This is a genomic window from Ramlibacter sp. bp-362, from assembly GCF_054956735.1.
Genome location: NZ_JBUDXE010000004.1, coordinates 277,497 through 332,460, shown reverse-complemented (window position 1 = coordinate 332,460; position 54,964 = coordinate 277,497). Strand labels below are relative to the sequence as shown.

At 70.6% G+C, this 54,964-nt stretch carries 55 protein-coding genes (2 of these 55 only partly in view); 26 read left to right on the top strand and 29 right to left on the bottom strand.

Going from position 1 to position 54,964, the window contains the following annotated elements; genetic code table 11:
- The 12 genes from ACY0MJ_RS07795 to ACY0MJ_RS07740 form a co-directional block, all read right to left on the bottom strand.
- Positions 1-271: the 5' portion of a hypothetical protein gene (locus ACY0MJ_RS07795; protein ID WP_462637783.1), read on the bottom strand. 146 nt of this gene lie to the left of the window's left edge; the window shows 271 of its 417 coding nt (coding positions 1-271); the start codon lies at positions 269-271; its stop codon lies off the left edge, out of view.
- Positions 272-289: 18 nt separating this feature from the next.
- Positions 290-1,414, bottom strand: coding sequence for a non-hydrolyzing UDP-N-acetylglucosamine 2-epimerase (gene wecB / locus ACY0MJ_RS07790; RefSeq protein ID WP_462637782.1), 1,125 nt, complete (start codon positions 1,412-1,414; stop codon positions 290-292).
- Positions 1,415-1,705: 291 nt separating this feature from the next.
- Positions 1,706-1,942 carry a hypothetical protein gene (locus ACY0MJ_RS07785; RefSeq protein WP_462637781.1) on the bottom strand — a complete coding sequence of 79 codons (237 nt, stop codon included), beginning with the start codon at positions 1,940-1,942 and terminating at the stop codon, positions 1,706-1,708.
- Between the two features lie 34 nt (positions 1,943-1,976).
- Positions 1,977-2,234, bottom strand: coding sequence for a FixH family protein (locus ACY0MJ_RS07780; protein ID WP_462637780.1), 258 nt, complete (start codon positions 2,232-2,234; stop codon positions 1,977-1,979).
- A gap of 13 nt (positions 2,235-2,247) precedes the next feature.
- Positions 2,248-3,666 (bottom strand): cytochrome c oxidase accessory protein CcoG, encoded by a 1,419-nt coding sequence (gene ccoG / locus ACY0MJ_RS07775; RefSeq protein ID WP_462637779.1) that lies wholly within the window; start codon positions 3,664-3,666, stop codon positions 2,248-2,250.
- Positions 3,667-3,673: 7 nt separating this feature from the next.
- Complete coding sequence (gene ccoP / locus ACY0MJ_RS07770) at positions 3,674-4,588, bottom strand: cytochrome-c oxidase, cbb3-type subunit III (RefSeq protein ID WP_462637778.1); 915 nt, start codon at positions 4,586-4,588, stop codon at positions 3,674-3,676.
- A 10-nt stretch (positions 4,589-4,598) separates the two neighbouring features.
- Positions 4,599-4,733: a cbb3-type cytochrome oxidase subunit 3 gene (locus ACY0MJ_RS07765; protein ID WP_462637777.1), complete on the bottom strand. Its 135-nt coding sequence runs from the start codon at positions 4,731-4,733 to the stop codon at positions 4,599-4,601.
- A complete protein-coding gene (ccoO, locus tag ACY0MJ_RS07760) occupies positions 4,730-5,359 on the bottom strand; it encodes a cytochrome-c oxidase, cbb3-type subunit II (RefSeq protein WP_462637776.1) in 630 nt (209 codons plus the stop codon). Before ccoO ends, ACY0MJ_RS07765 begins: the two co-directional genes overlap by 4 nt.
- A 14-nt stretch (positions 5,360-5,373) precedes the next feature.
- Positions 5,374-6,813, bottom strand: coding sequence for a cytochrome-c oxidase, cbb3-type subunit I (gene ccoN, locus ACY0MJ_RS07755; RefSeq protein WP_462637775.1), 1,440 nt, complete (start codon positions 6,811-6,813; stop codon positions 5,374-5,376).
- A gap of 44 nt (positions 6,814-6,857) precedes the next feature.
- The gene (gene ccoS / locus ACY0MJ_RS07750) at positions 6,858-6,995 is read right to left on the bottom strand and encodes a cbb3-type cytochrome oxidase assembly protein CcoS (protein WP_462637774.1); all 138 of its coding nucleotides are present in this window, start codon (positions 6,993-6,995) and stop codon (positions 6,858-6,860) included.
- A 10-nt stretch (positions 6,996-7,005) separates the two neighbouring features.
- On the bottom strand, positions 7,006-9,312 hold the full coding sequence (locus ACY0MJ_RS07745; protein ID WP_462637773.1) for a heavy metal translocating P-type ATPase: 2,307 nt from the start codon (positions 9,310-9,312) through the stop codon (positions 7,006-7,008).
- A gap of 45 nt (positions 9,313-9,357) precedes the next feature.
- Positions 9,358-10,518, bottom strand: a complete 1,161-nt coding sequence (locus ACY0MJ_RS07740) for a PAS domain-containing sensor histidine kinase (protein ID WP_462637772.1) — start codon at positions 10,516-10,518, stop codon at positions 9,358-9,360.
- Between the two features lie 152 nt (positions 10,519-10,670).
- Between ACY0MJ_RS07740 and ACY0MJ_RS07735 the strand changes: the two genes are divergently transcribed.
- Both ACY0MJ_RS07735 and ACY0MJ_RS07730 read left to right on the top strand, forming a co-directional pair.
- Complete coding sequence (locus ACY0MJ_RS07735) at positions 10,671-11,114, top strand: universal stress protein (RefSeq protein WP_462637771.1); 444 nt, start codon at positions 10,671-10,673, stop codon at positions 11,112-11,114.
- Positions 11,115-11,149: 35 nt separating this feature from the next.
- A complete protein-coding gene (locus tag ACY0MJ_RS07730; protein WP_462637770.1) occupies positions 11,150-11,572 on the top strand; it encodes a universal stress protein in 423 nt (140 codons plus the stop codon).
- Between the two features lies 1 nt (position 11,573).
- On the opposite strand, the gene ACY0MJ_RS07725 is transcribed toward ACY0MJ_RS07730, so the two are convergent.
- Both ACY0MJ_RS07725 and ACY0MJ_RS07720 read right to left on the bottom strand, forming a co-directional pair.
- Positions 11,574-11,942 carry a hypothetical protein gene (locus tag ACY0MJ_RS07725; protein WP_462637769.1) on the bottom strand — a complete coding sequence of 123 codons (369 nt, stop codon included), beginning with the start codon at positions 11,940-11,942 and terminating at the stop codon, positions 11,574-11,576.
- Positions 11,939-13,573, bottom strand: a complete 1,635-nt coding sequence (locus tag ACY0MJ_RS07720) for a multicopper oxidase domain-containing protein (protein ID WP_462637768.1) — start codon at positions 13,571-13,573, stop codon at positions 11,939-11,941. The genes ACY0MJ_RS07725 and ACY0MJ_RS07720 overlap by 4 nt, the downstream gene beginning before the upstream one ends.
- A 212-nt stretch (positions 13,574-13,785) precedes the next feature.
- Here ACY0MJ_RS07720 and ACY0MJ_RS07715 point away from each other — a divergent pair, with 212 nt between their 5' ends.
- From ACY0MJ_RS07715 to ACY0MJ_RS07635, 17 genes are all read left to right on the top strand, one after another.
- Positions 13,786-14,484, top strand: coding sequence for a c-type cytochrome (locus ACY0MJ_RS07715; RefSeq protein WP_462637806.1), 699 nt, complete (start codon positions 13,786-13,788; stop codon positions 14,482-14,484).
- 92 nt (positions 14,485-14,576) lie between these two features.
- A complete protein-coding gene (locus tag ACY0MJ_RS07710; protein WP_462637805.1) occupies positions 14,577-15,767 on the top strand; it encodes a c-type cytochrome in 1,191 nt (396 codons plus the stop codon).
- A 4-nt stretch (positions 15,768-15,771) separates the two neighbouring features.
- Positions 15,772-15,942: a hypothetical protein gene (locus ACY0MJ_RS07705; protein ID WP_462637767.1), complete on the top strand. Its 171-nt coding sequence runs from the start codon at positions 15,772-15,774 to the stop codon at positions 15,940-15,942.
- Positions 15,939-16,490: a cupredoxin domain-containing protein gene (locus ACY0MJ_RS07700; protein WP_462637766.1), complete on the top strand. Its 552-nt coding sequence runs from the start codon at positions 15,939-15,941 to the stop codon at positions 16,488-16,490. Before ACY0MJ_RS07705 ends, ACY0MJ_RS07700 begins: the two co-directional genes overlap by 4 nt.
- Positions 16,477-18,099 carry a cbb3-type cytochrome c oxidase subunit I gene (locus tag ACY0MJ_RS07695; RefSeq protein WP_462637765.1) on the top strand — a complete coding sequence of 541 codons (1,623 nt, stop codon included), beginning with the start codon at positions 16,477-16,479 and terminating at the stop codon, positions 18,097-18,099. Before ACY0MJ_RS07700 ends, ACY0MJ_RS07695 begins: the two co-directional genes overlap by 14 nt.
- On the top strand, positions 18,096-18,893 hold the full coding sequence (locus tag ACY0MJ_RS07690; protein WP_462637764.1) for a c-type cytochrome: 798 nt from the start codon (positions 18,096-18,098) through the stop codon (positions 18,891-18,893). The genes ACY0MJ_RS07695 and ACY0MJ_RS07690 overlap by 4 nt, the downstream gene beginning before the upstream one ends.
- Positions 18,894-19,078: 185 nt before the next feature.
- Positions 19,079-19,369, top strand: a complete 291-nt coding sequence (locus tag ACY0MJ_RS07685; protein ID WP_462637762.1) for a DUF2249 domain-containing protein — start codon at positions 19,079-19,081, stop codon at positions 19,367-19,369.
- A 33-nt stretch (positions 19,370-19,402) separates the two neighbouring features.
- Positions 19,403-21,676 carry a nitric-oxide reductase large subunit gene (locus ACY0MJ_RS07680; RefSeq protein WP_462637761.1) on the top strand — a complete coding sequence of 758 codons (2,274 nt, stop codon included), beginning with the start codon at positions 19,403-19,405 and terminating at the stop codon, positions 21,674-21,676.
- A 51-nt stretch (positions 21,677-21,727) separates the two neighbouring features.
- A complete protein-coding gene (locus tag ACY0MJ_RS07675) occupies positions 21,728-22,201 on the top strand; it encodes an RrF2 family transcriptional regulator (protein ID WP_462637760.1) in 474 nt (157 codons plus the stop codon).
- A complete protein-coding gene (locus ACY0MJ_RS07670) occupies positions 22,198-22,530 on the top strand; it encodes a metal-sulfur cluster assembly factor (protein WP_462637759.1) in 333 nt (110 codons plus the stop codon). Before ACY0MJ_RS07675 ends, ACY0MJ_RS07670 begins: the two co-directional genes overlap by 4 nt.
- Positions 22,527-23,636 (top strand): hypothetical protein, encoded by a 1,110-nt coding sequence (locus tag ACY0MJ_RS07665; RefSeq protein WP_462637758.1) that lies wholly within the window; start codon positions 22,527-22,529, stop codon positions 23,634-23,636. The genes ACY0MJ_RS07670 and ACY0MJ_RS07665 overlap by 4 nt, the downstream gene beginning before the upstream one ends.
- Positions 23,633-24,826 carry an NnrS family protein gene (locus tag ACY0MJ_RS07660; RefSeq protein ID WP_462637757.1) on the top strand — a complete coding sequence of 398 codons (1,194 nt, stop codon included), beginning with the start codon at positions 23,633-23,635 and terminating at the stop codon, positions 24,824-24,826. The genes ACY0MJ_RS07665 and ACY0MJ_RS07660 overlap by 4 nt, the downstream gene beginning before the upstream one ends.
- Positions 24,827-25,340: 514 nt before the next feature.
- A complete protein-coding gene (nirK, locus tag ACY0MJ_RS07655) occupies positions 25,341-26,840 on the top strand; it encodes a copper-containing nitrite reductase (protein WP_462637756.1) in 1,500 nt (499 codons plus the stop codon).
- A gap of 15 nt (positions 26,841-26,855) precedes the next feature.
- Entirely contained in the window at positions 26,856-28,067 is a 1,212-nt protein-coding gene (locus ACY0MJ_RS07650) for an NAD(P)H-dependent flavin oxidoreductase (RefSeq protein WP_462637755.1), read from the top strand.
- Positions 28,064-31,612, top strand: coding sequence for an LAGLIDADG family homing endonuclease (locus ACY0MJ_RS07645; RefSeq protein ID WP_462637754.1), 3,549 nt, complete (start codon positions 28,064-28,066; stop codon positions 31,610-31,612). Before ACY0MJ_RS07650 ends, ACY0MJ_RS07645 begins: the two co-directional genes overlap by 4 nt.
- Positions 31,609-32,874 carry an NnrS family protein gene (locus tag ACY0MJ_RS07640; protein ID WP_462637753.1) on the top strand — a complete coding sequence of 422 codons (1,266 nt, stop codon included), beginning with the start codon at positions 31,609-31,611 and terminating at the stop codon, positions 32,872-32,874. Before ACY0MJ_RS07645 ends, ACY0MJ_RS07640 begins: the two co-directional genes overlap by 4 nt.
- Positions 32,871-33,419 (top strand): hemerythrin domain-containing protein, encoded by a 549-nt coding sequence (locus ACY0MJ_RS07635; RefSeq protein ID WP_462637752.1) that lies wholly within the window; start codon positions 32,871-32,873, stop codon positions 33,417-33,419. Before ACY0MJ_RS07640 ends, ACY0MJ_RS07635 begins: the two co-directional genes overlap by 4 nt.
- A gap of 10 nt (positions 33,420-33,429) precedes the next feature.
- Here the strand turns inward: ACY0MJ_RS07635 and ACY0MJ_RS07630 are convergent, their stop codons facing one another.
- On the bottom strand, positions 33,430-34,707 hold the full coding sequence (locus ACY0MJ_RS07630; RefSeq protein ID WP_462637751.1) for an acyl-CoA dehydrogenase family protein: 1,278 nt from the start codon (positions 34,705-34,707) through the stop codon (positions 33,430-33,432).
- 205 nt (positions 34,708-34,912) lie between these two features.
- Here ACY0MJ_RS07630 and ACY0MJ_RS07625 point away from each other — a divergent pair, with 205 nt between their 5' ends.
- Positions 34,913-35,476, top strand: a complete 564-nt coding sequence (locus tag ACY0MJ_RS07625; protein ID WP_462637750.1) for a hypothetical protein — start codon at positions 34,913-34,915, stop codon at positions 35,474-35,476.
- A gap of 106 nt (positions 35,477-35,582) precedes the next feature.
- On the opposite strand, the gene ACY0MJ_RS07620 is transcribed toward ACY0MJ_RS07625, so the two are convergent.
- Together ACY0MJ_RS07620 and ACY0MJ_RS07615 are read right to left on the bottom strand one after the other, a co-directional pair.
- A complete protein-coding gene (locus tag ACY0MJ_RS07620; protein ID WP_462637749.1) occupies positions 35,583-35,975 on the bottom strand; it encodes a ChaB family protein in 393 nt (130 codons plus the stop codon).
- A 56-nt stretch (positions 35,976-36,031) separates the two neighbouring features.
- Positions 36,032-36,634, bottom strand: coding sequence for a M15 family metallopeptidase (locus tag ACY0MJ_RS07615; protein ID WP_462637748.1), 603 nt, complete (start codon positions 36,632-36,634; stop codon positions 36,032-36,034).
- Between the two features lie 174 nt (positions 36,635-36,808).
- Between ACY0MJ_RS07615 and ACY0MJ_RS07610 the strand changes: the two genes are divergently transcribed.
- Positions 36,809-37,252, top strand: a complete 444-nt coding sequence (locus ACY0MJ_RS07610) for a hemerythrin domain-containing protein (protein ID WP_462637747.1) — start codon at positions 36,809-36,811, stop codon at positions 37,250-37,252.
- Between the two features lie 10 nt (positions 37,253-37,262).
- Here ACY0MJ_RS07610 and ACY0MJ_RS07605 read toward each other — a convergent pair whose 3' ends face one another.
- The 9 genes from ACY0MJ_RS07605 to ACY0MJ_RS07565 form a co-directional block, all read right to left on the bottom strand.
- A complete protein-coding gene (locus ACY0MJ_RS07605; protein WP_462637746.1) occupies positions 37,263-37,895 on the bottom strand; it encodes a glutathione S-transferase family protein in 633 nt (210 codons plus the stop codon).
- Positions 37,892-38,740, bottom strand: coding sequence for a glutathione-dependent disulfide-bond oxidoreductase (yghU, locus tag ACY0MJ_RS07600; RefSeq protein WP_462637745.1), 849 nt, complete (start codon positions 38,738-38,740; stop codon positions 37,892-37,894). The genes ACY0MJ_RS07605 and yghU overlap by 4 nt, the downstream gene beginning before the upstream one ends.
- 10 nt (positions 38,741-38,750) lie before the next feature.
- Positions 38,751-40,268 (bottom strand): malonate--CoA ligase, encoded by a 1,518-nt coding sequence (locus ACY0MJ_RS07595; RefSeq protein WP_462637744.1) that lies wholly within the window; start codon positions 40,266-40,268, stop codon positions 38,751-38,753.
- A 12-nt stretch (positions 40,269-40,280) separates the two neighbouring features.
- Complete coding sequence (locus ACY0MJ_RS07590) at positions 40,281-41,060, bottom strand: enoyl-CoA hydratase/isomerase family protein (RefSeq protein WP_462637743.1); 780 nt, start codon at positions 41,058-41,060, stop codon at positions 40,281-40,283.
- 5 nt (positions 41,061-41,065) lie between these two features.
- Entirely contained in the window at positions 41,066-42,061 is a 996-nt protein-coding gene (locus tag ACY0MJ_RS07585) for a Bug family tripartite tricarboxylate transporter substrate binding protein (protein WP_462637742.1), read from the bottom strand.
- Between the two features lie 38 nt (positions 42,062-42,099).
- Positions 42,100-43,407, bottom strand: coding sequence for a malonyl-CoA decarboxylase (locus ACY0MJ_RS07580; protein ID WP_462637741.1), 1,308 nt, complete (start codon positions 43,405-43,407; stop codon positions 42,100-42,102).
- The gene (locus ACY0MJ_RS07575) at positions 43,404-44,069 is read right to left on the bottom strand and encodes a GntR family transcriptional regulator (RefSeq protein WP_462637740.1); all 666 of its coding nucleotides are present in this window, start codon (positions 44,067-44,069) and stop codon (positions 43,404-43,406) included. Before ACY0MJ_RS07575 ends, ACY0MJ_RS07580 begins: the two co-directional genes overlap by 4 nt.
- A 114-nt stretch (positions 44,070-44,183) precedes the next feature.
- Complete coding sequence (lgt, locus tag ACY0MJ_RS07570) at positions 44,184-45,032, bottom strand: prolipoprotein diacylglyceryl transferase (RefSeq protein ID WP_462637739.1); 849 nt, start codon at positions 45,030-45,032, stop codon at positions 44,184-44,186.
- Positions 45,033-45,214: 182 nt separating this feature from the next.
- A complete protein-coding gene (locus tag ACY0MJ_RS07565; protein ID WP_462637738.1) occupies positions 45,215-46,111 on the bottom strand; it encodes a LysR substrate-binding domain-containing protein in 897 nt (298 codons plus the stop codon).
- Between the two features lie 72 nt (positions 46,112-46,183).
- Here ACY0MJ_RS07565 and ilvD point away from each other — a divergent pair, with 72 nt between their 5' ends.
- Positions 46,184-47,881 carry a dihydroxy-acid dehydratase gene (gene ilvD / locus ACY0MJ_RS07560; protein ID WP_462637737.1) on the top strand — a complete coding sequence of 566 codons (1,698 nt, stop codon included), beginning with the start codon at positions 46,184-46,186 and terminating at the stop codon, positions 47,879-47,881.
- Positions 47,882-48,599: 718 nt separating this feature from the next.
- The gene (locus ACY0MJ_RS07555) at positions 48,600-50,132 is read left to right on the top strand and encodes an FAD-dependent oxidoreductase (protein ID WP_462637736.1); all 1,533 of its coding nucleotides are present in this window, start codon (positions 48,600-48,602) and stop codon (positions 50,130-50,132) included.
- Here the strand turns inward: ACY0MJ_RS07555 and ACY0MJ_RS07550 are convergent.
- Positions 50,118-50,363, bottom strand: coding sequence for a TIGR04438 family Trp-rich protein (locus ACY0MJ_RS07550; RefSeq protein ID WP_462637735.1), 246 nt, complete (start codon positions 50,361-50,363; stop codon positions 50,118-50,120). The genes ACY0MJ_RS07555 and ACY0MJ_RS07550 overlap by 15 nt on opposite strands.
- Positions 50,364-50,468: 105 nt before the next feature.
- Here ACY0MJ_RS07550 and ACY0MJ_RS07545 point away from each other — a divergent pair, with 105 nt between their 5' ends.
- On the top strand, positions 50,469-50,774 hold the full coding sequence (locus tag ACY0MJ_RS07545) for a c-type cytochrome (RefSeq protein WP_462637734.1): 306 nt from the start codon (positions 50,469-50,471) through the stop codon (positions 50,772-50,774).
- A 66-nt stretch (positions 50,775-50,840) separates the two neighbouring features.
- On the opposite strand, the gene acs is transcribed toward ACY0MJ_RS07545, so the two are convergent.
- Positions 50,841-52,826 carry an acetate--CoA ligase gene (gene acs, locus ACY0MJ_RS07540; RefSeq protein ID WP_462637733.1) on the bottom strand — a complete coding sequence of 662 codons (1,986 nt, stop codon included), beginning with the start codon at positions 52,824-52,826 and terminating at the stop codon, positions 50,841-50,843.
- A gap of 139 nt (positions 52,827-52,965) precedes the next feature.
- Between acs and ACY0MJ_RS07535 the strand changes: the two genes are divergently transcribed.
- Positions 52,966-53,580 (top strand): YqhA family protein, encoded by a 615-nt coding sequence (locus ACY0MJ_RS07535; protein ID WP_462637732.1) that lies wholly within the window; start codon positions 52,966-52,968, stop codon positions 53,578-53,580.
- 102 nt (positions 53,581-53,682) lie between these two features.
- Positions 53,683-54,345 carry a GntR family transcriptional regulator gene (locus tag ACY0MJ_RS07530; RefSeq protein WP_462637731.1) on the top strand — a complete coding sequence of 221 codons (663 nt, stop codon included), beginning with the start codon at positions 53,683-53,685 and terminating at the stop codon, positions 54,343-54,345.
- 186 nt (positions 54,346-54,531) lie between these two features.
- Here ACY0MJ_RS07530 and ACY0MJ_RS07525 read toward each other — a convergent pair whose 3' ends face one another.
- Positions 54,532-54,964 carry the 3' end of an isocitrate/isopropylmalate dehydrogenase family protein gene (locus ACY0MJ_RS07525; protein ID WP_462637730.1) on the bottom strand. It continues 638 nt past the right edge of the window, so the window shows 433 of its 1,071 coding nt (coding positions 639-1,071); its start codon lies off the right edge, out of view — the gene reads right to left on this strand; the stop codon is at positions 54,532-54,534.

Genomic DNA, 54,964 nt, shown 5'->3' with positions numbered 1-54,964 from the left:
CCGCGGCGCCGCCGGCACCGCCGCGCAGGGGGGTCGCCGCGGGGCCCTGCGGCGCCAGGCTGTCGTCGCGCGTGTAGTCGGCGTTGTGGTGCAGCTTGTGGTGGTGCGCGCGGACGTAGCGCTTGCGCTCGTCGACGTTCAACCCGGCTTCGGGCCGCACGAGGTTGGAGCCCGGGGGCAGCGGCGGCGGCTTGACGGACTGCGCGACCGCGACGGCCGCGCTCCAGCCGAGCGCGGCCGTGAGGGCAAGCCGGGCGAAGGACAACTGCATGGGATGGGCTCCTGTGGCTCAGGCGGGCGTCGCCGCCAGCGGGGTGGGAACGGCCAGGCGCGCGAGCACGGCCTGCGCGATGCGGCGGGACGCCTGCCCGTCGCCGAAGGGATTGGCGGCCTGCCGCATCGCGGCGGCCGCCGTGTCGTCGGAGAGCAGCCGCGTGGCTTCGCGGACGATGGCCTCGCGCTGCGGGCCGACCAGGCGGGCGCAGCCGGCTTCCACCGCCTCGGGCCGCTCGGTCTCGTGGCGCAGCACGAGCGTGGGGACGCCGAAGGTCGGCGCCTCTTCCTGCAGGCCGCCGGAATCGGTGAGCAGCAGCGCGGCATCGACCAGCGCCCGCTGCATGCCCAGGTAGTCGAGCGGCGCCACCAGCCGCACGTTGGGCAGCCCTTGCAGGATGGCGTGCGCCGGCCGCTGCACCACGGGGTTCAGGTGCACGGGGAACAGCACGCGCCTGTGCGGATGGGCACGGGCGATGTCGGCCACGGCATGGAAGGTCTGCTCCATCTCCTCGCCCCAGTTCTCCCGCCGGTGCGCGGTGACGAGGATGTGGCCCTCGCCCGCCGCGCCTTCGCGGCGGATGCCGAACCGTTCGCAGACCCACTGCTGCGCATCGACGACGGTGTTGCCGGTCAGCAGGATCTTCTCGGGCTCGATGCCCTCGCGCAGCAGCGCGGCGCGCGCCCGCTCCGTCGGCGCGTAGTGCATGCAGGCGAGCCGGCTGATCATCTGGCGCAGGCCTTCCTCGGGGAAGGGACGCTCGAGGTTGTAGGTGCGCAGGCCCGCCTCGACGTGCGCGACCGGCACGCGGCGGTAGAACGCGGCCAGCGCGCCGAGGAAGGCGCTTTCGGTGTCGCCCTGCACGATGCAGAGGTCCCAGCGCTGCCTGGCCATCAGCGCGTCGAGCTGCGAACGGCAGGCGACGCTGAACGCCTCCAGCGTGTCGCCCCCGCGCCCGAGTTCCACGTCGGGCGCGATGCCGAAGCAGCGCAGCATGTCGGAGGCCATGTCGCCGTGCTGGCCCGTGTGGATCCACAGGACGCACAGGTCCTCGTGCTCGCGCAATGCGTGGTACACGGGCGCGAGCTTGATGATCTCGGGCCGGGTACCGCTGACGATGCCCACGACGCGCTGGTCCAAGGTTGTGCCTCCCTGTCGGTGCCGGTCCGACCCGGCTTCCTGCTGTTCCGGCCGGACGTAACCCTCGTTACGCCCTGCTCGTACGACTGCTTACACGTCAGGTCGACAGCGGACTCCGCACGGCTGCTCGGCGTATCGAGCGAGTTCCCCGCATGCGGGGTGGGATGTGCGCGGCGTTGTGACGACCTGTGTGTTTCAAACCCGAACGGGATGTTGGATTTGTAAGGTCAGCGGAATCGACAGTGGCCCCCGCATTCGCGGGTAGGACGCTGCCTACCGTCGAGCCGAGGCTCAGCGCGCGTTGAGTTCGCGCGAGGAGAGGTGCAGCAGGGACGTCAACGCGCACGCGCCGCTGCACACGCCCCAGAAGGCGAAGAAGGCGGCGGTGTAGACCGCCTGGCGGGACCAGGCCAGCGCCTGCCCGGCCCATTGCAGGTCGAGCGGGTCGAAGAAGGCGAACACCAGGAGTTCCAGCACGCAGGCGGCCAGGAAGGCGGGCCAGGCGATGGTGATCATGCGCGCGTCCATGGCCGTTCTCCTCGTGCCGGGGGGGCCGCGGCGCTCAGGGCGCCGTGGGCGTGGCGGCGTGGTTGCGCCCCTGCAGGGCGGGCAGCCGCGCCTTGTCGCGCGCGGCCAGGGCCTTGTTGATCTCGATGCCGCGCCGGTAGTAGTCGGCCTCGACGACCGGGTCGGCGGTGCGCACGGCGATCACCAGCGTCGCGATGCCGGCGACCACCACGACCGCGGGGCCCGCGATCACCATCCACACGAAGCCGTGCTTCCACCACGGTGCGCTGCCGGTCATTTCGTCATTCGTCATTCGTCATTCCCTTTCAGCGCGGCACCAGGAACACCGACTTCTCGCGCACGTGCGCGTCGCCGCCCACGGTCGCGACGTCGAAGTGGATGGCGTGCGAGCCCGCCGGCGCGCCGCCGTAGGGCAGCTGCAGGCGCACCGCGACCCAGCGCGATTCGGCCGCGCCCACCTCGACCTCGCGGTCGGACGCCATGGCCAGGCCCGGCAGGCCCTCGGCCGAGATGCGATAGCGCTGCGGCCGCTCGGTCGCGTTCATCACCTGCAGCCGGTACACGTTCTCCAGCCTGCCGCCGGCCACGATGCGCGCCAGCGCGGCGCGGTCGCGCACCACGTCCACCTTCAGCGGCGTGCGCAGCGCCAGGCTCGCCAGCACGCCGATCGAGAGCGCCGCGAGGATGGCGCCGTAGACCAGCACGCGGGGGCGCAGCACGCGCTTGAGGATGAAGTCGCGCCCCGCCCCGCCGGCCTCCGCCAGCGCGTTCTGGGTGGTGAAGCGGATCAGCCCGCGCGGGTACTGCATCTTGTCCATCACGCCGTCGCAGGCGTCCACGCAGGCGGCGCAGCCGATGCACTCGTACTGCAGGCCCTGGCGGATGTCGATGCCGGTGGGGCAGACCTGCACGCACAGGCCGCAGTCTATGCAGGAACCGAGGTTCATGGCCTGGAAGTCCTGCTTGCGCCCGCGGGTGCCGCGGGGCTCGCCGCGCGCCGTGTCGTAGCTGACGATCAGCGTGTCGCGGTCGAACATCGCGCTCTGGAAGCGCGCGTAGGGGCACATGTACTTGCAGACCTGCTCGCGCATGAAGCCGGCGTTGCCGTAGGTGGCGAAGCCGTAGAAGGCGACCCAGAAGGCCTCCCACGAGGCGAAGCGCGCCTGCAGCAGCTCGGACCCGAGCCCGGTGATGGGCGTGAAGTAGCCGACGAAGGTGAAGCCGGTCCACAGGGCGACGGCGCCCCAGATCAGGTGCTTGAGCGACTTCTTCGCGAGCTTTTCCGCCGACAGGCGCGACGCGTCGAGCTTGATGCGCTGGTTGCGCTCGCCTTCCACCTTGCGCTCGATCCACAGGAAGATCTCGGTGTAGACCGTCTGCGGGCAGGCGAAGCCGCACCACAGGCGCCCGGCGACCGCGGTGAACAGGAACAGCGACAGGGCGCTGATCACGAGCAGGCCGGTGAGGTAGATGAAGTCCTGCGGATACAGGACGTAGCCGAAGATGTAGAAGCGCCGCGCCGCCAGGTCGAACAGCACGGCCGGCCGCTCGCCCCAGGAGAGCCACGGCAGCCCGTAGAACACGACCTGCGTGAGCCACACGAAGACCCAGCGCCAGCGCGCGAAGGTCCCCGCCACCCAGCGCGGGTAGACCTTCTTCTCCGAAACGTACAGCCCCTGCGCGTCGCCGTCGGCGGGCACGGGGGTGATGGGAATGACTTTCATGTCACCGCTAGGGCTTCGCCGCCGTCCGGTTCGACAGCCCCCACACGTAGCTCGCCAGCACGTGGATCTGCGCCGGCGTGAGCTTGTCTTCCTGGGCCGGCATCTGGTTGACCTTGCCGTTGTTGACCATCGCCACGATCGCCGGTTCGCCCCAGCCGTGCAGCCAGACGTCGTCGGTGAGGTTGGGCGCGCCCAGCGCGGGGTTGCCCTTGCCGTCCATGCCGTGGCAGGCCGCGCAGGCGGTGAACTTGCTCTTGCCCAGCTGCGCCCGCAGGGAGTCGTGCGGGCTGTTCGACAGCGACAGCACGTAGTGGGCGACGTTCTTCACGTCGTCGGCGCTTCCGACCGCCGCGGCCATGGGCGGCATGGTGCCGGTGCGGCCCTTGGTGATCGTCTCCGCGATCTTCTCGCCGCTGCCGCCGTGCAGCCAGTCGCCGTCGGCGAGGTTGGGGAAGCCCTTGCTGCCCCGCGCGTCCGAGCCGTGGCACTGGGCGCAGTTGTTCATGAACAACCGCTCGCCGATCGCCATGGCATTCGGGTCGCCCGCCAGCTCCTCCACCTTGCGCTGCGTGAACTGCGCGTACAGCGGCTCCAGCTGCTTCGTCGCCTCGTCCACCTCGGACTGGTACTCCGAGCGGGTGCTCCATTTCAGCTGGCCCTCGTAGGAGCCCAGCCCGGGATAGAAGACCAGGTAGCCGGCCGAGAACACGATGGTGAGGATGAACAGGCCCACCCACCACATCGGCAGCGGGTTGTTCATCTCGGTCAGGTCCTCGTCCCAGACGTGGCCCGTGGTGTTGTCGGCCCGCGCCTGGACCTTCTTGCGCGCGGTGAGCCACAGCAGCAGCGCGCAGCCCGCGATGCCTGCGATGGCGAAGGCGGCGACGTAGACCGACCAGAAGCCGTGGGTGAAATCGCTCATGGGGCCTCCTTCAGTCCTGCTGGAACGGGATGCGGCCGGCCTCCTCCAGGCCGTCGCGGTTGCGGCGGGACCAGGCCCACCAGACGACGCCGAGGAAGGCGGTGAAGGACGCCACCGTGGCGATCTCGCGCAGGATGTTGATCATTTGAGGGTCTTCCCGAGGGATTGCAGGTAGGCGACGACGGCGTCCATCTCCGTGCGGCCCTTCAGTTCGGCCGGCGCCGCGGCGATCTCGGCGTCGCTGTAGGGCACGCCGGCGGCGCGCAGCGCCTTCATGTGCGCCTGGATCGAGCCGGCGTCGGCCGGGCTCTTCTCCAGCCACGAGTAGGCCGGCATGTTCGATTCCGGCACCACGTCGCGCGGATTCGCGAGGTGGATGCGGTGCCACTCGTCGCTGTACTTGCCGCCGACGCGGTGCAGGTCGGGGCCCGTGCGCTTGGAGCCCCACTGGAACGGGTGGTCGTAGACGAATTCGCCCGCGACCGAGTAGTGGCCGTAGCGCAGCGTCTCGGCGCGGAAGGGCCGGATCATCTGCGAGTGGCAGTTGTAGCAGCCTTCGCGGATGTAGATGTCGCGCCCCGCCACCTGCAGCGCCGTGTAGGGCTTCAGGCCCGTCACCGGCTCGGTGGTCGACTTCTGGAAGAACAGGGGCACGATCTCCACCAGCCCGCCGATGGCCACCACCAGCAGGATCAGCACGATCATCAGGAAGTTGCTGGTCTCGACCTTCTCGTGCGAGAAGCCAGGCGAGGTTTGCGTGTTGTCGCTCATGTCTTGCATCTCTCTCAGGCCGCGTGCGGCACGGCGGCCGGCACGTCGAAGCGCACGGCGCGGCCGTTGGCCACGGTCATCCAGGTGTTCCAGGCCATCACCAGCATGCCGGCCAGGTACAGCAGGCCGCCGATCACGCGGATCACGTAGAAGGGATAGGTCGCCTTCACCGATTCGACGAAGGTGTAGGTGAGCGTGCCGTCGCCGTTGACGGCGCGCCACATCAGGCCCTGCATCACGCCGGCGATCCACATCGCGGCGATGTACAGAACGATGCCCACGGTGGCGATCCAGAAGTGCAGCTCGATCGCCTTGACCGAGTACATCCTCTTCTGCCCGAACAGGCGCGGGATCAGGTAGTACAGCGTGCCCATGGAGATCAGGCCCACCCAGCCCAGCGCGCCGGCGTGCACGTGGCCGACCGTCCAGTCGGTGTAGTGCGACAGCGCGTTGACCGTCTTGATGGACATCATGGGCCCCTCGAAGGTGCTCATGCCGTAGAAGGAGAGCGACACGATCAGGAAGCGCAGCACCGGGTCGTCGCGCAGCTTGTGCCACGCGCCCGAGAGCGTCATCATCCCGTTGATCATCCCGCCCCAGCTGGGCGCGAGCAGGATCACAGAGAACAGCATGCCCAGCGACTGCGTCCAGTCCGGCAGCGCCGTGTAGTGCAGGTGGTGCGGGCCCGCCCACATGTACGTGAAGATCAGCGCCCAGAAGTGGACGATGGAGAGCCGGTAGCTGTAGACCGGCCGCTCGGCCTGCTTGGGGATGAAGTAGTACATCATCCCCAGGAAGGCGGCGGTGAGGAAGAAGCCCACGGCGTTATGGCCGTACCACCACTGCACCATCGCGTCCTGCACGCCGGCGTAGACCGAGTACGACTTCATCCAGCCCGCCGGGATCACGGCGTTGTTCACCAGGTGCAGCAGCGCCACCGCGATGATGTACGCGCCGTAGAACCAGTTGGCCACGTAGATGTGCTTCACCTTGCGCTTGCCGATCGTGCCGAAGAACACCACGGCATACGCGACCCACACCAGCGTGATGAGGATGTCGATCGGCCACTCCAGTTCCGCGTACTCCTTGGCCTGCGTGAAACCCAGGGGCAGGCTGATCGCGGCGGCGACGATCACCGCCTGCCAGCCCCAGAACGTGAACGCGGCCAGGCGCGGCATGAACAGCGGCACCTGCGAGGTGCGCTGCACCACCCAGTAGCTGCTCGCGAACAGCGCGCAGCCGCCGAAGGCGAAGATCACGGCGTTGGTGTGCAGCGGCCGCAGGCGCCCGTAGGAGAGCCAGGGAATGCCCATGTTCAGTTCGGGCCACGCGAGCTGGGCCGCGATGAACACGCCGACCAGCATGCCCACGACGCCCCAGAGCACCGCCGCGAGCGAGAACTGCCGCACGACGGTGTCGCTGTAGCTGGCAGGAGTGACGGAGACTTGGTTCATGCAGCGAGTCTCCCTTCCGGCAGCAGGGCCGGACTTGATGAAGGTCAATCGCCGCCGAGAATGCGCTCCCCCTCCGCCTCCACGCCCTCGAACTGCCCGCGCCACACGGCCCAGCCCAGCGCGCCGAGGATCACGAGCGCGAGGACGACGGAGAGGGGGATGAGGATGAAGAGGATGTCCATGGAACCTTCGTCATCCCCGCGCAGGCGGGGATGACGGTGTGCGCGCGAGCCGCGCGGCATTGAGCACCACGAACAGCGAACTCGCCGCCATCCCCAGCCCCGCCAGCCACGGCGGCATCCACCCCGCGATCGCGAGCGGCACGCAGACCGCGTTGTAGCCGGCGGCCCACGCGAGGTTCTGGCGCACCACCGCGTGCGTGCGCCGCGCCAGCTGCAGCACCGCGGCCACGCCTTCCAGCTGGCCGCCCTGCACGATGAAATCGCTGCGCGCCTGCGCGAGCGGCACCGCGTTCCCCACGGCGATGGAGAGATCCGCGCGCGCGAGCACCGGTCCGTCGTTCAGGCCGTCGCCGACAATGGCGATCCGCCGGCCCGCGCGCTGCAGGCGCTCCACGTGCGCCAGCTTGTCCTGCGGCGTGCGGCCGCCGAAGGCCTGGCCGATGCCGACGCGCGCGGCGAACTGCCGCACGGCCGCCGGCCGGTCGCCCGAGAGCACGTGCACCTGCAGGCCCTGCCGGCGCAGCGCGGCGATCGCCGGCGATGCACCGGGACGCAGCGTTTCCTGCACCGCGAAGCTGGCGATCCAGCCGGCGTCGTCAGCCAGGTGGACCTGCAATGCATCGTCGCGCGCCTGCATTTCGGTGACGTCGCAGAACGCCGCCGAACCCAGGCGCAGCGACGCCGCGGTGCCCGCGCGCAGGAGGCGCCCCGAGACGCCCTGCCCCGCATGCTCGCGCACGTCCCGCACGTCCGCGGCGCGGTCGCCCGCTGCGGCCGCCAGCGCGCGCGAGGCCGGATGCAGCGACTCGCGCGCGAGCGCGCCGGCCCAGGCCAGCGCCTCATCTTCCGTGACGCCTGTGCGGGTGCGCACGGCGCCGACAGCCATTCGGTCGCCGGTGAGCGTGCCCGTCTTGTCGAAGACGACCGTGTCGATCGCCGCGCCCGCTTCCAGCGCCTCCAGCCGGCGCACGAGGATGCCGCGCCGCGCCAGCGCGCCGGCGGCCGCGAGCGTCGCCGCCGGCGTGGCCAGCGACAGCGCGCAGGGACAGGTGACGATCAGCACGGCCACCGCGATGCCGAGCGCCTGCCCCGGACCCTGCGGCCACCACCACCAGGCCGCGCCCGCGGCGGCCACGAGCACCGCCACGAGGAAGGGCGTGGCGATGCGGTCGGCCAGCCGCGCCAGCGCCGGCTTCTCGTGCGCCGCGCGCTCCATCAGCGCGACGATCTGGCCGAAGCGCGTCGCTTCGCCCGTGCGCTCCACCCGCAGCACGACCGTCCCGCCCAGGTTGGCGCTGCCCGCGACGACGGCCTCGCCCGCGCGGCGCGGCAGCGGCGTGGACTCGCCGGTGAGCAGCGCCTCGTCGACCTGCGTCGCGCCCTCGACCAGCACGCCGTCGGCGGGGACCATCTCGCCCGCCCGCAGGCGCACGCGGTCGCCCGGCACGAGCCGGGCCACGGCCACGTGCTCGCTGCCGCCGTCGTCGCGCAGGCGCTCCACCGCAGGCGGGAGGCGCCGCAGCAGCGCGGCCAGCGCGCCGGCCGTGCGATCGCGCAGGCGCTGCTCCAGCAGCCGGCCCGAGAGCAGGAAGAAGACGAACATGGTCACCGAGTCGTACCAGACCTCGCCGCCCAGCGGCCCCGCGGGATCGAAGGTGGACGCGGTGCTGGCGCCGAAGGCGATGGCGATGCCCAGGCTCACCGGCACGTCCATGCCGATGCGGCCGTGGCGCAGGTCGCGCCAGGCCGAGGCGAAGAAGGGGCTGCAGGAGAACAGCAGCACCGGCAGCGTCAGCAGCCACGCGGCCCAGCGCAGCAGCGCGGAGACGTCCGGCGTGATCTCGCCCGGCGCCGCGACGTACGCGGGCACCGCGTACATCATCACCTGCATCATGCAGAAGCCGGCCACCAGCCAGCGCCACAGCATCACCCGCTGCGCCTGCCGGCGCGGCGCGGCTTCCAGCTGGTCGGCCGCGGGCAGGCCGCGGTAGCCGGCGCGCGCGAGCGCCGCCAGCCACTGCGAGGGCCGGCCCCGCGCCGGGTCCCAGGCGATGCGCGCCGTCGCCGTCGCGCCGTTCACGTCGACGCCGCGCACGCCGGGCAGGCCGGCGAGCGCCTGCTCGATCGTGAGCGTGCAGCCCGCGCAGTGGATGCCCTCGATCGCGAGGCAGGACTCCCAGGCGCCGTCCGCGCCGGGGACGGGCCGGCTGAAGGACTGCCATTCGGCGGGGTCGTCCACGCCCGCCGCGGACGGCGGGTGCGGAATGCCCCGGGTCCCCGCCTGCGCGGGGATGACGAACGATGGCGCAGCTTGCATCGAGGCAAGCCTAGGGGCCGCGACGCCTCGCCCGGTTGACGGGGATCAAGCGGGGCGGGATTGCGGCTCGGGACCGGGCGCCTGCGGTCCGGCGTCGGCCGCCGGAAGGCGCACGACGAACTCCGCGCCGCGGCCCCGCCCCTCGCTGCGCGCCTGCACCGTGCCGCCATGCAGCTCGACGAAATTGCGGACCAGCGCGAGGCCGACGCCGAGGCCTCCCGGCGCGAGGCGCTCGGCCTCGATGTCCTGCGTGAACAGCTCGAAGATGCGCGGCAGCGCCTCCGGCGCGATGCCGATGCCCGTGTCTTCCACCCGCAGCACGGCCTCGCCGCCTTCGAGCACGGTCTTCACCCAGATGCTGCCGCCCGCCGGCGTGTATTTCAGCGCGTTGCCCAGCAGGTTGAGCACCACCTGCTGCAGCCGCTGCGGGTCCGCCACCAGGCGGATCGGCGTTTCGGGCAGCAGCGCACGCAGGTGCAGGCCGCGCGCCTGCGCGGCTTCCTGCAGCGATTCCGTGGCCTCCTCGACCAGCTGCCGCAGGTCGAGGCCCTGTCGCTGCAGATGCACCTTCCCCGTCGCGACGCGCGACGCGTCCACCAGGTCCTCGGCCAGCCGCTGCAGCACCGCGATCTGCCGCCGCAGGATCTGCAGCGCATGGGCGGCGGCCCCATCCTCGCAGGCGCGCCCCAGGAGGTGGACGGCATTCAGCATGGGCGCGAGCGGGTTGCGCAGCTCGTGGCCGAGGGTCTGCAGCACCAGGTTCGTCTCCTCGCGGGAGGCGCGCAGCGCCGCGACGCTGTTGTCCAGCGTGTCGATGCGGGTACGCACGTCGGTGCGGTCACGCAGGATCTTGACGAATCCGAGGACGTCGCCGTCGCGGCGGATCGCGCTCACCGAGCCGGTCGCCCAGATCCGCATGCCGTCCTTCCGCACGTGCCAGCGCTCGTCTTCCGAGCGCGCGCAGCTGCGCGCCACCTCCAGTTCGTACTTGTCGAACCCGCGCTGGAGGTCGTCCTCGGTGAAGATGAGGCCCAGGGGCATGCCGCGCATCTCGTCGGCGCGGTAGCCCAGGATCTTCTCCGCGCCCCCGAGCCAGGCCACCACCCGTCCCTCCTCGTCCAGGAGGATGAAGGCGAAGTCCGTCACCTGCTGCAAGGCAGCCTCGAGGAACTCCAGCGAACGGGCGTCGGCGAGGAAGCTGTTCATGGGATCACCAGCGCCTACCTTGGCATGCCGGCAGCCCCGCCGTCCTTCCACCGCTGTGCCATCCGGCGTCGGACGCCGCCGACGCCGCGCCGGCCGGGCTGCGCTTGATCCGCGTCAAGCGAAGCCGGCCGATCGGGCCTAAGCTTGTGCTCATGTACCAACGCATCCTCGTTCCCACCGACGGCTCGCCGCTGTCGAAGAAGGCGGCCCGGAGCGCCGTCGAACTCGCCGCCACGCTGGGCGCCGAGGTGGTCGCCCTCAACGTGGTCCCGCGCTACCCCACCTCCTACTTCGAGGGCGCCATCGCGCTGCCGCCCGCCGAAGTGGCGCGGGCCGAGAAGCAGTGGGCCGAACAGGGCCAGGCCCTGGCCGACGAGGTGCTGCGCGCGGCGCAGAAGGCCGGCGTGCGGGCGAAGGCCGTCACGGTGCGCTCCGACCTGGTCGCAGAGGCGATCCTGGCCGCCGCGCGCAAGCACAAGTGCGACCTGGTCGTGATGGCCTCGCACGGGCGCAAGGGCATCAAGCGCCTGCTCCTGGGTAGCGAGACCCAGCACGTCCTGACGCATGGCAACATCCCGGTGCTGGTCCTGCGCTGACCGGCTGTTCCAACCACGACCGAAGAAGGAAACGAATGAAGATCGTCCTGGCCGCCGATGGCAGCAGCTACACGAAGAAGGCCCTGGCCTTCCTGGTCACCCATGAAGCGCTTGCGGGGGAAGACGGCCACGTCGTCGTCGTCAACGTGCAACCGGCCGTGCCGCCGCGCGTGCGCAGCATGGTGGGCGCCGCCGCCGTCAACGAGTACCACCGCGAGGAGTCCGAGAAGGTGCTGCGCCCGATCGAGAAGTTCCTGCAGCGCCACGACATCTCCTACACCACGCGCTCCGCCGTCGGCGCGCCCGGACAGGAGATCGTGCGGCTGGCGAAGAAGGAAAAGGCCCACCTGGTCGTCATGGGCACCCACGGCCACGGCATCCTGGGCCGCGCGCTGCTGGGCAGCGTCGCGCAGACCGTGCTGACGCACTGCGAGATCCCGGTGCTGCTGGTGAAGTAGCCTACTTCACCACCTTGACGATCGCTATCCGCGTTCCCGCCGGCGCCGCCACCTGCAGCGCCAGCACGGCCGCCTGCGGCGACTGCTTCTTCGTGTCGAGCGCGAAGGACAGCGCCGCCGGTTCGCGGGACAGGCGCAGGCTCTTCGCATCCAGCCCGCGCACCTTGCGCGCCGCCGCCTCGAGCCGCGCGGCGTCCCACGGGCCCGCCACCTCGCAATAGACCACCGCGCGGCCGGCCGCCGCCGCGCGCTGCACTTCCGCCCAGTCGTAGGTGGCGGCGATCTTGTCCTCCACGCAGGTGCCGCAGGCCTGCGCCGCCGGCAGGGCGCCGGCGGCCAGCAGCGCGGCGATCCAGGTGCGGCGCTTCATTTGTGCTCCATGGCGCGCGCGGGCGCCGTCGCCGGCGTCCCGCTGGACGCGCCGGTGCCCTCGCCCGGCATCGGCGTCGCCGACTTGGTGCGCGAGGGCGGCAGCGCGGTGCCGGCGGCGGCCGGCTGCGGCTGCCGGGTGCCCTGGGGCTGCACGTTCGTGTCGGCCCACTTGAAGTACGCCAGGTACTCCTTGATCTCGCTGTCGCTCAGCCCCTGGTTGGGCATCGGCACCTTCCACTTGTCCAGCAAGGCCTTGGCCACCGGGTCGGTCTGCAGCATCTGCTCGGGCGACTTCAGCCAGCGCGTGAGCCAGCCCTCGTCGTGCCGCTTCGTCACGCCGAACAGGTCGGGGCCCAGGCGGTCGCCGCCGGCGATGGTGTGGCAGGCAAGGCACTTCGATTCGAAGGCCAGCTTGCCGCGCTGCGCCGCCGGGTCGGTCGGCGCGGCGGTCGCCGGGATGTTGTGGTGCTCGGGGTCGCTGCCCGGCGCGGCGCCGGCGGCGATGATGCCGATCGCGCCCTGCGAGGCGTTGGCGAAGTGGTGGTCCACCATCGCGTAGTTGCCCGCCTCCGGGATGACGAACTCCACGATCGCGCCGCTCGACGAGCCGAGCAGCACCGTCTGCATGCCGCGGAACTGGTTCTCCGGGTTGCCGTCGATCCACACGCGGTCGAAGATCGTCCCCACCACGTGGAAGCTGGACGTGTTCGATGGCCCGACGTTCAGGACGAACAGGCGCACGCGCTCCAGCGGCTTGGCCTCCAGCGGCGTCTCCACCATGGAGTTGTAGCGCCCGTTGAAGACGGTGTACGTCGGCGCCTTGGAGCGCACGCGGTCGCCGTCCAGCACGTACAGCGGCTGGCCGTCCACCTTGCGGTGCTCGGGGTCCAGCTTCGTGTAGAACTCGCTCTGGATCACCGCGTACTCGCGGTCCACCTTGGTCGGGTAGCCGCCGCGCGGCTCGACGATCATCATCCCGTACATGCCCGACGCGATGTGCTCCAGCACCATCGGCGTGCCGCAGTGGTACATGAAGACGCCCGGGTAGTTGGGCGTGAACTCGAACGAGATCGTCTGCCCCGGCGCGATCGAGCGGTACTTGTCGTTCGGCGCGACCATGGCGGAGTGGAAGTCCATCGAGTGCATCATCGGCGCCGCCGTCAGCCGCGGGCCGGGCATCGCCTCGTCGGAGCGGTTGGTCATGGTGAACTTGATGCGGTCGCCCACGCGGGCGCGCACGATGGGGCCGGGCACCTGGTCGCCGAAGGTCCAGGCGCTGTACTTCACGCCGGGCGCGATCTCGATGATGCGGTGCGTGACGTCGAGCCGGATCTCCTTCACGGGCGACGTGTCGAGCGGCTTGACCGCGGGGCCCATGGTGAGCGCGTTGCCGGCCGCGAAGGGGCCCTGGTGCCGCTCGGACGAGACCACGGCCGGCGGCGAACCGAAGGCCATGTCCTTGTGGTCGTAGCTCTCGTGGCGGATCGTGTCGGGCTGCGCGGCGGCCGCCGCCGGGGCTTGCGGCTGCTTCGCCTCCTTCGCCGGTTCCTTGTCGCAGCCGGCCAGCGCGAGCACGAGGGCGATGGCCGCGAGGCCGCCGGCGCGGCGCATCGATGGACGCATGGGCATGAACTCTCCTTCTCGTTGTGCGGCGCAGTCTAGGAGAAAGCGCCGGTGGCGCGGGCCGCACGCGCGACATGCGGTCACCGCGGTTCAGGAATCCGGGCCCCGTTCCTACAGTGCTGTCGGCCGGTTCCTACAGGACGTCCCGGGGACCGCCGCAATGATGCACGGCTGGCCCAGGGAGAAAAGTGCTGGACAAGCGAACCGCGCGCTGCTGCATGGCCGGCCTCGCCCTCGTGCTGGCCGGCGGGCTCGCGCGCGCGCAGCAGGACCCGGCGGCCGTGCCCGCGTTCGACGAACTCGATTCGATGGAGGCGCGCGTGCAGGGCTGCGCGACCTGCCACGGCCAGCAGGGCCAGGGCACCAGCAGCGACTACTTCCCGCGGATCGCCGGCAAGCCCGCCGGCTACCTGTTCAACCAGCTGCGCGCCTTCCGCGACGGCAGCCGGCGCTACGCGCCCATGAACTACCTGGTGGCCTACCTGACCGACGACTACCTGCGCGAGATGGCGCAGTACTTCGCCTCGGTGCGCCCGCCCTTCCGGCCGCCGACGCCCTCGGCGCTGCCGCAGGCGCAGCTGGCCCACGGGCGCGCGCTGGTGGAGCACGGCGACGCCAACCGGCAGATCCCCGCCTGCATGGCCTGCCACGGCACGCGCCTGACCGGCATGGTCCCCGGCATTCCCGGCCTCGTCGGCCTGCGTCCCAACTACATCGCCGCGCAGCTCACGCGCTGGCGCGCGGGCGAGCGGCGCGCCGCCGAGCCCGACTGCATGCACCGCATCGCCATCCGGCTGCAGGAGAACGACATCCAGGCGCTCGCCGGCTACCTGGGCGCGCTGCCCCCGCCCGCCGATCCCGCGCCCGATGCACGCAACACGGTGCGCATGCCCCTCACCTGCGGGAGCCAGCGGTGAACCGGCGCTTCCTCGCCGTGCTCGCCGCCCTCGCGCTGCTGCTGCTCGCCGGGCTGCTGTGGCTCGCCTGGCAATTGCGGCCCTGGGAGCGCATCCAGCACGGCGCGCCGATGGGGCCGGTGGGCAGCGACATCATTTCGCGCGGCGAGTACCTCGCGCGCGCCGGCGACTGCGTGGCCTGCCACACGGCGCCGGGCGGGCCGCTGTTCGCCGGCGGCCGCGCGATGCCCACGCCCTTCGGCAACATGTACACGTCCAACATCACGCCGGACGACGAGACCGGCATCGGCCGCTGGACGCCCGAGGACTTCTACCGGATGCTGCACACCGGCCGCTCGCGGGACGGCACCCTGCTCTACCCGGCGATGCCCTTCGCCAACTACACCAAGGTCACGCGCGAGGACTCCGACGCGATGTACGCGTACCTCATGTCCGTGCCGCCGGTGAAGCTGCCCAGCCGCCCGCACGAACTGCGCTTCCCCTTCAACCAGCGCGAGCTGCTGGTCGGCTGGCGCACGCTGTACTTCCGCGAGGGCGAATACCAGCCCGACCCGAAGCAGGGGAAGGACTGGAACCGCGGCGCCTACCTGGTGCAGGGCCTGGGCCACTGCTCCATGTGCCACACGGCCGTCTCGGCGCTGGGCGGCTCGCGCGAGCAGGAGACGTTCAGCGGCGGCATGATTCCCAACCAGAACTGGTACGCGCCCTCGCTCACCTCCAACCGCGAGGCGGGCCTGGGCGAATGGTCGCTGCAGGAAATCGCGGACCTGCTGCAGGTGGGCGTGTCGCGCCGCGGCGCCGTCTACGGCCCCATGGCCGAGGTCACCTTCCACAGCCTGCAGTACCTGAGCGACGCCGACGTGCGCGCGATGGCCGTGTACCTGAAGTCGCTGCCGCCGCAGGGCGAGAAGCGACCCGAGCCCAAGGCGCAGCTGGTCGCGCCCGCCACCATGGAGCTGGGCCGGCGCATCTACGTCGCGCAGTGCGCGATGTGCCACGGCGACGAGGGCAAGGCCTTCCCCCCGCACTTCCCGCCGCTGGCCAACAACCAGTCGATCGAGATGGCCGTGCCGGTCAACCCGATCCGGATGGTGCTCAACGGCGGCTACGCGCCGGCCACGCGCAAGAACCCGCGGCCCTACGGGATGCCGCCCTTCGCCCACCTGCTGAGCGACGAGGAAGTCGCGGCGGTGGTCACCTACATCCGGGTCGCCTGGGGCAATGGCGGCACGCCGGTGACGGCGGCGCAGGTCAACGCCCTGCGCTCGGTGCCCCTGGAGTGAGGCCATGGAACCGCTGCCACCGGCGCACGAGGACGAGGACGAGGCCGTGGACCGCATCGTGCGCGACGGCCCGCGCGGCACCTGGGCGGTCGCCGGCGTGGCGACCTTCCTGGTGGTGCTGATGTACTTCCTCTTCTACTTCCTCGCCTACCTGCCGCGGGGAGCCGTGCAATGAGCGCCGTCGCGCACGAGGCGGCCGAGCGGGCGGAGGGACGCTGGGCGGCGATCGTCGGCGTCATCATCTTCCTGCTGGTCGCGATGATGGTGTTCACCGGCCTGCACTGGGCGGCGATGCCGCCCTCGCGCGTGGAGACGATCGACCCGCGCACGCTGCACATGCGCGGCGAGTTCGTGGAGGACAACCTCGGCACCATGGTCGACGAGCGCGGGCAGGTCACCGTGCGGCTGGTCGCGCAGCAGTACTCCTTCACGCCGCAGTGCCTGCTGGTGCCGGCCGGCATGCCGGTGACCTTCCGCGCCACCGCGACGGACGTGGTGCACGGCTTCGTGGTGGGCAAGACGAACGCCAACGTGATGCTGGTCCCGGGCTTCGTCTCCACCTTCACGGCGAGCTTTCCCGAGGCCGGCGAGCACCTGATGCCCTGCCACGAATACTGCGGCACCGGCCACGAGGGCATGTGGGCGCGCGTGCAGGTGCTGGAGCGCGACGAGTTCCTGCGGCAGGCGCAGGCCGGAAAGGCGGTGAGCTGTGTTCCTCGCTAGGCGCCTCGTTCTGGCCCACTTCTGGGTCGCCTTCATCGGCTTCGCCGTGGCGCTGCTGCTGGGCGAGTGGCAGATGGTGGTGCGCAGCCCCATGCACCAGTGGGTGCGCAATCCCGAGCTCTACTACCGCTCCGTCACGATGCACGGCACGGTGATGGCCTACGTGCTGCCCACGCTGGTGGCCATGGGCTTCGGCTACGCCATCACGGAGCTCGCGCTCGGACGGCCGCTGCGCGGCGTGCGCTGGGCCTGGGCCGGGTTCTGGCTGGTGCTGCTGGGGAGCGTGGTCGCGGCCGTGCCGGTGGCGCTGGGCCACGCCTCGGTGCTCTACACCTTCTACCCGCCGATGCTGGGCAGCGTCTTCTACTACCTGGGCATCGTGCTGGTGGTGGTGGGCTCCTGGATCTGGGTCGCGCTCACCTCCTGGAACCTGTACCACTGGAAGAAGGACCATCCCGGCGCCACCGTGCCGCTGGCCATGTTCGGCAACGCCGCCGGCGCCTACCTGTGGGCCTGGACCTCGCTGGGCGCCGGCTCGGAGGTGATCCTGCTGATCCTGCCGGCCGCCTTCGGCTGGCGCGACACGATCGACGCCGGGCTCGCGCGCGTGCTGTTCTCGTGGACGCTGCACGCCATCGTCTACTTCTGGCTGGTGCCGGCCTACATCGCCTTCTACACGATCATCCCGCGCGCGATCGGCGGGCGGCTGTACAGCGACACCATGGCGCGGGTGGCCTTCGCGCTCTTCCTGGTGTTCTCCATGCCGATCGGCATCCACCACCTGTTCGCCGACCCGCAGGTGGGCGCCGGCTTCAAGTTCCTGCACGCGGTGTTCACGGCCATGGTGTCGGTGCCGACGCTGCTGACCGTGTTCACGATCACGGCCTCGGTGGAGATCGCCGCGCGCCTGCGCGGCGGCCGCGGGCCCTTCGGCTGGGTGAAGGCGCTGCCCTGGGACAACCCGTACATGCTGGCCGTGGCCTTTGCCTTCGTGATGCTCGGCTTCGGCGGCGCCGGCGGCATCATCAACATGAGCTACCAGCTCAACGAGACCGTGCACAACACGCAGTGGGTCACGGGCCACTTCCACCTGATCTTCGCCGGCGCCATCGTGATCATGTATTTCGTGATCGCGTACGACCTCTGGCCGCAGCTGCTGCACTGCCCGCCGCTGCCGGCAAGGCCGATGAAGTGGCAGCTGTGGCTGTGGTTCGTGGGGATGATGGTCACCACGCTGCCCTGGCACTTCGTCGGCCTGCTCGGGATGCCCCGGCGCATGGCCTACTTCGACTACAGCCACCCGGCGCTGCACCCGCAGGCGATCACGGTGACGATCTCCGCCATCGGCGGCTTCCTGCTGGTGCTTTCCGGGCTGCTGTTCATCTGGATCCTGGCGACGGCGCGGCGCGGCACGGTGCCGCGGGCGATGCCCTATGCGTTCAGCGCGCCGGTGCACGCGGAGACGGTGCCGCCCGCGCTGAACGGCCTGGCGCTGTGGGTCGGGCTGATGATCGCGCTGACGGTCGTCAACTACGGCTTCCCGATCGCGCAGCTCGCGTCCCTGCCCGGGACCTCGGTGCCGGTGGTGCCCGTGGGAGGCCCGCGATGAAGGGCTGGTTCTCGCCCGGCGTGCGGCTCGCGCTCGCGGCGCTGGCCGTGCTGCTGGTGCTGGCGCTCGCCACCGGCTTCCTGTGGCTGCCGCAGGTCAAGCCGGACTTCACGGCCGGCGGGCTGTGGGACGCGATCTGTCGCGCCGCCGGCGTGCCGAGCGAGTGGGGCGCGCCGCTGCAGCGCGAGGACCCGCGCGCCAGCCGCGTCGCCCTGGTGCCGGCGCTGGCGGGCGGCGCGGGCGGCGACGTGGGCCGCGGCGGCACGCTGGCCCTGCAGTGCACGATGTGCCACGGCGCCCGCGGCGTCAGCGCCTCCGACGTGCCGAACCTCGCGGGCCAGTATTCGGAGGTGGTCTACAAGCAGATGATGGACTACCGCAACGGCCAGCGCCGGCACACGCTGATGCAGGCGCTGGCCGGGAAGCTGGACGAACAGGACATCCGCGACCTCGCCGCCTTCTACGCGCAGCTGCCGCGGCCCTCGCCGGCGCCGGCCGGGGAGACCGTGCCGGTGCTGGTGAGCGTGGGCGACCCGATGCGCAACATCGCGCCCTGCGCGTCGTGCCACGGCGGCATCGACCTGAAGCCGGGCAGCCCCTGGCTGGAAGGCATGCCGCACGCCTACCTCGCCGACCAGCTGAAGCGGTTCGCCTCGGGCGAGCGCCGCAACGACACGCTGGAGGTCATGCGCAACGTGGCGCGGCAGATGACCCCGGAGGAGATCGAGGCGACCTCGCGGTACTACGCGAGCCGCGCGATCGTGGGGCACGGCGTGACGCCGGCGCCGCGCTAGCGCTCTTGCTCCCTCTCCCCCTTGGGGGAGAGGGCGGGGGTGAGGGGGAGGCCCGCCACCACCCTCACCCCAACCCTCTCCCGCGAGCGGGAGAGGGAGTGTCACTTGACTTTCGTCAAACAAGGCACGCCCCCGCTCCCCGACCATAGGTGCATCCCAAATGCACCTTCCGGACTGAGGAGCCCATGACCCCGACCGCCGCCCGCATCGACGTGCGCACCATCGCGCCGCGCGACCGCCATCCGCTGATCTACGCCACGTTCAACAAGCTCGCGCCCGGCGAGGCGATGGAGCTGGTGAACGACCACGATCCGCGGCCGCTGTACTACCAGTTCAACGCCCAGATCCCCGGCCAGTTCGCCTGGGAGTACCTGGAGCAGGGCCCCGACACCTGGCGCGTTTCGATCAGCCGCACGGCGGCGTCCGCCGCCGCCGACGGCGCCGGCAGCTGCTGCGGCGGCGGCTGCGGCGGCTGATCACCCGATTTCATCCATCGAACGGAAACCATCATGAAAAGCAACCACATGCTGTGGCGGTGGCTCGGATTCATCTTCGTGCTGTCGTTCGGCGCCCTGGGCTACCTGGGGCTGCAGATCTACCTGAGCGCCCCGCCCATCCCCAAGGCCGTCACCAGCGCCAGCGGCCAGGTGCTCTACACCGGTGAACAGATCCAGAAGGGCCAGCAGGTCTGGCTCGCCTCGGGCGGCCAGCAGCAGGGCAGCGTCTGGGGCCACGGCGCCTACATCGCGCCCGACTGGTCGGCCGACTGGCTGCACCGCGAGGCCGAGGCCCTGCAGGCGCTGCGCGCCAAGGCCATCGCCCACGATCCCGCCGCCCTGACGGCCGCCGAGCGCGGCGCCGTCGACGGCGCCCTGAAGGAGGAAATGCGCCGCAACACCTACGACGCGGAAACCGGCCAGGTCACCGTGTCCGACCTGCGCGCGCAGGCGATCCGCTCGGTCGCCGACCACTACATGGGCCTCTTCGGCGACGCGGCCTCCCTGGACAAGCTGCGCGAGCAGTACGCCATGCGCGGCGGCAGCGTGCCCGACACGGCCGACCGCGAGGCGCTCACCGCGTTCTTCTTCTGGACCGCGTGGGCCGCGACCACCGACCGCCCGGGCGAGACCGGCCTCTCGTACACCAGCAACTGGCCGCACGAGCCGCTGGTGGGCAACACGATGACGACCTCGGCCGCCATGTGGTCGATGGCCTCCATCATCCTGCTGCTGGCGGCGATCGCCGCCATGCTGTGGCTGCACGGCGCCGGCAAGCACGAGCCGGAAGCCGATCCGCCCAAGGCGGACCCGCTCGCCGGCGCCAAGGCGACGCCCTCGATGCGCGCCACCCGCAAGTACTTCTTCGCTGTCGTCGGCCTGATGCTGCTGCAGATCGGCATGGGCGCCATCACGGCGCACTACGCCGTCGAAGGCAACTCCTTCTTCGGCATCCCGATCGGCGACTTCCTGCCGCAGGTGGTGAGCCGCACCGTGCACACGCAGATCGGCATCTTCTGGATCGCCACCGCGTGGCTGGCCACCGGCCTGTACATCGCCCCGATGCTGGGCGGCAAGGAACCCAAGCTGCAGAAGCTGGGCGTGGACGTCCTGTTCTGGGCGCTGATCTTCATCGTCGTCGGCTCCACCGTGACCGGCTGGCTGGGCTCGCTGCAGCACCAGGGCGTGGACTTCAGCTTCTGGATCGGCAACCAGGGCCTGGAATTCACCAGCATGGGCCGCTTCTGGCAGCTGCTGCTGTTCGTCGGCCTGCTGTTCTGGGCCTTCCTCCTGGGCCGCGCCCTGTGGCCGGCGCTCAGGACGCCCTCGGAAAGCCGCGGCCTGATCGCCATGGTGTTCCTGTCGGCCGTCTGCATCGGCGGCTTCTACGCCAGCTCGCTCGCCTGGGGCCAGCACAGCCACTATTCGATGATCGAGTACTGGCGCTGGTGGCTGGTCCACCTGTGGGTGGAAGGCTTCTTCGAGGTGTTCGCCACCGCGGTCATCGCGCTGCTCTTCACCAAGCTGGGCCTGGTGCGCGCCACGAGCGCCAACCGCGCCATCATCGCCGAGACCATCGTGTTCCTGTTCGGCGGCATCCTGGGCACGCTGCACCACCTGTACTGGACCGGCACGCCCACCTCGGTGATCGCCGTCGGCTCCGTGTTCTCCGCGCTGGAAGTGGTGCCGCTCACGCTGATCGGCCTGGAAGCGCTGCAGACCTGGAAGCGCACGCAGGGCATCCACTGGCTGCAAGCCTACAAGTGGCCCGTGCTGTGCTTCGTCGCGGTGGCCTTCTGGAACACCGTCGGCGCCGGCCTCCTGGGCTTCGCGATCAACCCGCCCGCCTCGCTGTACTACGTGCAGGGCCTGAACATGACGGCCGCCCACGGCCACGCCGCCCTGTTCGGTGTCTACGGCATGCTGGGCATCGGCCTGATGCTGTTCTGCCTGCGCGGCCTCTATGCGCGCCACCTGCACGCCGACGGCCTGCTGAAGCCCGCCTACTGGGGCCTCAACGCCGGCCTGGCCATGATGGTGTTCCTGTCGCTGCTGCCGGCCGGCATCTACCAGGCCTGGGCCGCGATGACGAAGGGCCTGTGGTACGCCCGCTCCGCCGAGATCATCCACTCGCGCGTGATGGAGACCCTGGTGTGGCTGCGCGTGCCCGGTGACGTCGTGTTCGCCGCCGGCGCCGTGATCCTGGCCCTGTACCTGCTGCGCCTGCTGCGGCCCAAGGGTCGCGAGAGCATCCCGGCCGGGCTCGCCGCCCCCGCGGGACGATAGATCCGAAAAGGGCCGGCGCAAGCCGGCCCTTGCGCTTCGGGAGACCGGAACATGAAACTCACCGCCTTCACCGACTACAGCCTGCGCGTGCTGATCTACCTCGCCTCGCAGCGGGGGCAGCGCGCCACCATCGGCCAGATCGCCGCGGCCTTCGAGATCTCGGAGAACCACCTCGTGAAGGTCGTGCATTTCCTCGGCCGCCAGGGCTGGCTCACCAACACGCGCGGCAAGGGCGGCGGCCTGGAACTGGGCAAGGCGCCCGAGGCGATCGGCCTCGGCGAGGTCGTGCACCAGACCGAAGGCCCGCCGATGCCCGCGATGTGCTTCGGCGAGTCGCCGGGCGACTGCTGCATCTCCGAGGTGTGCCGCCTGCGCGGATTCCTGGGCGAAGCGGTCACGGCCTTCTATGCCGTGCTGGACCGCTATACACTGGCCGACGTGGTGGCGAACCGGGACGAACTCGCGCGCATCCTCTTCCTCGACCAGCGCCCGCGGACGGTGGTCCGCATCGCGGAGGCCGGATGATGGAGACGCGCTTTCCCTACGAAGGTCCCCAGGACCTGCTGCCCGCCGTGGTCGCCGCGCTGGAACGCGTCGTCGACCCCGAAGTGGCGATGAACATCGTCGACGTCGGCCTGGTGTACGGCGTCAAGGTCGCGGACGGCCGCATGGACGTCACCGTCACCATGACCTCGGCCGCGTGCCCCGTCACCGACATCATCGTGGAAGACATCGAAAGGCAGCTCGATGCGGGCCTGCCGCCCGACCTGCTGATCCACGTCGAACTGGCCTGGGAGCCGCCATGGACGCCGCAGCGCATGAGTCCCGCGGCCAAGGCCTTCATGGGCTGGTGAGCACGCGCCGCGTCCTCGGCGCGCTGCTGGCCGCCTGCGTCGCCGCCTCGCTGCTCGCGGGCATCACGGGCGGCCTGCTGCGCGTGGGCCTCGTGGTGCCGGGCAGCACGGGAGAGGCCTGGGCCGGCCGCGCGGCCGTGTGGCATGCGGCGCTGATGATCTGCGGCTTCATGGGCACGGTGATCTCCATCGAGCGCGCCGTCGCCGCGCGCCACCCTGCCGCCTGGATCGCGCCGATCGCCTCGGGGGTCGGCGCGATCGTGCTGCTGCCCGGTCTGCAGGCGGCGGGCGCGTGGCTGCTGGTTGGCGCGGCCGCCGTGTTCGTCGCCGTCAACGTGCTGCTGTTCGGCCGCCAGCGCGCGCCCCACACCGGCCTGCTGCTCGCGAGCGCCCTGTGCTGGCTGGCGGGCAACCTCTGGTTCGCGGCCGGCGGCGGCGCGCACGCCGTGCTGCCCTGGTGGTTCGCCTTCCTCGTGATCACGATCGCGGCCGAGCGCCTGGAGATGACGCGCCTGATGCGCCGCCGCGCCGGCGCGCAGCCGGCGCTGTACGCCATCCTGGCGCTGCTGGCGGTGGGCGCGGGAGTGTCCGCGCTGTCGCCCGGCATCGGCGGCCTCGTGTTCGGCTTCGCTCTGCTGGCGCTGGCCGCCTGGCTGTTCGCGTTCGACATCGCGCGCCGCACGGTGCGCGCCGAGGGCCTGCCGCGCTACATGGCCGTGTGCCTGCTCACGGGCTATGCCTGGCTGGCGCTCGGCGGGCTTGCCTGGATGGCGACGGCGCGGGGCCTGCCCGCGCGCGACGCGGCGCTGCACGCGCTGGGCCTGGGCTTCCTGGTCAGCATGATGATGGGCCATGCGCCCGTGATCCTGCCGGCGGTGGCGCGCGTGAAGCTGCGCTTCGGCCCCTTCTTCTATGTCCCGCTGGCGGCGCTGCATGCCTCGCTGGCGGTGCGGCTCTTCGCCGGCTACGCCGGCGGGCCGGCGCGCGCGCAGGGCGCCCTCTTCAACGCGCTCGCGCTGGCGCTGTTCGCCGCCACCGCCGTCGCCGCGGCGTTCGCGTGGCGCGGCCAGGAGGCGCGGCCGCGCACCCTTTCCCGCAAGCCATGAACGTCCTCACCGGCCTCGACGAGCCGCCGCGGCCGCCCCGCAGCGGCGGCTTCGCCCTGTGGCAACTGGGCTTCCGCCCCTTCTACCTGCTGGCCGGCGCGTTCGGCGCACTGTCGATCGCCTTGTGGGCGCTGCAGTTCACCGGCCACCTCGCCGCGCCCTATCTCAGCGGCGCGCTGTGGCACGCGCACGAGATGCTGTTCGGCTTCACGCTCGCCGTCGTGGTCGGCTTCCTGTTCACGGCCGGCCGTAACTGGACCAGCCAGCCCACGCCCACCGGCGGCCTGCTCGCCGCGCTCGCGGCGCTGTGGGTCGCGGCACGCGTGCTGGTGCTGACGCCCTGGGGCTGGGCCTCGGCCGCCGCCAACGCGGCCTTCCCGCTCGCCGCCGCGATCGCGCTGGCGATCCCCTTCGTGCGCGCGGGCAACCGGCGCAACTACTTCTTCGTCGCGGTGCTGGTGCTGCTCGCCGGCGCCAGCCTCGCGGTGCACCTGGGCCAGATGGGCGTGCTGGCCCTGCCCGCCTGGGCCGGCATCCAGCTCGCGCTGGATGCGGTGCTGTTCGTCCTGTGCGTGATGGGCGGGCGCGTGATCCCCATGTTCACCAACGGCGGCGTGCCGCACGCCCGCGCGCGGCGCCTGCCGTGGCTCGACAAGGCGGCGCTGGGGCTCGTGCTGGCGCTGCTCGCCGCGGACCTGCTGCGCCTGCCGGCCGTCGCGATCGTGGCGATCGCCGCGCTGGGCTCGCTCGCGCACCTCGCGCGCTGGTGGCTGTGGCAGCCCTGGACCACGCTGCGCACGCCGCTCGTCTGGGTGCTGCACCTCGCGTACGCCTGGATCCCGGTGCACCTGGCTTTGCGCGCCGCGGCGGCGCTGGGCTGGGTCCTGCCTTCGGCAGCCACGCATGCGCTCACCGCCGGCGCGATCGGCGGCCTCGTCATCGGCATGATGACGCGCACCGCGCGCGGCCACACGGCGCGGCCGCTGCGTGCCGACCGCTGGGACACGGCCTGCTACCTGCTGGTAGGCGCGTCGGCCTTCGTGCGCGTGCTGGTGCCCGTCGCCGTGCCGGTCCGCACGCTCGAGGCGATCCTCTGCGCCGGCGCGCTCTGGTCCGCCGGTTTCGCGCTCTACGCCGTGCGCTACTGGCCCGTGCTGACGCGGCCGCGGCTGGATGGGAAGCACGGCTGAAGCGCGCAAGCATGACACCGCTCGAGGTTCAAGACAGCAATACATGTCATTGCGGGCTTGACCCGCAATCCACGGAGGCGTGGCAGCACGCATGCATGGATCCCGGGTCAAGCCCGGGATGACATGTCTTGGGAAAGTCTTGCAGGTCGAGCGGCTCGGCCCGTCACCCAGGCACCCTGCGAGGCCCGGGGCGGGGCTGCCCGTCCCGGCGAAATCAAGGAGGAGGGAGCGTCCCGAGCCGCAGGCGTGGGGCGCGCCGGGGGACATTCGCAGGGACGGGTAGCCCCGCCCCGGGCCGGTCGGAGGGCACCTCTCCGATCACCACGGCACATGACGGAGGCACCCCCCGCCGCGGCTGATTGAGCCAGATCAAAAGGTGTCTTCCCAATACACCTTCACTTGAGATGCATCAAGGTCCGCCCGGACCCCCCGGCCTACATTGCTTTCAACGGTTCACGAGATCGTTGCCCCGCGGGGGGCTCACCCGCTTCGAGAAGAAAGCAAGGTCAGGATCATGTTCAAGCGCATCGCACCCGTCCCGTTCGCAGTGGCCGCCCTGTTCGCGGCGGCTCCGTTCATCGGCCACGTGGGCGCCACCGCCGTCACTTCCCGCCATGCCGCGAAGCCCGTGGTCGTCGCGGCCGCCGCCCAGAAGGCGACCACCCGCCAGTACGTGCTGAAGACCGGCATGGCCAACGGCAAGATGGTCTACCTGGACGACAAGGGCGCCGTGAACCCCGTCCTGCACGGCAACGTCGGCGACACCATCGAGATCACCATCTCCAGCGGCGAAGGCGCCGAGCACGACATCGTGTTCGAGGACCTCGGCGTGCAGTCGGCCAAGTTCAACCGCAAGACCGGCCCGACCAAGGTCTCGTTCAAGCTGGAGCAGTCCGGCAAGTTCACCTACTACTGCTCGATCCCCGGCCACCGCCAGATCGGCATGGAGGGCACGCTGGAAGTGACCGGCCCCGCCGACGCGATGGCGCACGGCAAGCCCGCCGTGAACGTGCCGGTGGCGGCCGTGAAGCCGGCGGCCGTCATGGGCGCCGCCTCGGCGATCGCGCCCGCCGCCGCCGATGCCGTGGTGATCTCGCAGGACCCCAACGCGGTGCCGAAGCCCCTGGGCGCGCGCGCGCCGCAGCTGGTGAAGTACTCCATCGAGACGGTGGAGCTGGAAGGCAAGCTCGACGACGGCACCACCTTCACCTACTGGACCTTCGGCAGGAAGGTGCCCGGCCCGATGCTGCGGGTGAAGAAGGGCGACACGGTGGAACTGAAGCTCACAAACAACCCGAACAGCACCGCGGTCCACTCGATCGACCTGCACGCCGTCACCGGCGGCATGGGCGGCGGCGAGAACACGCAGGTCGCGCCCGGCGAGACGAAGACGATCACCTTCAAGGCGCTGAACCCCGGCCTCTACGTGTACCACTGCGCCACGCCCTCGGTGGCCCACCACATCTCCGCCGGCATGTACGGCCTGATCCTGGTGGAACCCGAGAAGGGCCTGCCCAAGGTGGACAAGGAGTTCTACGTGATGCAGGGCGACCTGTACACCAACCACGCCTTCGGCACCAAGGGCCACCACGAGTACGCCCCCGACCGGGCCGCGGACGAACTGCCCACCTACTACACCTTCAACGGCTCCGTCGGCGCGCTCACCAAGGAGCACAAGATGACGGCGAAGACGGGCGAGACGGTGCGGGTGTTCTTCGGCGTCGGCGGCCCGAACAAGATCTCCTCCTTCCACGTGATCGGCGAGATCTTCGACCGGGTGTACAGCGAAGGCGCGACCAACACGGTCAAGGAGAACGTGCAGACGACGCTGGTGCCCGCGGGCGGCGCGACGATGGTGGAGTTCAAGCTCCAGTACCCCGGCCGCTACCTGCTGGTGGACCACGCCCTCTCGCGCGCCGGCAAGGGCGCGGGCGGCGCGCTCGAAGTGACGGGCCCGGCCGACGACATGGTCTACAAGCCCTCGCACCCGAGCGCCGGCCCGATGGCCCACTGAGCGCCCATGCAACAGATGAACGCTGATCTCGCCGCCCGGGCCCGCGCCGCCGGACTGGCCCTGTGGAACTTCCGCGGCCGGGCGATGCTGCCGGTGGTGCAGGGCGGCATGGGCGTCGGCGTGTCGGCCGGCGGACTGGCCGGCACCGTCGCCTCCTTCGACGCGATGGGCACGATCTCCTCGGTGGACCTGCGCCGCCTGCACCCCGACCTGATGGAGCAGACCGGCAAGCTCACCGGCCGCAAGGCCAAGCCGCTGATCGACGCGGCCAACCGCGAAGCGCTCGCGCGCGAGCTGCGGCGCGCCCGCGAGCTCTCCGGCGGCCGCGGCCTCGTCGCGGTGAACGTGATGCGCGCGCTCGACCAGTACGCGACCTACGTGCAGCAGGCGCTGGAAAGCGGCGCCGACGCGCTCGTCGTCGGCGCCGGCCTGCCGCTGGACCTGCCGGACCTGGCGCGCGATCATCCGCACGTGGCCCTCGTCCCCATCCTGTCCGACGCCCGCGGCGTGCAGCTGGTCGTGCGCAAGTGGGAGAAGAAGGGCCGCCTGCCTGACGCGATCGTGATCGAGCATCCGGGCAAGGCCGGCGGCCACCTGGGCGCCGCCCGCGTCGCCGACCTCGGCGACCGCCGCTTCGACTTCGACGTGGTGCTGCCGGAGGTGCTGGAGTTCTTCCGCAAGTCCGGGCTGGAAGGCCGCATCCCGCTCATCGCCGCCGGCGGCATCGAAAGCGGCGACGACATCCGGCGCCTGCAGGGCCTGGGCGCTTCCGCCGTGCAGCTCGGCACCGCCTTCGCCGTCACGCGCGAGAGCGACGCGAGCCAGGCCTTCAAGGAGGTGCTGGCCGGCGCGAAGCCGGAGGACATGGTGGAGTTCACCAGCGTCGCCGGCCTGCCCGCGCGCGCCGTGCGCACGCCCTGGCTGGACAAGTACCTGCGCATGCAGGAAGCGATGCAGAAGGCGGCGCACGTGAAGCCGCACTGCACGATGTGGTTCGACTGCCTCACGGCCTGCGGCCTGCGCGACGGCAAGCCCGAGTGGGGCCAGTTCTGCATCGACAAGGTCCTTGGCCACGCCCTCGCCGGGGACGTGCGCAAGGGGCTATTCTTCCGGGGTGCGGGGCGCCTGCCCTTCGGCACCCAGATCCGACCGGTCCAGGACCTGCTGAACCGCCTGCTCGGCGGCCTGGTGCCCCCCATGACAAACGCCGAGGTCCCCACCGCATGAAGCGTGATCCCGCCCCCCACCAGGTTCCGGCGCTGGCGCCGCAGCCGATCAGCCAGGACGTCCTGCGCGAGAAATACCTGAAGCCCGGCGAGAAGACCGAGGCCGACCTGCTGCGGCGCGTCGCGAAGGCGCTCGCCTCGGTGGAGGCCGAGCCGCTGCGCGCCGGGTGGGAAGCGCGCTTCTTCGACAACCTGCAGGCGGGCGCGATCGGCGCGGGCCGCATCATGAGCGCCGCCGGCACCGACCTGCAGGCCACGCTGATCAACTGCTTCGTGCAGCCGGTGGGCGACGCGATCCAGGGCCGCGACGAGGAAGGATTCCCGGGCATCTACGAAGCGCTGCGCGAAGCGGCCGAGACCATGCGGCGCGGCGGCGGCGTCGGCTACGACTTCTCGCGCATCCGCCCGCGCGGCGCCGAGGTGCGCGCGACCGCCTCGCTGGCCTCGGGCCCCTGCAGCTACATGGACGTGTTCGACCACTCGTGTTCGACGGTCGAGAGCGCGGGCGCGCGCCGGGGCGCGCAGATGGGCGTGCTGCGCATCGACCACCCGGACGTGCTGGAGTTCATCACCGCCAAGCGCACGCCGGGCCGCTGGAACAACTTCAACGTCTCGGTCGCCGTCACCGACGAATTCATTCGCACGCTGCAGGCGGGCGGCGACTGGGCCCTGGTGCACAAGGCGAAGCCGGGCGCGGCGCTGGTCGCGCAGGGCGCGCACCTGCGGCCGGACGGGCTGTGGGTGTACCGCACGGTGCCGGCGCAGCAGCTGTGGGACACGGTGATGCGATCGGCCTACGACTTCGCCGAACCGGGGATCCTGTTCGTGGACACGATCAACCGCGAGAACAACCTGCGGTATGCGGAAGGGATCACCGCGACGAACCCATGCGTGACGCGGGATACCTGGGTGATGACCACCGAGGGGCCAGCGCAAGTGGCGGACTTGATCGGAAGGCGCTTCACCGCCGTGGTGGACGGCAAGGCTTTCCCCGTCAGGAGCGATGGCTTCTTCGCGACAGGGCGCAAGCCGGTGTTCGCGCTGCGCACCCGTGAAGGCCACCTCCTGCGCCTGACCGCCGACCACCGCGTCCGGAAAGTTGCGCGCAAGACGCGCTACGTGATGCAGATGGAGTGGACTGCGGCCGGCGAGCTGCAGGCCGGCGACGAAATCGTGCTGCAGGATCATCGCGCACTGGGCGGATGGGACGGCCGTGGCACGCAGGAGGAAGGTTATCTGCTCGGGCTTCTGATCGGGGATGGCCGCCTCACTGAAGAAAAGGCGGTGCTCTCTGTCTGGGCTCCGGAGTTGAAAGTCGTCGGCAGCGATGCACCGCCGCTGTGTGCCACGGGAGCCGCCGGCATCGTCGCAGCCGCAGAGGCGGCAGCGGCGACCTTGCCACATCGCGCGGATTTCCGCGGATTCCAGAAGCCACTAGGCCACGGTGAAGCCCGCCTCGCCTCGGCACCGCTGCGGGACCTGGCGTTTTCGTTCGATGTACGACCCGGTCACAAGACGCTCACCCCCGAGATCGAGCGCGGCTCCGCCGCGTTCACCTCGGGCGTGCTCCGGGGCCTCTTCGACGCTGACGGCTCGGTGCAGGGCAAGCAGGACAAAGGGGTCAGCGTCCGCTTGTCGCAGGCCGATCTCCCCCTCCTGCAGACCGCGCAACGCATGCTGCAGCGTCTCGGCATTTGCAGCACCATCTACCGCAGGAGGCCGCCGGAGGCTCGGTCACTGCCGGACGGCCGTGGCGGCCACCGGCTCTACCCTTGCAAGGAGTTGCACGAACTCGTGATCTCGGGCGACAACCTCTGCCTCTTCGCCGACCACGTCGGTTTCGCTGACACAGCCAAGGCCGAACGCCTGCGCGAGTTGCTGGATGGCTATCGACGTGCGCTGAATCGCGCGCCGTTCACTGCGACCGTGGAATCCGTGACGGCCGATGGCGAGGAAGACGTCTATGACGTCACCGTGGCCGACGTCCACGCCTTCGACGCGAACGGCCTGTATGTGCACAACTGCGGCGAACAGCCCTTGCCCCCTTACGGCTGCTGCGACCTCGGACCCATCATCCTGACGCGGTTCGTGCGTCATCCCTTCGGCTTCGGCGGCGCGCCCGCCTTCGACTTCGACGCCTTTGCCCGGGCCGTCGCGGTGCAGGTGCGCGCGCTCGACAACGTGCTGGACCTCACCTTCTGGCCGCTCCCGCAGCAGCACAAGGAATCGCAGGCCAAGCGCCGCATCGGCGTCGGCTTCACGGGCCTGGGCAACGCGCTGGCCATGCTGCGCCTGCGCTATGACGCGGCGGAAGGCCGCGAGATGGCGGCGCGCATCGCGCGCTGCATGCGCGACGCGGCCTATGCCGCGTCGGTGGAGCTGGCGCAGGAGAAAGGCGCCTTCCCGCTGTTCGACGCCGACAAGTACCTGGAAGCCGGCACCTTCGCGAGCCGGCTGGACGAGCCGCTGAAGCAGGACATCCGCAAGCACGGCATCCGCAACAGCCACCTGCTGTCGATCGCGCCGACCGGCACGGTGAGCCTCGCCTTCGCCGACAACGCGTCCAACGGCATCGAGCCGCCCTTCTCCTGGACCTACCACCGCAAGAAGCGCGAGTCCGACGGCAGCAGCAGCGAGTACGTCGTGGAGGATCACGCCTGGCGGCTGTTCCGCTCCCTGGGCGGTGACACGGCGAAGCTGCCGCCGTATTTCGTCTCGGCGCTCGACATGCCCGCGTCGGACCACCTCGCGATGATGGAGGCGGTGCAGCCCTTCATCGACACCGCGATCTCCAAGACCGTCAACGTCCCCGCCGACTACCCCTACGCCGACTTCCAGGGCCTGTACCTGGAAGCGTGGCGCGCCGGGCTCAAGGGCCTGGCCACCTACCGGCCCAACGACATCCTGGGTTCGGTGCTCTCGACCACCTCGCAGGCCGCCGAGCGCGCGCCGGAGCTGGAGCGGCGCAAGGTCGACCCGATGCGCACCATGATCGAGAGCCGGCCCAAGGGCCAGCTGCCGGGCGTGGTGGAGAAGATCGAGTACTGGACGCAGCAGGGGCGGCAGACGCTCTACATCGTCGTGTCCTTCCTGCCGGTGGACGACGGGCGCGAGCGCGCGATCGAGTTCTTCATGCCCGTGGGCCAGAGCGGCGAGTCGCAGCAGTGGATCACCTCCAGCATGCGCCTGCTGTCGCTGGCCGCGCGCGGCGGCTTCCTGGAGCGCGCGCTCGCGGACATGCGCAAGGTCGCGTGGGACCGCGGGCCGGTGCGCCTGGGCACCTCCGCCAAGGCCGACGGCACGAGCGTGCCGATGTGGCACGACTCGGAGGTGGCGGCCATCGCCTACGCGATCCAGAACATCATCGCCCGCCGCAACGGCGAGCCGGTGGCGCAGCTCGCCACCCCGCCCGCGCCGCCGACGGCCGCGGCCGCGCCCTCGATGATGGCCGGCGCGAAGTGTCCCGAATGCGGCGCGCACGCGATGATCCGCAAGGACGGCTGCGAGTTCTGCACGTCCTGCGGTCATCTCGGGGCCTGCGGGTGACCCCCGGCGCCGGCGCGGACGAGGCGCGCTGGCGCTGGCGGCACGTGCTGGCCTCGCCGCACCGCGTCGGCTTCCTGTGCGGCATGGCGGTGCTGGCGGCCTCGGGCGCCTGGTGGGCGCTGGTGCAGCTCGGTCACGCGGGCATGGGACCGCGGCTCGCTCCCGCGCTGCCGCTGTCGCTCGCGCACGGCGCGGTGATGGTCTTCGGCTTCATGCCGCTGTTCTTCGGCGGCTTCCTGTTCACGGCGGGGCCGCGCTGGCTGGCCCTGCCCGCGCAGCCCGCGGCGGCGGTCGCCGCGCCGCTGCTCGCGCAGGCCGCGGGCTGGCTGCTGTGGCTCGTGGGCGCGCAGTCCGGCATCGCGCCCGCGCTCGCGGGACTCACGCTCGCGTTCGTCAGCCTGGCGACGTCGACCTGGCGCTTCGGCCGCCTGGTCGCCGCCAGTCGCCTGGACGATCGCCTGCACGCGCGCGCGATCCTCGCGGCGCACGTGGCGGGCTGCGCCTGCCTGGCGGCGCTGCTCGCCTGCGTCGCCATCGGCGCACCGGACGCCGCACGTGCCGTCGTGCGCACCGCGTTGTGGTGCTTCATCGTTCCCGTGTTCCTGGCGGCGGCCCACCGGCAGATTCCCTTCTTCTCGCCGGAGGCGCTGCCGAGCGGGGGCTGGCCGCTTGCGCGGCACAGCCTGCGCGTGCTGCTGGCGCTCGCGGCGCTGGAGGCGCTGGGAACGTGGGGCGAGCTGCTCGCACCCGCGGGTGCATGGCAGGTGGCGCTCGGCGCGGTGGAGGCCTTGGCGGCCGTCGTGCTGCTCGCGCTGGCGATCGCGTGGGCGCGCGCGAAGCGCCTCGCGACGCGGCTGCTCGTCATGTTCCACGCCGCGCTGCTGTGGCTGGGGCTCTCGTTCGCGCTCGCGGCGGCGGGCCACCTGCTCGGGGCGGTGGAAGGCACAGCGGTGCTGCCGCTGGCCGGCCTGCATGCGCTCGCCATGGGCTGCCTGGGCTCGCTGATGCTGGGCATGGTGAGCCGCGTGTCTGCAGCGCAGGCCGGCCGCTCGCAGGTCACCGGCAAGCTGCTGTGGCTGCTGTTCTGGCTGCTTCAGGTCGCGACGCTGCTGCGCGTGGCCGCGGCGGCGCGGCCGCTGCAGGGCCTGCTCACCGCCGCCGCGCTGGCGTGGGCCGGCGTCGTGCTTACCTGGGGCGCCGGTCAGGTCAAGGGCTACGGGCATGCACGTGCGCAGCGCGCCCGCCGGACAATCGAGCCATGACGCAGCCGATCCGCCTCGCTTCCCTCGTGGCCTCGCCGGCCGCCGGTTTCGAGCAGCCCTTCGAGATGCTGGAGGCCTGCCACGAGCGGGTGCACCGCATGCTGGCGCTGCTCGCGCGGCTGCGGGAACACCTGCACACGCACGGGCCGGACACGCAGGCGCAGCAGGCGGCGCGCGACGTGATGCGCTACTTCGACCAGGCCGCGCCGCTGCACCACCAGGACGAGGAACTGCACGTGTTCCCGCCGCTGCTGGCGCAGGGCGAGGCGGGCGTCGCCGCGCTGGTGCGCAAGCTCCAGGAGGACCACCGCGCGATGGAAGCGCGCTGGGCTGGTGCGCGCACGGTGCTGGCGCGCGTGGCCGAAGGGCGCGGCGCGGACGTGGATGCGGCGGAGGACGCGGCGCTCGATGCATTCACCGCGCTGTACGACGACCACATCCGCGCCGAGGAGGAGATCGCGTATCCGGCGGCGCAGGCGATGATCGACGAGCCCACGCGGACGGCGATGGGCGAGGAGATGATGCGGCGGCGGGGAGTGAGGTAACTCCGAAGGATCAGCGGATCCGCGGCTCCGCCGCCATCTGCTCCGGCGTCGTGAAGTAGTCCGCCCACTTCCCCCTCTGCTCCCTCGCCCGCCGCAGCTCCCCGCGTGCCACGCTGCGCAGGTGCACTTCGTCCGGTCCGTCCATCAGCCGCAGCGCGCGCCCCCAGGTCCACAACCCCGCCAGCGGCGTGTCGGGCGACAGGCCCATCGCGCCGAACACCTGGATCGCGCGATCCAGGACGCGCTGCTGCAGCCGCGCCGCGACCACCTTGATCGCGGCCACCTGTTCGCGCAGGTCCTCCGGCGGCTGCGGCTGGTCCAGCGACCAGGCCGTGCGCAGCACCAGCAGCCGCGCCTGGTCGATTTCCAGGCGCGACTCGGCGATCCACTCCTGCACGTTGGCCTGCTCCGACAAGGGCTTGCCGAAGGCGCGCCGCTCCAGCGCGCGGTCGCACGCGAGCGCGAGCGCCAGCTCGCACTGGCCGATGCTGCGCATGCAGTGGTGCACGCGGCCCGGGCCCAGGCGCGACTGCGCGAGCGCGAAGCCCTCGCCCCAGCCGCCCAGCAGCTGGTCGGCCGGCACGCGCACCTGCCGGAACACGATCTCGCAGTGGCCTTCGGGCGCGAGGTGGTGCACGACGGGGATGTTGCGCACGATGCGCACGCCCGGCGCGTCCGCGGGCACCAGCACCAGGCTATGCGCGGCGTGCGGCCGGGCCGCATCGGCGTCCCCATTGCGGCACACCACCACCAGCAGGCGGCAGTCGGGCCGCGCCGCGCCGGTGATGAACCACTTGCGGCCGCTCACCACCAGTTCGCCGCCGTCGCGCCGGACCTCCGTCTGCAGGTTGGTCGGGTCGGACGATGCGACGTCGGGCTCGCTCATCGCGAAGGCCGAGTGCATGCGTCCTGCCAGCAGCGGGGCGAGCCAGCGCTCGCGCTGGGCGGCCGATGCGTGCTTCAGGAGCAGCTCCATGTTGCCGCTGTCCGGCGCATTGCAGTTGAAGACCTCCGCGGCCCAGGGCAGCCGCCCCATCGCTTCGGCGAGCGGCGCGTAGTCCAGGTGCGGCAGCGCCGTGCCGGGCGCGCCGCCCGGCAGGTGCGGCAGGCAAAGGTTCCACAGCCCCTCCTCGCGCGCGAGGCTGCGCAGGTCGGCCAGGAACCCGGGCGGCTCGCCGCGCACGGCGCTCGCCTGCCAGGCCGCATGGAAGGGCAGCAGGTAGCGCTCCTGGAAGCTTTCCAGCCGGCGCAGCCAGGCGGCCGCGCGCTCGGAGGGCGCGAAATTCATGGCAGGGGCGCTCGGGATCTCACCGTTCCACCATAGCGGCGCCAGGGACAAGCGTACTGACGCGCATCAATCCGGTGCGCTTGCGGGGCCCGCGAACCGGCCATCGCGCTCGTCCCGCCGCCTGGCGCGCGCCGGCGAGGCGCCGGGCGCCGCCCGTAGCAGAATGGACACGCCGAACGCCTGCCCTTTCCCCGGGCATCCCGCCGTGCTTGCATCCATCCAGACCGACCGACTGATCCCGCTGCTGCTGGTGGCCCTCGCCATGGCCATCGCCGTCGGGCTGTGGCGCCTGCGCGTGCGCTGGGTGCGGCGCATGGCGCGCCGGCGCGCGGCCGGCTACCAGCTGATGGACTGCCTGAAGGCCTACACCGTGTGGATCGACTGGCACCGCGACGAGCCGCTGCTGCACCGTGACCCGGAGAGCCTGGACATCCCCGCGGCCCTGAAGCAGGCGGTGCAGGTGAAGGACGAGCACTTCCCCGAGCTGTCGCGGCTGATGCTGCAGCTGCTGCAGACGCACCGCGAGCTGATGCAGTACCTGTGGGAGGAGAACATCCTGCGCATGACGCATGCGGGCCACCAGCGCCCGCACTACGCCGACCCGCGCTACCACCAGCTGCGCGACACGCAGGACGCGGCGCTCGACAGCCTGTTCCTGCGCTGCCGCGAGCTGATCGGCGAAAGCGAGAGCGGCTGGCGCCGCACCCGCAGCGACTTCAGCTTCTCCAGCAGCATGGGGATGCACTCGCGGCCCTCGACGCCGAACTGACCGATGACTCCCTCTCCCCTCTGGGGAGAGGGTTGGGGTGAGGGGCAGGCGCGCCACCACCCTCACCCCCGCCCTCTCCCGCCAGCGGGAGAGGGAGCCATGCGGTTCACTTCTGCTTCTTCGCGATGGCCCGCGCCAGTTCCTTCTTGTCCATGGAGGAGCGGCCCGGGACGTCCAGTTGCCGCGCGCGCTCGTACAGCTCCTGGCGCGTATGGCCGATCTCGTCCACGCCGCCGAAGGTTTCGCCCTTGCCCTGGCGCTTCTCGCGGGTGGTCTTGGTGGAGCGCGGATCCGAAGGCCCCTTGTGGTCCTTGGCCTCCCAATGGTCGCCCACCTTCTCGAAGCCGTGCTTCAGCGAGGCATAGGCCGTGCGGCTGGCCCGTTCGCCCTTGCCGTATTCCTGCTCGGCGTTCCGGAGGGTCTCGGCATAGGTGCGCTGCGCCTTGCGCGGCGAGCGCTGGAGCGTGCCGGGCATGTCGACGCCCATCTTCTTCGGCATGGGAGCCTCCTTTCGTGCGTGCGACCGATGCTACGCCCGGCCGCCCGCGCGCGGGCTCAGTTCACGCGTCGGAAATGCTGCCGCACGTGCTGGCGGTCCAGCATCTCGAAGTGCCACCACTCGTTGGCGATGCCCTGGAAGCCGCCGCGGCCCAGCACGCCGCGCAGCAGCTCGCGGTTGCGGCGCTGCTGCGGGCCGAGCCGGCCGCTGGCGAGGTGTTCGTCCTCCAGCTTGGGGTGCGACAGCTCCGTCATCTCGTCGAAGCCGCTGCCCATGTCGAGTTCGCGGCCGTCGGGACCCAGCAGCGTGGCGTCGACGGCCATGCCGAAGGAATGGATGGAGCCGCGTGCCGGATCGGCGACGTACTGGCGCAGGTCGGTCCCGTCGAGGTGGTCCCACAGCCGCACCTGCACGCGGTGCGGCCGCAGCGCGTCCAGCACCAGCAGGCGGTGGCCCGGCGCCTCCCGGGCCAGCAGTTCGGCCGCGCGCTGCAGGCCTTCCGCGGCCATCTGGTGCAGCCATGCGCAATCCATCGCGCCGTACAGGTCCACGCCCACGAAATTGTTCACGCTCGCATAGCGCAGGTCGATCGCGATGCCGGGAATCGTGGAGAGGTGCCGGAAGTCGGCCTGGGAGGAGATCTCTTCGCAGGGAAGCATGGTGTGCAGCTCGAGGATAACCGGGCTCCCGCGGAATTGCAGGGCAGGCACCCCAAGTCCGCGGCGCCCGCAGGGGTCCCGTAGGCTGGCGACGACACCCATGCCAGACACTGCCCAGGACGCGCGGCGCCCCGCCCCGCCTATGGTGGGACTTTCAGGCAAGAAGGATTCCCCATGGCACGACAGGACGCATGCACCCTCCTCGATGAAGACCACGTGAAGGTCGAACAGCTCTTCCAGCAATACGCCTCCGCCGGCGACGACGCGCGCAAGCGCGACCTGGCCCACCAGATCTGCCAGGAGCTGCGGGTGCACATCGAGATCGAGAACGAGATCTTCTATCCCGCCTTCCGGCAGGCCACCCAGGACGAGCAGCTGGTGAAGCACTCGCTGCACGAGCACGACGAGGCGCTGAGCCTGATCGGCACCATCGAGGCCGCGCGCCAGCCGCACGACCAGACGATGAAGACGCTGGAAAGCGCCATCCGCGACCACGTGAAGGACGAGCGCGAGAAGATGTTCCCCGAGGCGCGCAAGTCCGGGAAGATGGACCTGATGCAGCTCGCAGACCAGCTGCAGGCGCGCAAGACGGAGCTGATGGCCGCGCACGCGGCCTGAGGACGACCGGCTACAGCGCCATCGAGGGCCGCTGCGCGAGCGCGGCCCGCCAGCGCAGCAGGTTCGCGTGCTGCTCGCCGGGCTTCTGCTTCACCACGCGCGCGAAATCCACGGCCACCGCCGCCGTGATGTCGGCGATGCTGAAGCGCTCGGTCGCGAGGAACTCGCGGCCCGCCAGGCGTTCTTCCAGCACCGAGAAGAACAGCTGGATGCGCGCGACGCCGCGCTGCGCCAGCTCGGGGATCTGCGCGAAGTCCGCGGGACCGGGCAGCGCCCGGTTGGCCATGGCCGGCGAGCCGTTGCGCAAGGCCTCGGCCACCGCCAGCAGGCCCTCGAATTCCGCGCGCCAGTTCCAGCTGGCGACCTCCGCCTTCTCGACCGGCGTGCGACCGAGCAGCGGCGGCTCCGGGAAGCGCGCCTCCAGGTAGGCGGCGATCGCGGCGTTGTCGGTGAGCACCGGTCCTTCCTCGGTGCGCAGCGCCGGCACCGTGCACTGCGGGTTCACCGCGCGGAAGGCGGCGCCGAACTGCTCGCCCTGGCGCAGGTCCACTTGCACCGTCTCGTGGGGCACGCCCTTTTCCGCGAGCAGGATGCGCGCGCGGCGCGGGCTGGGGGCGGTGGCGCAGTCGTAGAGGGTGATCATGGTTTCGCGTCGAAGTCGCTGGCGTCGTGGCGCTCGCGCAGCTGGTTGGCGGGGTCGCCCCAGGTGCGGTTGACGATGCGCCCGCGGCGGGCGGCGGGGCGCTGCGCGATCTCGTCGGTCCAGCGCACCACGTTGCGGTATTCGTGCACCTGCAGGAACTCGCCGGCCTCGTACAGCTGGCCCTTGGCGAGCGCGCCGTACCAGGGCCAGATCGCCATGTCGGCGATCGTGTACTCGTCGCCCGCGACGTAGCGGTGCTCCGCCAGGCGCCGGTCCAGCACGTCCATCTGCCGCTTCACTTCCATCGCGTAGCGGTCGATCGCGTATTCGATCTTGGTCGGCGCGTAGGCGTAGAAGTGACCGAAGCCGCCGCCGAGGAAGGGCGCGCTGCCCATCTGCCAGAACAGCCACGACAGGCATTCGGCGCGCCGGGCGCCCTCCTGCGGCAGGAAGGCCTGGAACTTCTCGGCCAGGTACACCAGGATCGCGCCCGATTCGAACACGCGCACCGGCTCGGGGCCGCTGCGGTCCACCAGCGCCGGAATCTTGGAGTTCGGGTTCACCGACACGAAGCCGCTGCCGAACTGCGCGCCCTCGGAGATCGGGATCAGCCATGCGTCGTACTCGGCGCCCGCGTGCCCGAGGGCCAGCAGCTCCTCCAGCATCACGGTCACCTTCTGGCCGTTGGGCGTGCCCAGCGAATAGAGCTGCAGCGGGTGGCGGCCCACCGGCAGTTCCTTCTCGTGCGTGGGGCCGGCGACCGGCCGGTTGATGGAGGCGAACTTCCCGCCGTTCTCGCTCTTCCAGGTCCAGACGGCGGGCGGGGTGTAGCTGCTGTCGCTCATGTCGCGGTCCTCAGGCGAACAAGCCCTTGTGGGCCTCGCGCAGCAGGTTCTTCTGCACCTTGCCCATCGTGTTGCGCGGCAGCTCCGGCACGACGAAGCAGCGCTTGGGGATCTTGAAGTTGGCCAGCTGCGACTTCAGCGTGGCGATCAGGGCGTCCGGCTCCAGCTGCGCGCCGGGACGCGGGATCACGATGGCCACGCCCACTTCGCCGAAGTCCGGGTGCGGCACGCCGACGACGGCGCTCTCCGCCACGCCCGGCAGCTCGTTGAGGTAGCCCTCGATCTCCGCCGGGTAGACGTTGTAGCCGCCGCTGATGATCAGGTCCTTGCTGCGGCCGACGATGGTGACGTAGCCGCGCTCGTCGATCTTCCCGACGTCGCCGGTCTTGAACCAGCCGTCGGCGGTGAACTCCTCCTTCGTCTTCTCGGGCATGCGCCAGTAGCCCTTGAACACGTTGGGCCCCTTCACCTGGATGCCGCCGATCTCGCCCGCGGGCAGGTCCTGGCCCTGGTCGCCGCGCACGCGCAGCTGCACGCCCGGCAGCGGGAAGCCCACGGTGCCGCCGCGGCGCTCGCCGTCGTAGGGGTTGGAGGTCAGCATGATGGTCTCGCTCATGCCGTAGCGCTCCAGGATCACGTGGCCGGTGCGCTCCTTCCACTCCGCATGCGTCTCCGGCAGCAGCGGCGCCGAGCCGGAGATGAACAGGCGCATGTTGCGGCACACCACCGGGTTCAGGCGCGACTCGGCCAGCATGCGCGTGTACAGCGTCGGCACGCCCATGAAGACGGTCGCGTCCGGCAGGCGCTCGATCACGCGCCTGGGATCGAACTTCGCGAACCAGATCATCTTGCTGCCATTGAGCAGCGCGCCGTGGATCGCCACGAACAGGCCGTGCACGTGGAAGATGGGCAGCGCGTGGATCAGCACGTCGCCCGGACGCCAGGCCCAGTAGTCCTTCAGCACCTGCGCGTTCGACAGCATGTTGCCGTGCGTGATCATCGCGCCCTTGCTGCGCCCCGTGGTGCCGCTGGTGTAGACGATGGCGGAGAGGTCGTCGTCGCCGCGCACCGCGATCTCGTGCACGTCGGACTGCTTCGCCGCGCGCTCCAGCAGCGAGCCGTTGCGGTCGTCGCCGAGCGTGAAGACGTGCTGCGTGCCGGCCTGGAAGGCGATCTTGCTCACCCAGCCGAAGTTGGCCGGCGTGCACACCACCACGGCGGGCTCGGCGTTGCCGACGAAGTACTCGATCTCGGCCTTCTGGTAGGCCGTGTTCAGCGGCAGGAACACGTAGCCGGCGCGCAGCGTCGCCAGGTACAGCATCATGCCTTCCACCGACTTCTCCACCTGCACGGCGATGCGCGCGCCGGGCTCGATGCCCAGCGACTGCAGCAGGTTGGCGATCATGGCCGTGCCGCGATCGAGGTCGCGCCAGCTGTAGGCCAGGCCGGAATCGGTCTCGACGGCCACGGCGTCGAGGTCTTGCGGGAAGGCGGCGCGCAGCGCCGCGAACAGGTTGCGGTTGTCCATGTCTCGGGTTCTCTAGAAGCGGGGCGTTCTCTTCTCCAGGAAGGCGGAGATGCCTTCGCGGTGCTCGCTGCTGGTCGCGTAGTCCCAGGCACGTTCCAGCAGGTCCGGCGGCGGGGGCGCGCCGGGCGCCTGCCCCGCCAGCCGGCGCAGCATGCGCTTGTTCATGCGGGCCGCCTGCGGCGCCAGCCGCGCGATGCGTCCGGCGCTGGCCTCGGCCTCGGCCGCGACTTCCTCGTCGGGCACCACACGCTGCAGGAAGCCGCGCGCCTTCATCTCGCGCGCGTCGAGCTGCGCGGCCTCCAGCAGCATCTCGCGCACGGTCGCCTCGCCGGCGACGGAGGCCACCAGCTGCAGTTCGCGCGGCGCCATGGGAAAGCCCAGGCGCGCGATCGGGGCGCCGAAGCGTGCCGACACGCCGGCGATGCGGATGTCGCAGCAGCAGGCGATCTCGAGGCCCGCGCCCATGCAGGCGCCGTCGATCTGCGCCACGATGGGCACGTCGCAGGCGAGCATGGCGGCGAGCCCGCCCCACACGTCTTCCTCGTGGAAGCGGCGCAGGCTCCCGGGGTGGAAGCGGAACTGCGGGTATTCGGCGATGTCGCCGCCGGCGCAGAAGCCGCCGTTCTCTCCGGCGACGACGACGCAGCGCAGGTCGCGCTCGCCCTGCACCTGCTCGAAGATGGCGCGCAGCTCGCGCCACATCGCGCGCGACATGGCGTCGAGCTTGCCGGGATGCGACAGCGTCACCCGGGCCACCGGGCCTTGCAACGCGAGCCGCACCTGGCCGGTCATGGCGCTCAGTCGGCCTTGACGTTGGAGGCGGCGACCACCGTCTTCCAGCGCTTCACTTCGCCGTCGATGAACGCGGCGAACTGCTGCTGGGTCATGTCGGGGAACTCGGCGCCCTGGTTGGCCCAGATCGCCTTGAGGTCCTCCGTCCGCATCGCCTTGCGCACCTCGTCGGCCACGCGCGCCTGCACGTCGGCCGGTGTGCCCCTGGGCGCCCAGATGCCGTACCAGGAGCTCACGGTGTAGTCCGGCAGGCCCACTTCGGCGGCCGAAGGCACGTCGGGGAAGGCCGGCACGCGCTTGTTGCCGGACATCATCAGGGCCTTGATGCGGCCGCCCTTGATGTGCGCGGCGGAGGAACCGAGGCCGTCGAACATCAGGTCGGCGTTGCCGGTGATCAGGTCCTGCAGCGCCGGGCCGGCGCCGCGGTAGGGGATGTGGGTGATGAAGCTCTTCGTCTGCAGCTTGAACAGCTCGCCGGCCAGGTGGTGCGAGGTGCCGTTGCCGGCGGACGCGTAGTTGTACTTGCCCGGGTTGGCCTTCACCAGCGCCAGGAATTCGGCGTAGGTCTTCGCCGGGATGCGCTGCGGGTTGACGACGATCACCTGCGGCACGCGCGCCACCAGCGTGATCGGCACCAGGTCCTTCTGCAGGTCGTAGTCGAGGCGCGGGTAGATCGAGGGCGCGATGGTGTGGTGCACGGCGCCCATGAACAGGTTGTAGCCGTCGGGGGCCGCGCGCGAAGCGATCGACGCGCCGACGGTGCCGCCGGCGCCGCCCTTGTTGTCGATCACCAGCTGCTTGCCGGTCTGCTTCGCGAAGATCGCGGCGAGGGGGCGCGCGAACGCGTCGGTGCCGCCGCCCGCGGGAAAGGGAACGACCATCATGACCGGCTTGGCCGGCCAGGCGGAGGCCTGGGCTCGCGCGAAGGGCACCATGCCGGCGGCGCCGGCAGCGGCGGCCGCGCGCAGGACGTCGCGCCGGGTCAGGCTGGGGGAATGCATCTGGCTTTGTCTCCTGTGGATTGCCGTGGGGGGAAAAACTAGCTGTACAGCTCCTCGATCGCCCCCGCGACCGGGATCTGTCCTTGCGCATACAGGGTGCGGTGCTTGTCCAGCCGCTTGAGATCGTACAGGTAGTTCACCATGATCCCGAACGACTGCTTCAGGCCCTTCGCGGAGGGATCGCCCGCCCAGTTCAGGCGCTCGATGCGCGCGCCGTTGCCCAGGTGGAAGCGCGCGACCGGGTCGAGCGGCTTGCCGTCGTGCATTTCCTTGCCCAGGTAGCGGGCGGCCCAGGCGAGCAGCTCCTGGCGCTGCGGCGACTTGGGCGGCAGTTCCAGCGGCTTGTCCCACGCGGCGAGCTGCTCGGGACTCACCTGCCTGGCGACCCACGCGCGCAGGCCGGGGATCGGCGACAGCGTCGCGAAGGTCTTCAGCTTGGGGAACTCCTCCTTCAGCGTCTCCACCACGCGCTTGATCAGCGAGTCGCCGAAGCTCACGCCGCGCAGGCCCGCCTGGCAGTTGCTAATGGAATAGAAGATCGCGGTGGTCGCCTTCGAAAGGTCGGAGGCGGCGGCCGACTCGTCCAGCAGCGGCGTGATCGAGTCGGACATCGCGTCGGTGAGCGCCACTTCCACGAAGATCAGCGGGTCGCTGTCCAGGCGCGGATGGAAGAAGCCATAGCAGCGGCGGTCGCTGTCCAGCCGGTTCTTCAGGTCGGCCCAGCTGCGGATGTCGTGCACCGCCTCGTAGTGGATCAGCTTCTCGATCAGCGAGGCCGGCGAGTCCCAGGACAGGCGGCGCAGTTCCAGGAAGCCGACGTCGAACCAGGTCGTGAACAGCGTCTCCAGTTCGGCGTCCAGCGCCAGCAGGCGCTTGTCCTTGCGGTGCGCCAGGAGCTCGGCGCGCAGGTCCACCAGGAAGCGCATGCCCTCGGGGAAGGCGGCGAAGCGTTGCAGCAGGCGCGTGCGCGGCGACACCAGCGCGCGGCGCATGCGGATCTCGGCGCTGCCCTCTTCCGCCGTGCCGTGCGCCGCCTCGAACTGCTCGCGCGCGGACTGGACCTTCTTCGGGTCGGGCCCGAACTGCTCGCTCATGAGCAGCCAGGCGTCGCGCCGCTGCTCGGGCGCGGCGGTGGCGTACCAGTCGGCGAAGGCCTTGGCGCGGCGGCCGCCCTCGACCTCGCTCACGCGCGCGTCGACGATCGCCTGCAGTTCGGCGAGCGTGCGGCGCAGCACCCGCGGCGACAGCGCTTCGGCGCCGCGGCGCCAGGTGGCCTTCAGGCGCTCGCGCGTGCTGCGCGGTGCTTCTTCCGCGGCGGCGACGGGGGATGCGGCGGCGTGGGTCATGCGAGTCTCGGACGGTTGGCGCGGGCGAGTTCGCGCAGCGCTTCGCGCTGGCGGGCGAGATGGGTGCGCATGGCGGCGTCGGCGCCTTCGGCGTCGCGCGCCTTCAGCGCGGCGAAGACGGCCAGGTGCTCCGACAGGCTCTGCTCCAGCCGGCCGGGCGCGTGCAGCTGCTGCAGGCGGGCGAGCTTGAGGATCTTGCGCAGGTCGTCGATGACGGTCGCGAGCCAGCGGTTGCCGGCCAGCGTGATGATGGCCTCGTGGATGGCGAAGTTGGCCTGGTAGTACTCGTTGATGCGCTTCGCCTTCGCGTGGCGCGCCAGCTTCTGGTGCAGTTCCTCCAGCGCGGCCAGGTCCTCGTCCGTCGCCTTCTGCGCGGCCTCGAAGGCGCACCGGCCCTCCAGCAGCGCGATCACGGGGAAGATCTCGTCGAGATCCTGCTCCGTCACCTCGTTGACGAAGCAGCCGCGGCGCGGCTCGTGCCGCACCAGGCCTTCCACCGTCAGCACCTTGAGCGCCTCGCGCAGCGGCGTGCGCGAGATCTTCAGCTCCTCGGCCAGGTGGTGCTCGTCCAGGAAGCTGCCGGGCACGAGCTCCCCGTCGAAGATCCGCTCGCGCAGTTGCGCGGCGACTTCGTCGTGCAGGGAGTTGTGGACCAGGCGCATGGCGGGATCGGTGTCCGTAATTTCCTGTAATTACGGATAATTATGGAGCCGCGAGCGCGCCGGAGGGAAGGCTTTCGGCCTAGGGGAATTCCCTCCCGGATCGGAGCGCAGGCCCTAGCGCGCGGCGGAGCGGCGGGTCGCCTGCCGGTTTCCCGGCACGGTGCGCGTCTCGGCCCAGACCCACAGCAGCACGCCGCCCAGGATCATGGGGATGCACAGCCACTGGCCCATGCTCATCTGGAGGGCCACGATGCCCAGGAAGTCATCCGGTTCGCGGAAGTACTCGGCCGTGAAGCGCGCCACGCCGTAGCCGACCAGGAAGGCCGCCGCGACCTGCCCTTCCTTGCGCGGCTTGCGCGCATAGAGCCACAGCACGATGAACAGCAGGATGCCTTCCAGCAGGAACTCGTAGATCTGCGAGGGATGGCGCGCGATGCCGGTGCCGCTCTGTGGGAACACCATGGCCCAGGGCAGGTCCGGGTCGGCCGGCCGGCCCCACAGCTCGCCGTTGATGAAGTTGCCGATGCGCCCGGCGCCCAGCCCCAGGGGGACGCAGGGCGCGACGAAGTCCATCAGCTGCCAGAAGGGCTTGTGCCGGCTGTGCGCGAACCACAGCTGCGAGACGATCACGCCCAGCAGCCCCCCGTGGAAGCTCATGCCGCCCTGCCAGACGAAGAAGATCTGCAGGGGATTGGAGAGGTAGTAGCCCGGCTTGTAGAACAGGCAGTAGCCGAGCCGCCCGCCGATCACCACGCCCAGCACGCCCAGGAACAGCATGTCCTCGATGTCCTTGCGGCTCCAGGCGCCCGGCCCCTGGACGGAGCGGAAAGGCTCGTGCTTCAGCCGCTGGTGCGCGAGCAGCAGGAACAGCCCGAAGGCGACGAGGTACGTGATGCCGTACCAGTGGATGGCGATGGGGCCGAGCTGCAGCGCGACGGGGTCGATCTTCGGGTGGACCAGCATGGGCGGATTGTGGCGCAGCGGGAGGGGGCACGGTGGGGTTCCCTCCGCTCACCTTCCGCGGCTGGCGCCGCGCCACCCTACGGATGCGCGATCGACCCCGATACCGTAGGGTGGCGCGGCGCAGCCGCGGGCGGTGAGCGGAGCGAACCCCACCGCCCCCCACTCACCCCACCGCCCCCCACTCACCCCACCACCTCCACGAACCGCTCCAGCGCCGGCGTCATCCGCTCCCACACGAGCGTCGTCTCGCACCCCGGCACGCTCGCCGCCTGCTTTCCGCCCAGCTGCCGGTAGGCGACGCCGCTGCGCTGGAACTGGCGCACGCTCTCGGGCACCCACGCGAGCCCCAGCCCCGCCGACACCAGGTTGACGATGGTCTGCATCTGGATCGCCTCCTGCACGATGCGCGGCTCGCGTCCCGCCGCGTGGTACATCCCGAGCACGGCGTCGTGCAGCGAGGGCACGATGCGCCGCGGGAACAGCACCAGCGGCTCGGCCAGCACCTGCGCCAGCGGCAGGCGCGCCGCGCCCGCGAGCGGATGCGCCTCCGGCAGCGCCAGCACCAGCGGCTCGCGGGCCACCGGCCGGTGCTGCAGCCCGCGCGGCGCGAAGCCGGGCGAGTGCAGCATGAAGCCGGCGTCGATCTCGCCGCGCGCGAAGGCCTCCACCTGCACGTCGCCGGTCGCCTCGATCAGCTCCATCTGCACCTGCGGGTGCCGGGCGCGGAAGGCCCGCAGCCACTGCGGCAGCAGGGCGAATCCGACGGTGGACACGAAGGCGATGCGCAGCCGCCCCAGCTCGCCGCCCGCGGCGGCGCGCGCCTGCGCGGGCAGCACGCGCGCGCGGGCCAGCAGTTCGCGCACCTGCGGCAGCAGGGCTTCGCCGGCGGCGGTGAGCTGCACGCTGCGCTTGGTGCGCTCGAACAGGCGCACGCCCAGCAGGCGCTCGAGCTGGGCGATCGCCTGCGTGAGCGGCGGCTGGGTCATGTGCAGGCTGCGGGCCGCGCGGCCGAAGTGCAGCTCCTCGGCGACGGCGGCGAACTGGCGCCACAGGCGCAGCTCGATGACGGGCTCTTTCATACGCGACACATATTAATCCGCCTCGGAAAACGGATTGGAAAGAATCAGGACGGCGGCGTATCCTCCGCCCCCATGGACAAGAAGACCATCCCGATCCGCCCGCTGCGCAGCGCCAACATCACCGAAGGCAAGTCGCGCGCTCCCAACCGCTCCATGTACTACGGCATGGGCTACAAGGAGACCGACTTCGGCAAGCCGATGGTGGGGGTGGCCAACGGGCACAGCACCATCACGCCCTGCAACAGCGGCCTGCAGAAGCTCGCCGACGCCGCCGTGCGCGGCATCGAGGAAGCCGGCGGCAACCCGCAGATCTTCGGCACGCCGACCATCAGCGACGGCATGGCCATGGGCACCGAGGGCATGAAGTACTCGCTGGTCAGCCGCGAGGTCATCGCCGACTGCATCGAGACCTGCGTGCAGGGCCAGTGGATGGACGGCGTGGTGGTGGTCGGCGGCTGCGACAAGAACATGCCCGGCGGCATGATGGGCATCCTGCGCGCCAACGTGCCGGCGATCTACGTGTACGGGGGCACCATCCTGCCCGGCAAGTGGAAGGGCCAGGACCTGAACATCGTGAGCGTGTTCGAGGCCGTGGGCCAGAACGCCGCCGGCAAGATCAGCGACCAGGAACTGAAGGACATCGAGCAGCACGCCATCCCCGGCACCGGCTCCTGCGGCGGCATGTACACGGCCAACACCATGTCCTCGGCGTTCGAGGCCATGGGCATGTCGCTGCCCTACTCCTCGACGATGGCGAACCCGCACGACGAGAAGCAGAACTCGGCGCGCGAGTCGGCCAAGGTGCTGATGGAGGCGATCCGCCAGGACCTGAAGCCACGCGATATCGTCACGCGCAAGGCGCTGGAGAACGCGGTGGCCGTGATCATGGCCACCGGCGGCTCGACGAACGCCGTGCTGCACTTCTTGGCGATCGCCCACGCCGCGGGCGTGGAGTGGACCATCGACGACTTCGAGCGCATCCGCCAGAAGACGCCCGTGATCTGCGACCTGAAGCCCTCGGGCAAGTACCTGGCCGTGGACCTGCACGAGGCCGGCGGCATCCCGCAGGTCATGAAGATCCTGCTGAACGCGGGCCTGCTGCACGGCGACTGCATCACCATCACGGGCAAGACGATCGCCGAGACCCTGGCCGGCATCCCGGACCAGCCGCGCGCGGACCAGGACGTGATCCGTCCGATCGACAAGCCGCTGTACCCGCACGGCCACCTGGCCATCCTGAAGGGCAACCTGTCGCCGGAAGGCGCGGTCGCCAAGATCACGGGCCTGAAGAACCCGGTGATCACCGGGCCCGCGCGCGTGTTCGACGACGAGCAGTCGGCGCTGCAGGCCATCCTGGACGGCAGGATCAAGGCGGGCGACGTGATGGTGCTGCGCTACCTGGGCCCCAAGGGCGGCCCGGGCATGCCCGAGATGCTGGCGCCCACGGGCGCGCTGATCGGCGCGGGCCTCGGCGAGAGCGTGGGCCTGATCACCGACGGCCGCTTCTCCGGTGGCACCTGGGGCATGGTGGTGGGCCACGTGGCGCCGGAAGCGGCGGCGGGCGGCACCATCGCCTTCGTGAACGAAGGCGACTCGATCACCATCGACGCGCACCAGCTCAAGCTGCAGCTGAACGTGCCCGACGAGGAGATCGCGAAGCGCCGCGCCGGCTGGAAGGCCCCCGCGCCGCGCTACGTCCGCGGCGTACAGGCGAAGTTCGCCTTCAACGCGGCCAGCGCGAGCAAGGGCGCGGTGCTGGACAACTTCTGACGAGTCATGCCATTGCGGCCTCGAGCCGCAATCCACGGCGGTGCCGTGCCACGATGGATCCCGGGTCGAGCCCGGGATGACAAGCCCTCTCTTGTCATTGCGGCCTCGAGCCGCAATCCACGGCAGTGCCGTGCGACGATGGATCCCGGGTCGAGCCCGGGATGACAAGTCCGCTCTTGTCATTGCGGCCTCGAGCCGCAATCCATGGCAGTGCCGTGCCACGGTGGATCCCGGGTTGAGCCCGGGATGACAAGCCCTCTCTTGTCATTGCGGCCTCGAGCCGCAATCCATGGCAGTGCCGTGCCACGGTGGATCTCGGGTCGAGCCCGGGATGACAAGCCCGCTCTTGTCATTGCGGGTTCGAGCCGCAATCCATGGCAGTGCCGTGCCACGGTGGATCTCGGGTCGAGTCCGGGATGACAAGCCCGCTCTTGTCATTGCGGCTTCGAGCCGCAATCCATGGCAGTGCCGTGCCACGGTGGATCCCGGGTCGAGCCCGGGATGACAAGCCCTCTGTTGTCATTGCGGCCTCGAGCCGCAATCCATGGCGGTGCCGCCACTTCCTTGTCATTGCGGCCTCGAGCCGCAATCCACGGAAGTGGCGCGCGGCGGTGGATCCGGGTCGAGCCCGGGATGACGAGTGTTCGGTTTGTCGTCCCTGTCCTACGCATCGGCCTTCCACCCCTGCCTAGCATGAGGTTTTCCCAGGGAGACCCTCATGCAGACGCTTTCCCTCTGGCGGGGCACGGCCGCGCCCACCGGCTACGCGGCGCTCAGCGGGGACGTCACGGCCGACGTGCTGATCATCGGCGGCGGGATCACGGGCGTCACGCTCGCTGACCTGCTGGCCGAGCAGAAGACCACCAGCAAGCCGCGCGTCGTGCTGCTGGAAGCCGACACGATCGGCTGCGGCACCACCGGCAACTCCACCGGCAACCTGTACGAGACGCTCTCGAGCGGCCTGCGCGAGATCGTCTCGCGCTTCGACGCCGAGGTCGCGCGGCAGGTGGCGAAGGAGCGCCGCGCCGCCGTCGCGTTCATCGAGGAGCGCTGCAGCCAGCTGCCCGACGTCGGCTTCCGGCGCTGCCCGCTCGTGCAGTGGGCCGACCGCGCCAACGCCGAGGCCATCCGCGAGGAAGCCGATGCGCTCGCGGCCGCCGGTTGCGCGGTCGAGCGCACGGCCGCCGTCCCCGCGCCGCTGCCCGCCGCCGAAAGCGACGTGCTGGTGCTGCCCGGGCAGGCGCAGTTCCAGCCGCAGGCCTACGTCGCGGCGATGGCGCGCCGCGCCGCCGAGGCCGGCGCCACGATCCACGAGCATTCGGCGGTGCTGGAGCTGGACACGAAGGCGAAGCGCGCCGTCACCGCGTCGGGCTCCGTCACGGCGAAGGAGATCGTGCTCGCGACGCACTCGCCCAAGGGCGTGCACCTCGTGCACACGGAGATGCCGGTGCACCGCGAATACGCGCTCGCGATGGAATGGGGTGCCGGCGCGCCGCCCGGGCCGGGCATCTTCTGGTGGAAGGCGACGGAGCACCTGTCGATCCGCACGCTGCAGGCGGGCGACCGGCACTTCCTGGTGTTCGCCGGGCCGGAGCACAAGGTCGGCATCCACAACGCCACGGCGGGGATGATGGCGCTGGAGATGCTGGCGAAGCAGATCGCGGGTGAGCGGCCGGTCACGCATCGCTGGTCGGCGCAGAACTACCGCGGCGCCGACGGCCTGCCCTACATCGGCCGCAACCACTCCGACTGCTTCATCGCCACGGGTTTCGCCACCGACGGCCTCACCTGGGGGACCGTCGCGGCGCGCCTGGTCGCGGCCGAACTCATGGGACACAAGGCGGCCTTCGCCGACCTGGTGAAGCCGGGGCGGCTCTCGCTCGTGAAGGGCGGCAAGAACATCCTGGAAGAGAACGCGCTCGTGGTGAAGCAGCTGGTCAAGGACTACCTGACGCACCGCCAGGAGGAGAAGCTGTCCTCGCTCAAGCCGGGCGACAGCGCGATCGTGGAAGCGGAAGGCGAGACCGTGGCGGCCTGGCGCGCGCCGGACGGCGAGCTGTTCGCCGTGTCCAACGTCTGCACGCACATGGGCTGCAAGGTGCACTGGAACAGCGTGGAGACGACCTGGGACTGCCCCTGCCACGGCAGCCGCTTCCGCCCGGACGGCACCGTGGTGGAAGGGCCCGCGCTGCGGCCGCTGCGGCGCAAGCACGTGCCGCCCCTGGGCGGCGGGGGCTCAGCGCCGGCGTGATTTGGGACCGAGGCCCAGGTTCTCGCGGCTCTTGTCGATGCGCGCCTGCTTGCGGGCGTTCTCGCGTTCCATCGCCTTGCGCTTGGTGTAGCCTGACCAGTCGGCCCAGGCCCACCACGCCACGGCGAGGGCGAAGGGGGACAGCACGGCCCACCAGGACCACTGCGCCGGGGGGCCGATCTCCAGGTATTTCATGGCGAGCAGGATGATCCCCAGTCCGAGCAGGTACATGCTTTCTCCGATGCCGAAGGCTGATAACCGTCAAGGCCGACGTGGTCAACCGTCGCCCTACAATAGCGTTGAAGGAATGTAACCCAACCTGCGAGGATGTCCCCTATGAAACGTGCCCTGTTTGCGCTGGCTGCCCTGGCCGCCCTGTCCGGTCCGGCGCTGGCTGACCAGGCGCTGGCGACCGCCAAGAACTGCATGGCCTGCCACGCCGTCGACAAGAAGCTGGTCGGCCCGGCCTACAAGGACGTGGCCAGGAAGTACGCGGGCCAGAAGGACGCCGTGGACAAGCTCGCCGTCAAGATCATGAAGGGCGGCTCCGGCGTGTGGGGCCCCGTCCCCATGCCCGCGAACGCCCAGGTGAACGAAGCCGAGGCGAAGAAGCTGGCGGCGTGGGTGCTGTCGCTGAAGTAAGCACTGTCGCCCGGAGAAAAGCCCGCCGTCGGCGGGCTTTTTCTTTGCTGCTGGGGTTCGCTGCGCTCAGTTCGTCTGCGACAACTGCTCGAGGATCGCCGGGTTCTCCAGCGTCGTGACGTCCTGCGTGATCTGCTCGCCCTTGGCGATGCTGCGCAGCAGGCGGCGCATGATCTTGCCGCTGCGGGTCTTGGGCAGGTTCTCGCCGAAGCGGATGTCGCGCGGCTTGGCGATCGGGCCGATTTCCTTGGCGACCCAGTCGCGCAGTTCGTTCGCGATGCGCTTCGCCTCCTCGCCGGTCGGGCGCGGACGCTTGAGCACCACGAAGGCGCAGATCGCCTCGCCCGTGAGGTCGTCCGGCCGGCCCACCACGGCGGCCTCGGCCACGAGGTCCGTCTTCGCGACGAGCGCCGACTCCACCTCCATCGTGCCCAGGCGGTGCCCCGAGACGTTCAGCACGTCGTCGATGCGGCCGGTCACGCGGAAGTAGCCGTTGTCCGGCGAGCGCACCGCGCCGTCGCCGGCGAGGTAGGTGCGGCCGCCCATCTCCTCGGGAAAATACGTCTTCTTGAAGCGCTCCGGATCGCCCCAGATCGTGCGGATCATCGCCGGCCAGGGCTTCCTGATGACCAGCAGGCCGCCGGATCCGTTCGGCAGCTCCTTGCCGGTCTCGTCGACGATGGCGGCCTGGATGCCCGGCAGCGGCAGCGTGCACGAGCCCGGCACCAGCGGCGTCGCGCCCGGCAGCGGCGAGATCACGTGGCCGCCCGTCTCGGTCTGCCACCAGGTGTCGAGCACCGGGCAGCGCTCGCCGCCGACGTTCCGGTAGTACCACATCCAGGCTTCGGGGTTGATCGGCTCGCCGACCGAGCCCAGGATGCGCAGCGAGGACAGGTCCCAGTTCCTGGGGTGCACCTTCGCGTCGCTCTCGGCCGCCTTGATCAGCGAGCGGATCGCCGTGGGCGCCGTGTAGAAGATCGTGACCTTGTGCCTCTCGATCATCTGCCAGAAGCGGCCCGCGTTCGGGTACGTGGGGATGCCCTCGAAGATCACCTGCGTCGCGCCGGCCGCCAACGGGCCGTAGGTGACGTAGCTGTGGCCGGTGACCCAGCCGATGTCGGCGGTGCACCAGAAGACGTCCTTGTCCTGGAGGTCGAACACCCAGTCCATGGTCAGCTTGGCCCACAGCAGGAAGCCGCCCGTGGAGTGCTGCACGCCCTTGGGCTTGCCGGTGGAGCCGGAGGTGTAGAGCACGAACAGCGGGTGCTCGGCGCCCACGGGCTCGGGCCTGCATTCGGTGGACTGGCCCTTGAGCGCCTCGTCGAAGGTCTTGTCGCGGCCGGCCACCATGTTGCAGGCGGTGGGCGTGCGCATGTAGACCAGCACCGAGCGGATGGTCTCGCAGCCGCCCATGGCCAGCGCCTCGTCGATGATGGCCTTGAGCGCCATCTCCTTGCCGCCGCGCATCTGGTAGTTGGCGGTGATCACCGCCACGGCGCCGGCGTCGATGATGCGTTCCTGCACGGACTTGGCCGAGAAGCCGCCGAACACCACGCTGTGCGTGGCGCCGATGCGCGCGCACGCCTGCATGGCCACCACGCCCTCGATGCTCATGGGCATGTAGATGACGACGCGGTCGCCCTTCCTGATGCCCTGCGCCTTGAGCGCGTTCGCGAACTGCGCCACGCGCGCCAGCAGGTCCTTGTAGGTGACGCGGGTGACGGTGCCGTCGTCGGCCTCGAAGATGATGGCCGTCTTGTTCTCGACCGGCGTGCCCACGTGCTTGTCGAGGCAGTTCGCGCTGGCGTTCAGCTCGCCGTCGTCGAACCAGCGGTAGAACGGGGCCTTGCTCTCGTCCAGCGTCCGCGTGAAGGGCTTGGTCCACTGCAGGTTCTCGCGGGCGAGCCGGGCCCAGAAACCCTCGAAGTCCTTCTCCGCGTCGCGGCACATGGCCTCGTAGGCCGCCATGCCGGAAATGCGCGCGGCCTTGACGGTGGCTTCGCTGGGGGGAAAGACCCGGTTCTCGACCAGGACCGACTCGATGGCGCTCATGCTGTGGTTCTCCGTGAGTACAAGTTCGGCGCTACTGTCGGCGGGGCCACTTACACCCCACTGACTGGCGCATGCTCCCTGAATCTAGCCGGTCCGGCACGCAAACTACAATCGCACGGACCCCTAGAACGAACGCTTCATGCGCAAAGACCCCGGCATCAGCCCCGGCTCGCCCCTGCGACCGCTTCCCAACCTGATCTTCGCCAGCCGCTGGCTGCAGCTGCCCCTGTACCTGGGCCTCATCGCGGCGCAGGCCGTGTACGTCGTGCACTTCCTGCTGGAACTGTGGCACCTCGTCGAGGCCGCGGCCGGCAGCCAGGAGGCCCTGCAGGAACTCGTGCGGAGCATAGGCTACAAGGCCGACTCGCAGGTCACGACGCTCAACGAGACCATCATCATGCTGGTGGTTCTGGCGCTGATCGACGTGGTGATGATCTCCAACCTCCTGATCATGGTGATCGTGGGCGGCTACGAGACCTTCGTGAGCCGCATGAAGCTCGAGGGCCACCCGGACCAGCCCGAGTGGCTGAGCCACGTGAACGCCTCGGTGCTGAAGGTGAAGCTGGCGACGGCCATCATCGGCATCTCGTCGATCCACCTGCTCAAGACCTTCATCAACGCGGACAACTACTCCGACCGGGTGCTGATCGCGCAGACGGCGATCCACATCACCTTCCTGCTCTCGGCGATGGCGATCGCCTTCACCGACCGCCTGATGGCGCCCGTGCCGCACGGCAACGCCGAGGTGCTCTGAAGCGGCGTGGGAGTCACGAAGTGTCGACAGTCAGGGTGACAGCGTCGACAGCCTTCCTATAATTGCCGACATTGCCGCGCTGGCGGCGATGCGCAGTCCACCATGTCCAACGTTCCCGCCATCCAGACCGCCGAAGGCCTGCCCCGCAGCATCGCGGAGCAGCTGAAGCAGCTGATCTACGCCGGCGAGTTCAAGGCCGGCGACCGCCTGAACGAGGCGGCGCTGGCGGTGCGCATGGGCACGAGCCGCGGCCCGATCCGCGAGGCGATCCGCATCCTCACCGGCACCGGGCTGGTCACGCCGGTGGTGAACCGCGGCGTGTTCGTGCGCCAGGTGTCGATCCGCGAGATGCTGGAGATCTACGACCTGCGCGCGCTGGTCTTCGGCTTCGCGGCGGAGCGCGCCTGCGAGCACGTGACGGACGAACACCGGCAGAAGTTCGAGGCGCTGCTCGACGGAATGGACGCCGCGGCGCAGGCGGGCGACAGCGGCCTGTACTACGAGCTGAACGTGCAGTTCCACGAACTGGTCCTGCTGCTGTCGCAGAGCCAGCGGGCGCACCAGCTGTACGACAGCTACGTGAAGGAACTGCACCTGTACCGCCGCCAGAACTTCAACGCGCCGGGCAACATGCGCCGCTCGAACGTGGAGCACCGGCGGATCTACGAGGCGATCTCGAAGGCGAACGCTGCGAAGGCGAAGCAGTACGCGGAGGAGCACATCCAGGCGGGGAGGCAGAGGCTGCTGGCGCTGGCGGACGCGTAGGCGCGGCGGGGTGCCCTCACCCCGGCCCTCTCCCGCGAGCGGGAGAGGGAGCAAGCCTTGTCATTGCGGCCTGGAGCCGGCAATCCAGCCCTCTTGTCATTGCGGCCTTGAGCCGCAATCCATCGTGGAGTGGCACTGCGCCACCGTGGATCCCGGGTCAAGCCCGGGATGACAAGTCGCTTCTCTTCACAGGTGTTCGATCACCGCCCGCGTGAACGTCTCCGTATTCCCCGTCCCCCGGATATCCCCCGTCCTCGCCTTCGCATCCGCGAGCGCCGCCGTGAGCCCCCGCTCGATGCTCCGCGCGGCCGCCACCGAGGCATCGACGCCTTTCCTCCGTCCCAGCCAGTCCAGCAGCATCCGCGTCGAATCGATCATCGCGTAGGGATTCGCGATGCCCTGGCCCGCGATGTCGGGCGCCGAGCCGTGCGTCGCCTGCGCCATCGCGAAGTCGCCTTCGCCGATGCACAGGCCGGGGGCCATGCCGAGGCCGCCCACCAGGCCGGCGGCTTCGTCGGTGAGGATGTCGCCGAACATGTTGGTGGTGACGACCACGTCGAAGTTCTGCGGGTCGCGCACCAGCCGCATCGCCATGGTGTCCACGATCACCTCGTCCACC

Bases quoted from the DNA above. Each gene is read 5' to 3' on its own strand.
- ACY0MJ_RS07785 (WP_462637781.1), bottom strand. From the start codon at position 1,942: ATGGACGCGCGCATGATCACCATCGCCTGGCCCGCCTTCCTGGCCGCC.
- ACY0MJ_RS07780 (WP_462637780.1), bottom strand. From the start codon at position 2,234: ATGACGAATGACGAAATGACCGGCAGCGCACCGTGGTGGAAGCACGGC.
- ccoG (WP_462637779.1), bottom strand. From the start codon at position 3,666: ATGAAAGTCATTCCCATCACCCCCGTGCCCGCCGACGGCGACGCGCAG.
- ccoP (WP_462637778.1), bottom strand. From the start codon at position 4,588: ATGAGCGATTTCACCCACGGCTTCTGGTCGGTCTACGTCGCCGCCTTC.
- ACY0MJ_RS07765 (WP_462637777.1), bottom strand. From the start codon at position 4,733: ATGATCAACATCCTGCGCGAGATCGCCACGGTGGCGTCCTTCACCGCC.
- ccoO (WP_462637776.1), bottom strand. From the start codon at position 5,359: ATGAGCGACAACACGCAAACCTCGCCTGGCTTCTCGCACGAGAAGGTC.
- ccoN (WP_462637775.1), bottom strand. From the start codon at position 6,813: ATGAACCAAGTCTCCGTCACTCCTGCCAGCTACAGCGACACCGTCGTG.
- ccoS (WP_462637774.1), bottom strand. From the start codon at position 6,995: ATGGACATCCTCTTCATCCTCATCCCCCTCTCCGTCGTCCTCGCGCTC.
- ACY0MJ_RS07745 (WP_462637773.1), bottom strand. From the start codon at position 9,312: ATGCAAGCTGCGCCATCGTTCGTCATCCCCGCGCAGGCGGGGACCCGG.
- ACY0MJ_RS07740 (WP_462637772.1), bottom strand. From the start codon at position 10,518: ATGAACAGCTTCCTCGCCGACGCCCGTTCGCTGGAGTTCCTCGAGGCT.
- ACY0MJ_RS07735 (WP_462637771.1), top strand. From the start codon at position 10,671: ATGTACCAACGCATCCTCGTTCCCACCGACGGCTCGCCGCTGTCGAAG.
- ACY0MJ_RS07730 (WP_462637770.1), top strand. From the start codon at position 11,150: ATGAAGATCGTCCTGGCCGCCGATGGCAGCAGCTACACGAAGAAGGCC.
- ACY0MJ_RS07725 (WP_462637769.1), bottom strand. From the start codon at position 11,942: ATGAAGCGCCGCACCTGGATCGCCGCGCTGCTGGCCGCCGGCGCCCTG.
- ACY0MJ_RS07720 (WP_462637768.1), bottom strand. From the start codon at position 13,573: ATGCCCATGCGTCCATCGATGCGCCGCGCCGGCGGCCTCGCGGCCATC.
- ACY0MJ_RS07715 (WP_462637806.1), top strand. From the start codon at position 13,786: ATGGCCGGCCTCGCCCTCGTGCTGGCCGGCGGGCTCGCGCGCGCGCAG.
- ACY0MJ_RS07705 (WP_462637767.1), top strand. From the start codon at position 15,772: ATGGAACCGCTGCCACCGGCGCACGAGGACGAGGACGAGGCCGTGGAC.
- ACY0MJ_RS07700 (WP_462637766.1), top strand. From the start codon at position 15,939: ATGAGCGCCGTCGCGCACGAGGCGGCCGAGCGGGCGGAGGGACGCTGG.
- ACY0MJ_RS07690 (WP_462637764.1), top strand. From the start codon at position 18,096: ATGAAGGGCTGGTTCTCGCCCGGCGTGCGGCTCGCGCTCGCGGCGCTG.
- ACY0MJ_RS07685 (WP_462637762.1), top strand. From the start codon at position 19,079: ATGACCCCGACCGCCGCCCGCATCGACGTGCGCACCATCGCGCCGCGC.
- ACY0MJ_RS07680 (WP_462637761.1), top strand. From the start codon at position 19,403: ATGAAAAGCAACCACATGCTGTGGCGGTGGCTCGGATTCATCTTCGTG.
- ACY0MJ_RS07675 (WP_462637760.1), top strand. From the start codon at position 21,728: ATGAAACTCACCGCCTTCACCGACTACAGCCTGCGCGTGCTGATCTAC.
- ACY0MJ_RS07670 (WP_462637759.1), top strand. From the start codon at position 22,198: ATGATGGAGACGCGCTTTCCCTACGAAGGTCCCCAGGACCTGCTGCCC.
- ACY0MJ_RS07660 (WP_462637757.1), top strand. From the start codon at position 23,633: ATGAACGTCCTCACCGGCCTCGACGAGCCGCCGCGGCCGCCCCGCAGC.
- nirK (WP_462637756.1), top strand. From the start codon at position 25,341: ATGTTCAAGCGCATCGCACCCGTCCCGTTCGCAGTGGCCGCCCTGTTC.
- ACY0MJ_RS07650 (WP_462637755.1), top strand. From the start codon at position 26,856: ATGAACGCTGATCTCGCCGCCCGGGCCCGCGCCGCCGGACTGGCCCTG.
- ACY0MJ_RS07645 (WP_462637754.1), top strand. From the start codon at position 28,064: ATGAAGCGTGATCCCGCCCCCCACCAGGTTCCGGCGCTGGCGCCGCAG.
- ACY0MJ_RS07635 (WP_462637752.1), top strand. From the start codon at position 32,871: ATGACGCAGCCGATCCGCCTCGCTTCCCTCGTGGCCTCGCCGGCCGCC.
- ACY0MJ_RS07630 (WP_462637751.1), bottom strand. From the start codon at position 34,707: ATGAATTTCGCGCCCTCCGAGCGCGCGGCCGCCTGGCTGCGCCGGCTG.
- ACY0MJ_RS07620 (WP_462637749.1), bottom strand. From the start codon at position 35,975: ATGCCGAAGAAGATGGGCGTCGACATGCCCGGCACGCTCCAGCGCTCG.
- ACY0MJ_RS07615 (WP_462637748.1), bottom strand. From the start codon at position 36,634: ATGCTTCCCTGCGAAGAGATCTCCTCCCAGGCCGACTTCCGGCACCTC.
- ACY0MJ_RS07610 (WP_462637747.1), top strand. From the start codon at position 36,809: ATGGCACGACAGGACGCATGCACCCTCCTCGATGAAGACCACGTGAAG.
- ACY0MJ_RS07605 (WP_462637746.1), bottom strand. From the start codon at position 37,895: ATGATCACCCTCTACGACTGCGCCACCGCCCCCAGCCCGCGCCGCGCG.
- yghU (WP_462637745.1), bottom strand. From the start codon at position 38,740: ATGAGCGACAGCAGCTACACCCCGCCCGCCGTCTGGACCTGGAAGAGC.
- ACY0MJ_RS07595 (WP_462637744.1), bottom strand. From the start codon at position 40,268: ATGGACAACCGCAACCTGTTCGCGGCGCTGCGCGCCGCCTTCCCGCAA.
- ACY0MJ_RS07590 (WP_462637743.1), bottom strand. From the start codon at position 41,060: ATGACCGGCCAGGTGCGGCTCGCGTTGCAAGGCCCGGTGGCCCGGGTG.
- ACY0MJ_RS07585 (WP_462637742.1), bottom strand. From the start codon at position 42,061: ATGCATTCCCCCAGCCTGACCCGGCGCGACGTCCTGCGCGCGGCCGCC.
- ACY0MJ_RS07580 (WP_462637741.1), bottom strand. From the start codon at position 43,407: ATGACCCACGCCGCCGCATCCCCCGTCGCCGCCGCGGAAGAAGCACCG.
- ACY0MJ_RS07575 (WP_462637740.1), bottom strand. From the start codon at position 44,069: ATGCGCCTGGTCCACAACTCCCTGCACGACGAAGTCGCCGCGCAACTG.
- lgt (WP_462637739.1), bottom strand. From the start codon at position 45,032: ATGCTGGTCCACCCGAAGATCGACCCCGTCGCGCTGCAGCTCGGCCCC.
- ACY0MJ_RS07565 (WP_462637738.1), bottom strand. From the start codon at position 46,111: ATGAAAGAGCCCGTCATCGAGCTGCGCCTGTGGCGCCAGTTCGCCGCC.
- ilvD (WP_462637737.1), top strand. From the start codon at position 46,184: ATGGACAAGAAGACCATCCCGATCCGCCCGCTGCGCAGCGCCAACATC.
- ACY0MJ_RS07555 (WP_462637736.1), top strand. From the start codon at position 48,600: ATGCAGACGCTTTCCCTCTGGCGGGGCACGGCCGCGCCCACCGGCTAC.
- ACY0MJ_RS07550 (WP_462637735.1), bottom strand. From the start codon at position 50,363: ATGTACCTGCTCGGACTGGGGATCATCCTGCTCGCCATGAAATACCTG.
- ACY0MJ_RS07545 (WP_462637734.1), top strand. From the start codon at position 50,469: ATGAAACGTGCCCTGTTTGCGCTGGCTGCCCTGGCCGCCCTGTCCGGT.
- acs (WP_462637733.1), bottom strand. From the start codon at position 52,826: ATGAGCGCCATCGAGTCGGTCCTGGTCGAGAACCGGGTCTTTCCCCCC.
- ACY0MJ_RS07535 (WP_462637732.1), top strand. From the start codon at position 52,966: ATGCGCAAAGACCCCGGCATCAGCCCCGGCTCGCCCCTGCGACCGCTT.
- ACY0MJ_RS07530 (WP_462637731.1), top strand. From the start codon at position 53,683: ATGTCCAACGTTCCCGCCATCCAGACCGCCGAAGGCCTGCCCCGCAGC.